The organism is Luteolibacter algae, from assembly GCF_042683045.1.
In the GTDB taxonomy this organism is placed as follows: domain Bacteria; phylum Verrucomicrobiota; class Verrucomicrobiia; order Verrucomicrobiales; family Akkermansiaceae; genus Luteolibacter; species Luteolibacter algae.
On record NZ_JBHUIT010000005.1, the window covers coordinates 1 to 57,545 of the forward strand.

General features: G+C 52.2%; 53 protein-coding genes (1 of these 53 running past the window's edge). 21 read left to right on the forward strand and 32 right to left on the reverse strand.

Translation table 11 applies throughout. The annotated features are described in order from the left end of the window. The first annotated feature begins 293 nt into the window (after positions 1-293). Both lipA and ACFSSA_RS06005 read left to right on the forward strand, forming a co-directional pair. On the forward strand, positions 294-1,295 hold the full coding sequence (gene lipA, locus ACFSSA_RS06000; RefSeq protein WP_386819269.1) for a lipoyl synthase: 1,002 nt from the start codon (positions 294-296) through the stop codon (positions 1,293-1,295). A gap of 17 nt (positions 1,296-1,312) precedes the next feature. After that, the gene (locus ACFSSA_RS06005) at positions 1,313-1,777 is read left to right on the forward strand and encodes an EVE domain-containing protein (protein WP_386819429.1); all 465 of its coding nucleotides are present in this window, start codon (positions 1,313-1,315) and stop codon (positions 1,775-1,777) included. Between the two features lie 20 nt (positions 1,778-1,797). Here ACFSSA_RS06005 and ACFSSA_RS06010 read toward each other — a convergent pair whose 3' ends face one another. From ACFSSA_RS06010 to ACFSSA_RS06030, 5 genes are all read right to left on the reverse strand, one after another. After that, positions 1,798-2,571: a PDZ domain-containing protein gene (locus tag ACFSSA_RS06010; protein WP_386819271.1), complete on the reverse strand. Its 774-nt coding sequence runs from the start codon at positions 2,569-2,571 to the stop codon at positions 1,798-1,800. A 2-nt stretch (positions 2,572-2,573) separates the two neighbouring features. After that, the gene (locus ACFSSA_RS06015) at positions 2,574-3,059 is read right to left on the reverse strand and encodes a hypothetical protein (protein WP_386819273.1); all 486 of its coding nucleotides are present in this window, start codon (positions 3,057-3,059) and stop codon (positions 2,574-2,576) included. Then, positions 3,052-3,579: an RNA polymerase sigma factor gene (locus ACFSSA_RS06020; protein ID WP_386819275.1), complete on the reverse strand. Its 528-nt coding sequence runs from the start codon at positions 3,577-3,579 to the stop codon at positions 3,052-3,054. The genes ACFSSA_RS06015 and ACFSSA_RS06020 overlap by 8 nt, the downstream gene beginning before the upstream one ends. Positions 3,580-3,737: 158 nt before the next feature. After that, positions 3,738-4,109, reverse strand: a complete 372-nt coding sequence (locus ACFSSA_RS06025) for a glutaredoxin family protein (protein ID WP_386819277.1) — start codon at positions 4,107-4,109, stop codon at positions 3,738-3,740. Positions 4,110-4,153: 44 nt separating this feature from the next. Continuing rightward, the gene (locus tag ACFSSA_RS06030; protein WP_386819279.1) at positions 4,154-4,882 is read right to left on the reverse strand and encodes a CorA family divalent cation transporter; all 729 of its coding nucleotides are present in this window, start codon (positions 4,880-4,882) and stop codon (positions 4,154-4,156) included. 103 nt (positions 4,883-4,985) lie between these two features. Between ACFSSA_RS06030 and ACFSSA_RS06035 the strand changes: the two genes are divergently transcribed. Further along, entirely contained in the window at positions 4,986-5,594 is a 609-nt protein-coding gene (locus tag ACFSSA_RS06035; RefSeq protein ID WP_386819281.1) for a L,D-transpeptidase family protein, read from the forward strand. A 56-nt stretch (positions 5,595-5,650) separates the two neighbouring features. On the opposite strand, the gene cutA is transcribed toward ACFSSA_RS06035, so the two are convergent. The 8 genes from cutA to ACFSSA_RS06075 all read right to left on the reverse strand — a co-directional run bounded on the left by cutA (position 5,651) and on the right by ACFSSA_RS06075 (position 14,001). Beyond that, on the reverse strand, positions 5,651-6,022 hold the full coding sequence (gene cutA / locus ACFSSA_RS06040; protein ID WP_386819282.1) for a divalent-cation tolerance protein CutA: 372 nt from the start codon (positions 6,020-6,022) through the stop codon (positions 5,651-5,653). Between the two features lie 15 nt (positions 6,023-6,037). After that, a complete protein-coding gene (locus ACFSSA_RS06045; RefSeq protein ID WP_386819283.1) occupies positions 6,038-7,120 on the reverse strand; it encodes a Gfo/Idh/MocA family protein in 1,083 nt (360 codons plus the stop codon). A gap of 21 nt (positions 7,121-7,141) precedes the next feature. Continuing rightward, on the reverse strand, positions 7,142-8,185 hold the full coding sequence (locus ACFSSA_RS06050; RefSeq protein ID WP_386819284.1) for a sugar phosphate isomerase/epimerase family protein: 1,044 nt from the start codon (positions 8,183-8,185) through the stop codon (positions 7,142-7,144). A 96-nt stretch (positions 8,186-8,281) separates the two neighbouring features. After that, positions 8,282-9,121 carry an aminotransferase class IV gene (locus ACFSSA_RS06055; protein ID WP_386819286.1) on the reverse strand — a complete coding sequence of 280 codons (840 nt, stop codon included), beginning with the start codon at positions 9,119-9,121 and terminating at the stop codon, positions 8,282-8,284. 315 nt (positions 9,122-9,436) lie between these two features. Further along, positions 9,437-10,438 carry a beta-ketoacyl-ACP synthase III gene (locus tag ACFSSA_RS06060; protein ID WP_386819288.1) on the reverse strand — a complete coding sequence of 334 codons (1,002 nt, stop codon included), beginning with the start codon at positions 10,436-10,438 and terminating at the stop codon, positions 9,437-9,439. Between the two features lie 146 nt (positions 10,439-10,584). Continuing rightward, positions 10,585-11,649: an alpha-L-glutamate ligase-like protein gene (locus ACFSSA_RS06065; protein ID WP_386819290.1), complete on the reverse strand. Its 1,065-nt coding sequence runs from the start codon at positions 11,647-11,649 to the stop codon at positions 10,585-10,587. Positions 11,650-11,653: 4 nt separating this feature from the next. Further along, complete coding sequence (locus ACFSSA_RS06070) at positions 11,654-13,180, reverse strand: UUP1 family membrane protein (RefSeq protein WP_386819291.1); 1,527 nt, start codon at positions 13,178-13,180, stop codon at positions 11,654-11,656. Positions 13,181-13,203: 23 nt separating this feature from the next. After that, complete coding sequence (locus ACFSSA_RS06075; protein ID WP_386819293.1) at positions 13,204-14,001, reverse strand: ATP-dependent zinc protease family protein; 798 nt, start codon at positions 13,999-14,001, stop codon at positions 13,204-13,206. 84 nt (positions 14,002-14,085) lie between these two features. Between ACFSSA_RS06075 and ACFSSA_RS06080 the strand changes: the two genes are divergently transcribed. Both ACFSSA_RS06080 and ACFSSA_RS06085 read left to right on the forward strand, forming a co-directional pair. Continuing rightward, positions 14,086-15,132 (forward strand): agmatine deiminase family protein, encoded by a 1,047-nt coding sequence (locus tag ACFSSA_RS06080; RefSeq protein WP_386819295.1) that lies wholly within the window; start codon positions 14,086-14,088, stop codon positions 15,130-15,132. Positions 15,133-15,147: 15 nt separating this feature from the next. After that, a complete protein-coding gene (locus ACFSSA_RS06085; RefSeq protein ID WP_386819297.1) occupies positions 15,148-15,819 on the forward strand; it encodes a YoaK family protein in 672 nt (223 codons plus the stop codon). Between the two features lies 1 nt (position 15,820). On the opposite strand, the gene ACFSSA_RS06090 is transcribed toward ACFSSA_RS06085, so the two are convergent. Beyond that, on the reverse strand, positions 15,821-18,007 hold the full coding sequence (locus ACFSSA_RS06090) for an excinuclease ABC subunit UvrB (protein ID WP_386819299.1): 2,187 nt from the start codon (positions 18,005-18,007) through the stop codon (positions 15,821-15,823). A 159-nt stretch (positions 18,008-18,166) separates the two neighbouring features. Here ACFSSA_RS06090 and ACFSSA_RS06095 point away from each other — a divergent pair, with 159 nt between their 5' ends. From ACFSSA_RS06095 to ACFSSA_RS06105, 3 genes are all read left to right on the forward strand, one after another. Continuing rightward, positions 18,167-18,961: a hypothetical protein gene (locus tag ACFSSA_RS06095; protein WP_386819301.1), complete on the forward strand. Its 795-nt coding sequence runs from the start codon at positions 18,167-18,169 to the stop codon at positions 18,959-18,961. Positions 18,962-19,051: 90 nt separating this feature from the next. Then, positions 19,052-19,954 (forward strand): DUF2167 domain-containing protein, encoded by a 903-nt coding sequence (locus ACFSSA_RS06100; RefSeq protein WP_386819303.1) that lies wholly within the window; start codon positions 19,052-19,054, stop codon positions 19,952-19,954. A gap of 11 nt (positions 19,955-19,965) precedes the next feature. Next, positions 19,966-21,048, forward strand: a complete 1,083-nt coding sequence (locus ACFSSA_RS06105; protein WP_386819306.1) for a hypothetical protein — start codon at positions 19,966-19,968, stop codon at positions 21,046-21,048. A gap of 2 nt (positions 21,049-21,050) precedes the next feature. Here ACFSSA_RS06105 and ACFSSA_RS06110 read toward each other — a convergent pair whose 3' ends face one another. Both ACFSSA_RS06110 and ACFSSA_RS06115 read right to left on the reverse strand, forming a co-directional pair. Beyond that, positions 21,051-22,550 carry a DUF7133 domain-containing protein gene (locus ACFSSA_RS06110; RefSeq protein ID WP_386819308.1) on the reverse strand — a complete coding sequence of 500 codons (1,500 nt, stop codon included), beginning with the start codon at positions 22,548-22,550 and terminating at the stop codon, positions 21,051-21,053. Further along, a complete protein-coding gene (locus ACFSSA_RS06115; RefSeq protein ID WP_386819310.1) occupies positions 22,547-23,440 on the reverse strand; it encodes a hypothetical protein in 894 nt (297 codons plus the stop codon). Before ACFSSA_RS06115 ends, ACFSSA_RS06110 begins: the two co-directional genes overlap by 4 nt. Positions 23,441-23,575: 135 nt before the next feature. On the opposite strand from ACFSSA_RS06115, the gene ACFSSA_RS06120 reads away from it, so the two are divergent. After that, complete coding sequence (locus ACFSSA_RS06120) at positions 23,576-24,442, forward strand: hypothetical protein (protein ID WP_386819311.1); 867 nt, start codon at positions 23,576-23,578, stop codon at positions 24,440-24,442. Here the strand turns inward: ACFSSA_RS06120 and ACFSSA_RS06125 are convergent. The 5 genes from ACFSSA_RS06125 to ACFSSA_RS06145 all read right to left on the reverse strand — a co-directional run bounded on the left by ACFSSA_RS06125 (position 24,439) and on the right by ACFSSA_RS06145 (position 27,977). Then, complete coding sequence (locus ACFSSA_RS06125; RefSeq protein ID WP_386819313.1) at positions 24,439-25,839, reverse strand: hypothetical protein; 1,401 nt, start codon at positions 25,837-25,839, stop codon at positions 24,439-24,441. The genes ACFSSA_RS06120 and ACFSSA_RS06125 overlap by 4 nt on opposite strands. Before the next feature lie 82 nt (positions 25,840-25,921). Then, on the reverse strand, positions 25,922-26,707 hold the full coding sequence (gene folE2, locus ACFSSA_RS06130; protein ID WP_386819314.1) for a GTP cyclohydrolase FolE2: 786 nt from the start codon (positions 26,705-26,707) through the stop codon (positions 25,922-25,924). Between the two features lie 99 nt (positions 26,708-26,806). Beyond that, positions 26,807-27,049: a 30S ribosomal protein S18 gene (rpsR, locus tag ACFSSA_RS06135; protein ID WP_386819316.1), complete on the reverse strand. Its 243-nt coding sequence runs from the start codon at positions 27,047-27,049 to the stop codon at positions 26,807-26,809. Positions 27,050-27,054: 5 nt separating this feature from the next. Further along, positions 27,055-27,228, reverse strand: a complete 174-nt coding sequence (rpmG, locus tag ACFSSA_RS06140; RefSeq protein ID WP_200350839.1) for a 50S ribosomal protein L33 — start codon at positions 27,226-27,228, stop codon at positions 27,055-27,057. 29 nt (positions 27,229-27,257) lie between these two features. Then, positions 27,258-27,977 (reverse strand): TraR/DksA family transcriptional regulator, encoded by a 720-nt coding sequence (locus ACFSSA_RS06145; protein ID WP_386819318.1) that lies wholly within the window; start codon positions 27,975-27,977, stop codon positions 27,258-27,260. A 201-nt stretch (positions 27,978-28,178) separates the two neighbouring features. On the opposite strand from ACFSSA_RS06145, the gene scpB reads away from it, so the two are divergent. The 4 genes from scpB (at position 28,179) to ACFSSA_RS06165 (ending at position 32,541) form a co-directional block, all read left to right on the forward strand. Next, positions 28,179-28,904 carry an SMC-Scp complex subunit ScpB gene (scpB, locus tag ACFSSA_RS06150; RefSeq protein WP_386819320.1) on the forward strand — a complete coding sequence of 242 codons (726 nt, stop codon included), beginning with the start codon at positions 28,179-28,181 and terminating at the stop codon, positions 28,902-28,904. Then, on the forward strand, positions 28,901-29,971 hold the full coding sequence (pheA, locus tag ACFSSA_RS06155) for a prephenate dehydratase (protein WP_386819322.1): 1,071 nt from the start codon (positions 28,901-28,903) through the stop codon (positions 29,969-29,971). Before scpB ends, pheA begins: the two co-directional genes overlap by 4 nt. 65 nt (positions 29,972-30,036) lie before the next feature. Further along, entirely contained in the window at positions 30,037-32,235 is a 2,199-nt protein-coding gene (locus ACFSSA_RS06160; RefSeq protein ID WP_386819324.1) for a c-type cytochrome domain-containing protein, read from the forward strand. A gap of 57 nt (positions 32,236-32,292) precedes the next feature. Then, positions 32,293-32,541 (forward strand): hypothetical protein, encoded by a 249-nt coding sequence (locus tag ACFSSA_RS06165; protein WP_386819326.1) that lies wholly within the window; start codon positions 32,293-32,295, stop codon positions 32,539-32,541. 7 nt (positions 32,542-32,548) lie between these two features. Here ACFSSA_RS06165 and ACFSSA_RS06170 read toward each other — a convergent pair whose 3' ends face one another. After that, positions 32,549-34,393, reverse strand: coding sequence for an SLC13 family permease (locus ACFSSA_RS06170; RefSeq protein WP_386819328.1), 1,845 nt, complete (start codon positions 34,391-34,393; stop codon positions 32,549-32,551). A gap of 342 nt (positions 34,394-34,735) precedes the next feature. On the opposite strand from ACFSSA_RS06170, the gene ACFSSA_RS06175 reads away from it, so the two are divergent. Both ACFSSA_RS06175 and ACFSSA_RS06180 read left to right on the forward strand, forming a co-directional pair. Then, positions 34,736-34,891 (forward strand): hypothetical protein, encoded by a 156-nt coding sequence (locus ACFSSA_RS06175; RefSeq protein ID WP_386819330.1) that lies wholly within the window; start codon positions 34,736-34,738, stop codon positions 34,889-34,891. 175 nt (positions 34,892-35,066) lie between these two features. Then, positions 35,067-36,668, forward strand: a complete 1,602-nt coding sequence (locus ACFSSA_RS06180; RefSeq protein ID WP_386819332.1) for a SpoIIE family protein phosphatase — start codon at positions 35,067-35,069, stop codon at positions 36,666-36,668. 75 nt (positions 36,669-36,743) lie between these two features. Here the strand turns inward: ACFSSA_RS06180 and ACFSSA_RS06185 are convergent, their stop codons facing one another. The 5 genes from ACFSSA_RS06185 to ACFSSA_RS06205 all read right to left on the reverse strand — a co-directional run bounded on the left by ACFSSA_RS06185 (position 36,744) and on the right by ACFSSA_RS06205 (position 43,738). Next, complete coding sequence (locus ACFSSA_RS06185) at positions 36,744-38,297, reverse strand: hypothetical protein (RefSeq protein ID WP_386819334.1); 1,554 nt, start codon at positions 38,295-38,297, stop codon at positions 36,744-36,746. Positions 38,298-38,320: 23 nt separating this feature from the next. Further along, positions 38,321-40,786, reverse strand: a complete 2,466-nt coding sequence (locus ACFSSA_RS06190; RefSeq protein WP_386819336.1) for an Amuc_1098 family type IV pilus outer membrane protein — start codon at positions 40,784-40,786, stop codon at positions 38,321-38,323. Between the two features lie 277 nt (positions 40,787-41,063). Then, on the reverse strand, positions 41,064-41,969 hold the full coding sequence (locus tag ACFSSA_RS06195) for a bifunctional riboflavin kinase/FAD synthetase (protein WP_386819338.1): 906 nt from the start codon (positions 41,967-41,969) through the stop codon (positions 41,064-41,066). Between the two features lie 12 nt (positions 41,970-41,981). Continuing rightward, complete coding sequence (gene truB / locus ACFSSA_RS06200) at positions 41,982-42,716, reverse strand: tRNA pseudouridine(55) synthase TruB (RefSeq protein ID WP_386819339.1); 735 nt, start codon at positions 42,714-42,716, stop codon at positions 41,982-41,984. Positions 42,717-42,733: 17 nt separating this feature from the next. Next, on the reverse strand, positions 42,734-43,738 hold the full coding sequence (locus tag ACFSSA_RS06205) for a DHH family phosphoesterase (RefSeq protein ID WP_386819341.1): 1,005 nt from the start codon (positions 43,736-43,738) through the stop codon (positions 42,734-42,736). Positions 43,739-43,982: 244 nt separating this feature from the next. Here ACFSSA_RS06205 and ACFSSA_RS06210 point away from each other — a divergent pair, with 244 nt between their 5' ends. Further along, complete coding sequence (locus ACFSSA_RS06210; protein WP_386819343.1) at positions 43,983-45,446, forward strand: PLP-dependent transferase; 1,464 nt, start codon at positions 43,983-43,985, stop codon at positions 45,444-45,446. Positions 45,447-45,526: 80 nt separating this feature from the next. Here ACFSSA_RS06210 and ACFSSA_RS06215 read toward each other — a convergent pair whose 3' ends face one another. Together ACFSSA_RS06215 and ACFSSA_RS06220 are read right to left on the reverse strand one after the other, a co-directional pair. Next, positions 45,527-45,973: a PEP-CTERM sorting domain-containing protein gene (locus ACFSSA_RS06215; RefSeq protein WP_386819345.1), complete on the reverse strand. Its 447-nt coding sequence runs from the start codon at positions 45,971-45,973 to the stop codon at positions 45,527-45,529. After that, on the reverse strand, positions 45,925-46,269 hold the full coding sequence (locus ACFSSA_RS06220; RefSeq protein WP_386819346.1) for a hypothetical protein: 345 nt from the start codon (positions 46,267-46,269) through the stop codon (positions 45,925-45,927). The genes ACFSSA_RS06215 and ACFSSA_RS06220 overlap by 49 nt, the downstream gene beginning before the upstream one ends. A gap of 208 nt (positions 46,270-46,477) precedes the next feature. On the opposite strand from ACFSSA_RS06220, the gene ACFSSA_RS06225 reads away from it, so the two are divergent. Continuing rightward, the gene (locus tag ACFSSA_RS06225) at positions 46,478-48,835 is read left to right on the forward strand and encodes a substrate-binding domain-containing protein (RefSeq protein WP_386819348.1); all 2,358 of its coding nucleotides are present in this window, start codon (positions 46,478-46,480) and stop codon (positions 48,833-48,835) included. Positions 48,836-48,955: 120 nt separating this feature from the next. On the opposite strand, the gene ACFSSA_RS06230 is transcribed toward ACFSSA_RS06225, so the two are convergent. Beyond that, positions 48,956-50,554 (reverse strand): alpha-L-fucosidase, encoded by a 1,599-nt coding sequence (locus tag ACFSSA_RS06230; protein ID WP_386819350.1) that lies wholly within the window; start codon positions 50,552-50,554, stop codon positions 48,956-48,958. Between the two features lie 31 nt (positions 50,555-50,585). Continuing rightward, positions 50,586-52,097, reverse strand: a complete 1,512-nt coding sequence (locus ACFSSA_RS06235; RefSeq protein ID WP_386819352.1) for an MFS transporter — start codon at positions 52,095-52,097, stop codon at positions 50,586-50,588. Between the two features lie 179 nt (positions 52,098-52,276). On the opposite strand from ACFSSA_RS06235, the gene ACFSSA_RS06240 reads away from it, so the two are divergent. Together ACFSSA_RS06240 and ACFSSA_RS06245 are read left to right on the forward strand one after the other, a co-directional pair. After that, complete coding sequence (locus tag ACFSSA_RS06240) at positions 52,277-52,804, forward strand: sigma-70 family RNA polymerase sigma factor (RefSeq protein WP_386819354.1); 528 nt, start codon at positions 52,277-52,279, stop codon at positions 52,802-52,804. After that, the gene (locus ACFSSA_RS06245) at positions 52,801-54,402 is read left to right on the forward strand and encodes a hypothetical protein (protein ID WP_386819356.1); all 1,602 of its coding nucleotides are present in this window, start codon (positions 52,801-52,803) and stop codon (positions 54,400-54,402) included. The genes ACFSSA_RS06240 and ACFSSA_RS06245 overlap by 4 nt, the downstream gene beginning before the upstream one ends. Before the next feature lie 89 nt (positions 54,403-54,491). Here ACFSSA_RS06245 and ACFSSA_RS06250 read toward each other — a convergent pair whose 3' ends face one another. Further along, positions 54,492-55,250 carry a prepilin-type N-terminal cleavage/methylation domain-containing protein gene (locus ACFSSA_RS06250; RefSeq protein ID WP_386819358.1) on the reverse strand — a complete coding sequence of 253 codons (759 nt, stop codon included), beginning with the start codon at positions 55,248-55,250 and terminating at the stop codon, positions 54,492-54,494. Between the two features lie 186 nt (positions 55,251-55,436). Here ACFSSA_RS06250 and ACFSSA_RS06255 point away from each other — a divergent pair, with 186 nt between their 5' ends. Together ACFSSA_RS06255 and ACFSSA_RS06260 are read left to right on the forward strand one after the other, a co-directional pair. Next, on the forward strand, positions 55,437-56,972 hold the full coding sequence (locus tag ACFSSA_RS06255) for a sulfatase family protein (RefSeq protein ID WP_386819360.1): 1,536 nt from the start codon (positions 55,437-55,439) through the stop codon (positions 56,970-56,972). Between the two features lie 306 nt (positions 56,973-57,278). Continuing rightward, positions 57,279-57,545 carry the beginning of an MGH1-like glycoside hydrolase domain-containing protein gene (locus tag ACFSSA_RS06260; RefSeq protein WP_386819362.1) on the forward strand. Its footprint extends 2,424 nt past the window's final position, so the window shows 267 of its 2,691 coding nt (coding positions 1-267); it begins with the start codon at positions 57,279-57,281; the stop codon falls past the right edge of the window.

The following is a 57,545-nucleotide window of genomic DNA, read 5'->3' on the forward strand; positions in this document are numbered from 1 at the left end:
GTTTCAGTGGTTTTACCACAAGAACTCTAAAAAGGAGCTGTCCGATTTTCTGGGGTCAGGCCAACTAGTTCTTATACTACCCTTGATTCGGAAAGCTTATGACAGCTTTCAATCGGCAAAAATTCTGCACGATAACGAAACGCGGTAAGCCCCGATGATTCCGAAGGCAAAGTGCCCGGAAAATTGTCACCCCAGTGGCCGATTGTCGTTCCAGAGAGAGGGAATTCACGGCCTAATTGGGAGGAAATGAGCATCTTCCTTGATGTTTGGTCGTTAAAAATTAGAGTTCCGGCATGTCAGCCTGCGGCCCGAAAATGAAAATGGATCCCACCCTCCACAGAGAGCAAAAGCCCTCTTGGATCAAGGTCCGTCTCCCGAACAATCCTGCCTTTTGGTCCACAAAGTCGCTCATTACCGACCTAAAGCTGGTCACCGTTTGTGAAGAGGCTCAATGCCCGAATCGTTGGGAGTGCTGGGGGCAAGGCACTGCGACATTTATGATCGCGGGAGACAAATGCACACGGGCATGCGGCTTCTGTGCGGTAAAAACTGCTAAGCCGGACGCGCTGGAATCCGACGAACCGGCCCGGATTGCTGAAGCAACAAGCCGCATGAATCTCAAACACATCGTAATTACCGCCGTAGCGCGTGATGATCTTAAGGACGGTGGTGCCGAGCATTTCCGGGAAACCATTACCGCTGTCCGCCAAGTCAATCCTGGCATCATCATCGAGGTGCTCGTGCCGGATTTCAACGATCGAGATTGGGCACTCCAGCTCGTGATGGATGCACGTCCACACATTTTCAACCATAACCTGGAAACGGTGGAGCGGCTTACCCCGCTTGTCCGCTCCCGGGCGAAATACCAGCGTTCCTTGACAGTTCTAAAAAAGGCAAAGGAGATGGTGGATGGTCATGTCGCCACGAAATCGGGGATGATGCTTGGCCTTGGTGAACGCAGAGAGGAAATCCTTACCGCAATGGATGATCTGCTAGCTCACGATGTAACAGTTCTCACACTCGGCCAATACCTCCGCCCCACTCCGAAGCATCTTCCCGTCGTGGAATATATCCACCCGGATCAATTCGAGGAATATAAACAGATCGCATTGGAGAAAGGTTTCCGCCACGTCGCTTCCGGGCCGTTGGTTCGCTCTTCCTACCATGCGGCAGATTTCCGTCCCGAGCTGGACGTATTGCAATCCATCGAAAGCGATCTCCGTGCCAGCTCCGGTCTGGAGCTTGGTCCAGAGCATTTGGCTCTTCCGGAAATCAAGCCGAGTCTACTCTCCTGAACCAGCTTTCCCTCTGAATTTTGAATTGGCTGATCAAATCCGAACCCGATGTTTTCTCCATCCGGGACCTGGAAAAGGTCGAGCAGGAGCCTTGGTCCGGAGTGCGCAATTATCAGGCGAGAAACTTCATGTGGCGTGACATGAAAGTGGGCGAGCTAGCCCTCTTCTACCATTCAAATGCCAACCCTCCGGGAATAGCAGGCGTGGCAAGAGTCGCATCAGCAGCCTATCCTGATCCCACCCAGTTCGAAAAAAACGGAGAATATTATGATCCGAAGGCGACGGAGGAAAAACCACGCTGGTATCTGGTAGATTTTGAGCATGTGGCTACCTTCGATGAGCTGCTGCCTCTCACTGTAATGAAAGCGGATGACGTGCTTTCGGAGATGCTGGTATGCCAAAAAGGCACCCGGCTATCGATCACCCCCGTGGAGGACAAGCATTTTAACCACGTTCTCGACCTCGCAGGCGTGACAATTTGAGTTGAAGCAGTCCTTCTCCTTCATTGTTCCGGCATCGGGGGCGGAACAATTCTTGGTCTGGGATGTCTCATGGGTGCAACGCTTGGGTCCAGCGCATGGTCCAATCCCCGTCTGAGTGCGCAAATCTGACGGCGCCATGAATGTGGAACGTCGGAATACTCCGCCCAACCGCGGATTACTCCCTCGTAGATAATTTTGCCGTCGGGCGAGACAATTTTCACCGCATCGCCAGACTCCACCCGATACACTTCCGCCGTGCCATTCTCGTTGGTGTAGCTGGCTTTCTTTTGCTCCAAATTAACAATCCTTACCGCGCCATCCCGGCCCCGCATGACTGAATCATTGAGCACGCGGCGAATTACCTCATCGGTGTCCGCCTTACCCTCTCCCAGAGTCAGTTTCAAATCCAAAGACTTCCCTTCACGGAACACAGAAATCGTCACCACATCCTCCGGTTTCGACAAACGCAGAAGAGTCGCCAATTGACCCTCATTGACGAGCATTTGCTCGTTCATCTTCCAGAGCAAATCCATCTTCTTCACACCGGCTTTTTGTGCGGGGCCGTCCTTATCCAGATCGGTCACAATAAAGCCGATTCCCGGAGGTAACGCCGGCAGCTGGGTGGCGGTGGTGTCATCCGGCTTCGCCACGGAAAGTCCCAGCCATGGCATCGGCGGTTTTTCACTCCGCTCCTCCACCCCTGAAGTAAGATCCTTCGGCCCTTCCGGTTCCCGCGCATGGCAGAGACTGCCTGCCACGAGAACAAGAGCCGCGAAATGGATGGAAGCATGCATTTTCAAAATGTGCTTACCGGCACGAGATACATTTCTTCACGCGGTTCAGTCAGTTGAACAATGATACCCGTCTCCTCATCACGGACTTTACTTTCCTCGACCACCCGAACGCGAACTTTGTGAACCGCGGAACCGCTGTCATCGACAATCAGACCATCGTCACTGAAATTTTCCACACGATCCGACTCGGTAAGAAAACTTACCAGGGGGCCGATGTTCTCTGACGAGAGAGCATCCCCGACCGTTGCTCGCTCAAGCTGGCGACTTTGACTTAGGAAAAATGTGAGTAGAAACGCCACCAAGGCTGCAATTCCCGCAGGGACCATCCATGCGCTCAGAGCTCTTTTTCGCGGGATAGGAACAAGGATATCGCTGCCGAGTTGATCCAACATCTCTTCGGTCTCGGAGGAAATGCTTTCACTCAGGGCAACCGGCATCAGATTCCGCAATGCTTTTTCGATTTCAGTCGGTGTGTATGTTTTATCCAAAACGAACCTCCTTCACTTTTTGCATACTCTGGGATAATTGCTCCAAGGCGTAACGATACCTTGAGGCAGCAGTGTTGGGCGAAATGCCAAGGGCTTCCGAAATCTGGGCAAAGGTGAGTCCGCCCCAGGTTTTCATGACGACAACTTCACGCAGCTTATCGCTTAAATTTTGGACAGCCTCCCGCATCAACACTGCCTCCTCATCTTCTTCCAATACGGGATCAAGCCATACGTCCTCGAAATCATTGAGAAAAACGATGGATTCTTCCCGCTTTCTCCGCCGCGATTCCGTGCGATGCAGCATGAGACCGGCAAAACGGATCGTCGAAAACATGAGAGGCAGATCCGGAGGACCTCCGCCACGGTTTTCAGCTTGCTGATAATGCCACATCTTCAGGACAGCTTCCTGCACCAAGTCTTCCGCATCTTCGCGGGTTTTCCCCCAGCTACGGGCAAAAAGGAGCAATCGCGAGCCATTTTCCGCAAGCCATTGCTTCCAAATTTTTGATAAGCTCTGCATTATTCAAAAAGAGAATGCCTCAGAGCGCGGCACTTGTCTCTGCTCTCTGAAAATTTTTGTTTCATCCAATGAAGCCAATCTGCTGTCCCCTGCCATTATTGCCGGCAAGGAGGGAAAGCGACTTTTTCCATCACTCTCCCAAATTGACTTCTTCGTCCTTAATCGAGGAAACGAATTTTACCGGGAACAGGAAGTTTTCCGGCCGCCATGGCAGCGTGTTGTTCATCGGTGCAGGCGGAATCAATCGGCGCATCTGGCTGAATTTCATTCTCTGAGACGATCCCATTCTCAAGCATCCATTTTTCCACTTCCTCACCGCTCACATCGGCGAGCATCTGTCCGTTGATTTCCACACACGGCGAAAGTGGCTGGCCACTGCGTTGCTCCATTTCCCATCGAAACGCAGGATTCTTGATGATGTCTTTTTCCTCATACGGAAGCTCGTATTTCCGCATGATCGCGCGGACTCCTTCACTCCATCCGCAAAATGTCTTCAAATAGGCGGTAATCTTCGGCTGTGCGTCACTCATGATGAATGGAATGATAATGGGGTGCGACGGGTTTGCAACCCGGATCACTTATTGCCCTTGGAAACATATCGGAGAAGCAAACCGCCGACAATCAATCCGCCGAAGAAAATCCACCAAAACTTATCCTGAACAAATTCCGGCAAATCCACATTCATGCCAAAAAGGCCGCCGAGGGCTACCAAAGGGAGGAAAAAACCGGTGACCAGATTCAATTTAAAGAGAATATTTCCAAGCCTTTCGGAAGATTTTGTATGGGCTTCCGCTGCTTCCGCCTGCCAAAACATCAATGTCTCTCTGGCATCGGACTGGAGTAATTCCGCAGCGCGTTCCAGTTCTCTGGCTCTGTCTCTACTTGCCCGAACTTCCTTGTCATCCGGCTCCTGTGCCAAAGCTTGCTCCAGCGCTTGGACAATATTCCGCGTGCTTCTTGCAAGCGGCCCTGCATGACGCAGAATTTCAAACACCTGTTCGGTAGATTCCGTTACTTCCAGAATCTCCTCATTGGCATCAATTGCCTTCGCATATCTTTCCAATAGCAAGCATAGCTCATCAAGCCCCGGACCTCCCGGCTGGAGCCAACGACCATCTCCCCTACGCCAGAAAAAAATCGCTTCCCGCTCCGGCACGCCGGCCTTTGGAACCTCATGCAGAATCAATAAAAGCTCGTCATGTCCGACGACACAGCGCTGGTGCCCGGGACGGCCGCTGAGTTGCTCCCGTAGCTCGGCTTCGATCTCGTAATGATCCGGCAGTTTGACTTTCTCGTTCAACATTTCTGAATTTTTTAGAGAATAAAAATCCATTCCGCAACTCTCTCCAACCTACACTCTTCAATCTTGATTCTTTCGGGAATCCCACTAAATATCCCTCACGTTTATGAAATATCTACTCACCTTGAGCAGTTGCGCACTGCTGGTCTCATGTTTTAACAGCAGCCCTCCGGGCTCGGACTACCTTGCGGGGATCGGTGGACCGATTCACCAACAGGCTTCCGGGGGACCGCATCATCCTGCCCCGGCGATCCCGGATGATGTTTCCTATTGGGATGGAGATGGCGTGCAAGGTTCTCCATTGATCAGAATCAACCGCCGCGAACAGAAGGCATACTTTTACAAGGGTGGAACGCTTGTCGGAGTTTCAAAAATCTCTTCCGGCAAAGAAGATACCGGCACACCAGCTGGCACTTACAAAATCACGGAAAAAGACGAAGATCATAAATCATCCGCCTACGGTGTGATCAAAGACAAAGCCACCGGTCAAATGATCAATGACAATGCCGACAACCGCATCGACAAGGTCAAACCAGGACAGGTTTTCTATAACGCGCCGATGCCCAATTTCATGCGTTTCAATGGAGGGATCGGCATGCACACCGGCTATCTTCCGGGTTATGCCGCCTCCCACGGTTGCGTCCGTATGCCTCATCACATGTCCACGAAATTTTTCCAGAATGTGCAGATCGGCACTCCGGTGATTGTCGAGTAGACTCTGTCTGGCCTCCTCTGCCGGGGGTGAGGTGCGCCCACTCCCGGCAGCATATCTCAGGTGCAGCTATTACGCACCCATTGAGCGTAACGAGCTTCGATATCCGCAGCAGATATGCCCACAATTTCCGGAACATCATAGGGATGGAGTGAAATCATGGTCTTCTCAAAATCCGGAAATTTTTCCGATAGAATCTTGAAGATGACCAAAACCTCGGCCTCAGATTGCAGCTCCCCTTTCCAGCTGTAGATGGATTCGATAGACGGAACGATATTCGCGCATGCAGCGAGCTTCCTGGAAACTATTTCGCGGCTGATCTTCCGGGCTCGTTCCAGATCGGGAAAGGTGCAGAGGACGATTGTGATAGAACATGAAACAGGCGAGCAGGAAGAATCCCGCCCGCCTGCTGTAATGGAATCATTAGTCATGATCCGCATAGCGTATCACACTGCCACCGGCTTACCAGTCGCAGCGGATTCGTATAGAGCGTCGATGATCAACATCAGCTTGTGCGCCTGATCAGGAGTATTCAGTGGCTCGGCAGTGCCATTGATGGTGTGGATGAAATTCGCAGCGGAATGGATCCGCCCCATATCTTCACAGGCTTCCGTGGTGATCGTGCGATCCACACTATTGCCGTTTTCCTGAACATACAGCTCGCAAGTATCGATCGCCGTCTCATCCAGGCCGTCACGTCCGAAGAGACGCTCCACCTTGCCGCCGGCTTTGGTTCCCTGGAAAACCACGGAAACCTCTTCGCGTTTTACCATTTCCGCCCATGAAACCTGCAGACTCAGCACTTGTCCGCTCTTGAATGTGACGAACCCGTGCGCAGCGCACTCCACATCTGTGGTGCCACCTTCACGGTCCGGAATTCCCCAGGGTCCCTTGAAGCCGGGATCGGTGATGTGGTCATCAAAAGTATTGGCCAACACATATGCAGGCTCCGGATAACCCATGAGGTAGAGCGAGAGATCAATCATATGTAGAAGATCGATCGTAGCGCCACCACCGGACATCGCCTTGGTGGTAAACCAGCCTCCAAAGCCTGGAATACCTGTTCGTCGGATCCATTTTGCTTGTGCGGAATTGATCCGGCCGACTGTGCCATCATCCACATAAGCTTTCATCGCCTGGGACTCCGGCCGGGCACGATTGTTGAAATTGAACATCAGCTTTTTGCCTGTCTCCTCCGCCAATTTCACCATTTCCTCGACTTCCGCAGCGCTCAGGCCTGGTGGCTTTTCACAGAAAACATGTTTACCAGCTTTCAAGCATTGAAGGGCGAGCGGGGCGTGAAATTTGTTCGGCACGATGATACTCACCGCATCCAGCTCAGGTGCTTCTGCCAGCATTTTTTCGACGGAGTCGAAAGTTTTGGCGATTCCCCATTCAGCGGCGGCCTTGTCTGCGGCACCCGGAGCGGGATCCGCCACAGCCACGATTTCAGCTCCCGCAGCACGAAAGCCTTCGGCATGGTATTTCACCATCCAGCCTGCTCCTATAACTCCTACTTTAATAGACATATTGTGTTACCGAAGAGGTGGTTATTGATTTGATTTATCAAAAGCCGCATCGAAGGCGACGTTGGAGCCCGGGAAATCTACATTTCTAACAAAGGCTGCTGCTTCAGTCGCGCCATGAACCCGATCCATTCGGATATCTTCCCATTCCACGGAAAGAGGTCCGGAATACTTGAGATCGTTCAATGCCACGATGATATCCTCAAATTCGATGTCGCCGTGTCCCAGCGAGCGGAAATCCCAGAAGCGGCGGGGATCACCGAAGTCCGTGCTACCACCGAAGACGCCTACAGAGCCATCTCCATGTCCCCACCAAGCATCCTTCATATGGACGTGATAAATGCGAGAACCCAGATCACGGATAAATTTTACATAATCCACTCCCTGGTAGCCCAAGTGTGATGGATCATAGTTGAAACCGAATCTTTTGTGATGGTTTACCGCCTTGAGTGCGCGCTGGGCGGTAGCGATATCAAAGGCAATTTCCGTAGGATGGACTTCCAATGCAAAATTCACATCCACCTTGTCATAAGCATCAAGAATAGGAGTGAAGCGTTTGGCAAAGTCTTCGAAACCTTTCTCGTAATAAGCCTGATTTGTCGGAGGAAAGGCATATAGAGCATGCCAGGTGGAAGAGCCTGTGAAGCCATTTACCACCGCAGGAAAATCTTCCGAGCCATCCCCTTTGGGTTTTGCATCCAGGAATTTCCGGCACGCTTGGCCTGTAGCAATCATTTGCTGGGCAGCACGTTGACGAACACCTTCCGGATCCCCGTCACCCCATACTTCCGGAGTAAGCATCGCTTTGTGGCGATCGTCGATATTGTCGCAAACCGCCTGACCCACGAGGTGATTGGAGATCGCAAAGCAAGTCAAACCATGCTCGGCAAGTAGTTCCCATTTCTCCTTCACGTAGGTATCACTCGATAATGCCTTATCGACGTCGAAGTGATCTCCCCAGCAGGCAAGTTCCAGGCCATCATAGCCCATTTCCGCAGCCAATGGTGCGAGTTTCTCAATAGGCATATCGGCCCACTGGCCGGTGAAAAGTGTAACAGGTCGTGACATAATATTTTTCTTATGGGTTAGATTAACGCGGGCATGTTGCCCAAAGCTTTCATTGGGAGGAAAGTAAAAATCGGAAAAAGCGCGGATACCGGAGGATCACGGGTTTGCAGAGAACATTTGCTCACACCACATTGTCCGAATGACATCGAAAAGCGGGTGAATTTCGTAGCTCTTCGATTGAAAGGACGAGACCCAGACAGGACCTTTTATCGAGGAAGTTAGGAAGATTCCTTCCGCTTTATCCACATCGGATCGGCTTAGTGGTTTTTCCCGGCATTTGATATGATGCGCGGCGGCAAGTGAGATAATCAGCTGCCTGGTGATCCCTGCAAGGCATCCGCTATCGAGTCCCGGGGTAAAGAGCACCCCACCGCGAATCAGAAATACATTCGCCATCGCCGCCTCGCAGAGTTCGTTGGAGGTATTATAAAAAAGCAATTCATCGAACCCCTCACGCCGCGCTAGATCCAAGGCCATAACATGTTCCGCGTAATTCCCCACCTTCAGCCCGCGCAGCACGCTTTGGGTATCTTTTTTCCAAGGGGCTGCCGTCATTTTCACCGGAGCATTTGGCTCAGTGACAGAGGCCGCCGTCATCCACGCCCAGGCATCCCCACTATCCGTCCGGTTCAATGGACCCCGGCCCATACTGATCGTCAGGCGGATTCTTGCCAACCCTTGCTCCAGAGCATTCTTCTTCAACAAAGCCATTATCACGGAGTGCAAACCCGTATCCGAGAGCTCTACACTGGTGACACCTAATCGTTCGAGCCCTAGGCGGAGACGTTGCAAATGCTCTTTCAATAGGCATGGCACTCCGTTTACGGCGAGAATGGTCTCAAACAGGCTCAGACCGTGACAAAGTCCACGATCCTGCGGAGATATCCGAAAATCTCTTTCTCCGATAAAGCTTCCATCGCACCAGACTATTCCCATATCGTCATTAGATAATTTGAAATCAACTTATCAAGAGCTGAGAATTCAAAGTCATCGTTATACGTGAGCCAGGTCACCAGAACTTACTGGAAAGGAAAACTTTCTCCTAAAAACTCCCACCTCAATAAACAGAACCACAGGAAGTAAAAAGGAAGCGGCCCGACCGATTATCCCCGGGAAAAACCCAAAAACCCAAAGGGATGTTCAGTCGGGCCGCCTTGTCTTGCGACGGGGAGAAAGAACCACATCGCCGCTTCCGGGTCAAGCCAATTTCATCAAAAAAATGAAAAAAGATTTTTTAGAAGTGTATCCGGTCTACCAGCGAATCGCTGCAGCTGCCCAAGTGAGTCCTGCACCGAAGACCACCAGCACGATATTTTCCCCGCGTTTAAAGGCTCCGGAGCGATTGGCTTCATCCAGAGCGATTGCCACCGCTGCGGCCGACGTGTTTCCGTATTTATCTAGATTTACGAAGACCTTTTCATTAGGAACTGTTAAACGATCTGCAATTGCATCGATAATCCGGAGATTTGCCTGATGGGGGATGACGCAGGCAATGTCTTCCGCTTGAAGATCAGCACGCTTGATCACCGTTTCAGCAGCCTCCTTCATCCGGTTTACCGCGTGTTTGAAAACTTCCTTGCCCTGCATCGAGAGTGCCGCGAGATGCTCGCCGGCATTTGATTCATTGATCGGACATGCAGAGCCACCACCCGGGATGTTCAGAATGTGTGTTAGATTACCATCGGTTCCCATTTCTGTGGCAAGGATCGCGCCCTCTCCTTCCTTCGATCGGCGCAAGACAGCGGCGCCCGCACCATCCCCGAAGAGAACACATGTCGTTCTATCTTCCCAGTTCACGAAAGCAGAAAGCTTTTCAGCGCCGATGATCAATGCATTCTCAAAAGCTCCGTCCGCAATCATCCGCTTGCAAAGCTTCATTGCGTAAAGGAAGCCGGAGCAGGCAGCCGATATATCGAACGCTACCGCCTTCTTTGCCCCGATCTGCTGCTGCACGTAGCATGCAGTCGCAGGGGTAAGAGTGTCCGGAGTAATTGTGGCGACGATGATCAGCTGGACTTCCGCGGCATCAAGTCCCGCTTGTTCCAGGGCCTTCCGGGCAGCTTCGCTGGCCATGTGAGAGGTGTTCTCACCTTCGGCCGCAATCCGTCGCTCCCGAATACCCGTGCGGCTGAAAATCCATTCGTCGCTGGTATCGACCCGTTGGGCCAGATCTTCGTTGGTTAAAACTGTCTTAGGAACATAGCTTCCCGTTCCTGCAATACATACCTGATAATTCGTAGCCGACCCACTCATGTGGCGAAAGGTTTAGATTGTTAGCCAATCCAAACAAGCGCGAATTTCCTCCTACCGCATCTATGCTGCAAGCACATGAACCGCCATGTGGGAAAAATTCCGCTGCCCCCCGCAAAACCAATGATATCAAGCAAAGCTCTCCGCAATCATCCTTCACCTCTTGGTGCAGGCAGCTTGGCGCGGAAATGCTTTTTGGAATAGGCAATTTTTGCCGCCCGATCCGCTCCCGGATTGCGTTTGTGCTCGATGACAATTGGCTCGAGACGTTTCAACAGGCCGATCCCATTTGCCATCTGAATGGCTAGACCCGGACGCGCATTCACCTCAATCATGAGCGGCCCCTTGTTCTCATCAATCATGATATCCACACCCAAGTAGCCCAGACCTGTCATTTCCTGGCAGGTGACCGCCATTTCCAAAATTGTCTCCCAATCAGGCATCTGCACTCCGATGAGGCTGATTCCCAGATCAGGATGATATGTAATAGGCTTCCCATGGTGGATCGCGCGCACCGACATCCCTGTGGCAATATCGATTCCCACTCCCACAGCGCCCTGGTGAAGATTTGAGCGTCCGTCTGATTCTTTGGTGGATGCCCGGAGCATCGCCATCACCGGATAGCCGTGGAGCATGACCACCCGGATATCCGGCGCTCCTTGAAAGCTCATATCCGTCAACAAGGTTGCCGGCTGCACGCGGTATTCGATCAGCGCGTAATCCCGCTTTCCGCCGAGGCTGAAAAGGCCTGCCAAAATATTGGAAACGTGATTCTTCAAGTCACCTGGAGTGACTTCGGTGCCGCTTGGCTTGATGTAGTTTTTCCCTACTTTCTTATCGATCACCATGATCCCCTTCCCACCGGATCCGCGCGTAGGCTTGATGACGAAAGCTTCTTTGCCTTTGAGAATCTTCTCCACGATATTTGCATCGTGTGGAGTTCTCAGCACCCCGTAGGTCTCTGCCACGGTCATTCCTTCCGCTTCTGCCAGTGCTTTGGTCCGGAGCTTGTTATCGACCAGATCATACAGCCTACGCGGATTGTTCGGCAGAAGGAAACGGGCATTGCGCATATTGATGCCAACCACCCCGAGTTCCCTCAGTTCCTTTGGAGTGCGAAACCAGCGATGATACCATTTCGGGACATCCTGGAATACCGGCTTGCCAGCGTCTGGCTTTTCAGAGAGTGGCTCAATGACTTCGGACTCCCCCATAAGATCAGGCGTTGGAAAAGGTTTTGAAGCGGATCAGCTCAGACAAGCGGTAGCCGGTATAGCGACCGATCAACAAAATCCCTGCCAGTAGGATGAGCAGAAGTTCGGGGAAATAGGACGCCCAATATTGGAGCTGGGATACCTTCATGAACCGGTAGGCGCAGACAGCCACGAAAACAGAGCCGGCAACCTGGGTAATCGCGCTCCGTTTCCCCTCTTCTTCCCAGATCAACGACATGCGCTCCAATGTCCAGGCGATGATGATCATCGGGAAAAGTGTGATTTTGATGCCGACGCTCATCCCCAGCTGGTAGCTGAAAACCCCCATCAGCATCATCAGCAATGTGACTATCACCACACATGCGGCGACCCGGGGCACGACGAGCAAGTTCATTCGAGAGAGGAGGAATCTGAACCACAAGCCCGCACCAACGAGTAGAGTGAACATCACCAATCCCTGCAATAGCGGTAACTCCAGCAAAGCCAATGCCAGAAGCACCGGCATGAATGTGCCTAACGTCGGTATACCGATGATATTTCGCATCAGCACCACCACAAACGCGCCCAAGGGAATGAGCACGATGTAACGGAAGACAGCCCTCTCGGAGGCAGGAAGTGCCAGAATCGTGGAGACCAGGAGTGTCGAATCCCGAAGATCCGTCAATGTTTCGAGAGGGATGTGATCCTTTACGACGGTAAACCCGACCTGGGAATTTTCGCCGCCTGTTAAGTCAAGAAGCGGCCCACCACCACGATGCCATACAAAAACGTGACGGCCGTCGGGCACGGTGGATGGCTGCATAGGGTCACGCACTTTCCAGAAAGCTCCGTCGAAATACTCGATCATTGGCAAAGGCGGTTGCCCGCCGTTCTGGTCATCCAGATTCACCCCGTAGGCCAGCCGCGCAGGAATGCCCGCCATTCCGAGAAGATCGATGCCCATCGAAAGATTGGGATTCGGCAATCCCAGTTTTTCGTAATGACGCCTGACAAGAGCATATTCCTGCGATGCCGAAGGATCGTTGATGCGGGTGAAAAGAGATACGAAAAGAGAGTCCGCATCACGGGAGGCCGCCTTGTTCAGAATGTTCTTCGCTGCCACATCCAGAGCGCCGGGCAGGTTCGGCACTTCCGGCGCTTTCGGAACTTCGATCGCCGGCTTCGGCTCACCACCACTGGCCAGACGCTCTTTGAAACGCACCCGATAGTAAAGTCCCTGTGCGTCTTCGCGGTTCTTCGAGGACCACACGGCCGTATATTCGCCATGTTCGTTTTCCTCGTTGTAATCATAGTCCAGCGAGCCCGATTCCTGGCCCGCATTCATTTTCACCTCATCCGATGGCAGAGAGAGCCGCACCTTGACATCCCGGCCTGTCGCCAAAAACGAAACCTTGGCTTCCACCAACCATTCGCTGACTTTTTTACCTTCCCAGAAGGGAACACCCAGATTGCGTGTTTTGTAAGCGGCAAGGCCACCTCCGAGCACGATCAATGCGGCCACCGCTGCTAATAATTTCGCTTGGGCACTCATGTTGGTTCTTTCAGAAACGATGCTCAGCGCATGATCTTGTCGTCCGCAAGATAAACGCGTGATGGATCAATCCATCCGAGTTCCTTGATGGTCGTGCGTCCGATGAGCACGGCAGAGAGCATATTTGCCCGATTGTTCAGAGTGAAATCACCGCGCAGTTTCCGCCCGCCGATCTTGAAAGCCAGGCGCACCACCTCACGAGTTTCAGATTCACCACCCGGCTCTTTGATTCTGGCGATTCGAACTAGCGGAGCTTCCATGCGAACCCGCGGGGAGCCTTTTTTGCGTGGCTCTGTCACAATAAAGCGCACCCACTTTTTGCCATCACGCTCGAATAGCTCGGTTTCCTCCGCATGGATGGAACTGGTATACGCGCCCGTATCGAGCTTCGCGGTCATGTCCGATTCGAGACCGTCGATGAGAATTTTTTCCTTCCAGCCGTAGACTTGGATGGGGTCTGGAGAAACCGGCCGGGCCACAGCGGCGACCGCAGTTTCAGCCTCCTCCACAGCGGCCTCATCGTCTGGATCGATCTCCGCCTTATCGGAGTCTTTGTCCGATTCTGCCTTATCCGCGGCGTTTTCTTCCGCAGGGGTGCCGGACTCGACATCCTTGTCTTCCTTACTTGCTGGCTCCGACTTTTCCCCGGCGGCAGTCTCTTCAGCCGCAGGGGGCTGATCTTTACCTGCTTCAGCTTTTTTGGCCGTTTCTGCAGCGCTCACGAGAGAACATGTCAGTAGCATGAGAAGCAGTGACAACTGGAACCGGAGGTTGGAAAAGGTTTTAAAATGCATGATGCGGCGGCGACTATCACCTGCCATATCACAAAATAGCAATGGAATTATTAGCTCATAACCTAGCTTCTGCTTGATGTTTGCAATGCGAGGAAAGAGATTCCCCGCATCATGACTCCAGCCAAATCAGGTTTTTCCATGCCAGCCGAATGGACCCCCCAAGTCGCCACATGGCTCTCCTGGCCTGTCGATGATCCGAGGCATTGGGGCGGTGCGAAGCAGGACATCATCTGGAAGAAATTCGCAGAGATCGCGGCAGCCATTTCTCGTTACCAGATCGTGCGGATCAATGCCCCGGGCTCCGCACATCAGGCGATTGGCGAGGCTTGCAATCGAGCCAAGGCAAACCCCGCCAATGTTCAGCTTTTCGACCATCCGAATAATGATGTCTGGTGTAGGGATCACGGCCCGATATTTGTCAAAAACCAAACATCCGGTGAAATCGCGATCACCGATTGGGAGTTCAATGCCTGGGGAGGAAAATTCGCTCCCTGGGATCTCGATAATGCCATTCCCCGGAAGATCGCTGAATCTCTGGGTCTTAGAGTATTCCCCGGTGGCATGATCCTTGAAGGAGGCGCTATCGAGATCAATGGAGAAGGCCAGCTTCTTACCACGGAAGCCGTATTGCTCAATAAAAACCGCAACGCCAGTCTTTCAAAGGCGGAGACCGAACAAAGACTCAAAGATACGCTCGGCGTTACCGAAATTCTCTGGCTGAAATCCGGGATCGAGGGTGACGATACAGACGGCCATATTGATGACCTTGCTCGATTTGTGGAATCATCAACGATCCTTGCCTGCGAGGAACCAGATCGCAGCTCCCCGAATTATTCCCCGCTGGCGGATAACATGTCGCGATTGAAAAATTTCCTCAATCCCAGCGGAAAACCTTATGAAATCGTGCCGATTCATCTTCCACAAGCCTGTGAAATTCCCGGCTGGAGATTGCCGGTTCTCCCCGCATCCTACGTGAATTTCCTGATCCTCAACCATGCCGTGCTGGTTCCTGTATTCCGACAGCGGAAAAACGACGATCATGCGTTGGGATTGATCCGTGAGCTTTTCCCCCAACGGGAAGTCATTGCGATCGATTGTCTGGATCTGGTCCAGGAAGGAGGCACGCTTCATTGTATCTCCCAGCAGCAACCCGCCTAGCGGTAACGCAGCCCTATGAAACAACTCACACCGCGGCAAATCATCTTCGGCGGTTGTATGCTGGCTTTCGGGGCAGCGTTTTTGAACACAGGCTTCATTATCACGGCCGGCACTTCGGTAAGTCATCTTACCGGAGACCTTTCGCGGATTGCTTCCGGTCTCGCCTCTTTCAGCGAAACCAATGTCACCAGCTTATTGAGGGTTCTGATGGCGACCCTGGGCTTTATCGCCGGGGCAACAGCATCCGGCTTTTTCCTGCACCATCCCACCCTTCATGTCAGGATGCCCTATGGTAGGATGCTGTCATTGATCGGTCTCATATTATTCGGCGCGGATGCTTTGATGAGTCATCACTTGATCAGCGCAATCTGTGTCAGTGGCTTCGCCTGCGGGATGCAAAATGCTCTTGCAAGCCGCTATCGGGGATCGGTTCTGAGGACGACCCATGTCACCGGCCTATTCACCGATCTTGGGATTCATTTGGGAATGAAGCTACGTGGACATAGCATTGAGGGATGGAAAATCACTATTCCCATTTATATCTCAGTCTCATTTTTCGCCGGGGCAGCGGTCAGCAGCTTTCTGGTGTTCCGCTATCAGGCAGACTGGATTCTCTACACGGCAGCCAGCTACCTGTCCGCCGGATTGATTTGGAGCTTTTACAAACGCTTCTTCAGACAAGCTTGACTCAATCGGTTTTTTTCCGCTTCGACCGTTTTTTCGCATAGCTCACTTTTTTTTGCGGTGGCATGACCGGAGTGTCGTTTTTCAAAGTGGCAATCTGATCACGAAGGTGCGCTGCCCGCTCGAATTCCAGTTTCGAAGACGCATCCCGCATCTCCTGTTCCAGCTCTGCAATCACACGGAGTTTGTCATAGCTTTCCTCATTTTCCGCGACCAGGGACGCATTGAGTTTTTCCGCATGCTGCCTGCCTTTCTCGTGGGTATGCAGACTTTGCTGAACAGCCCGCACCACTGATTGCGGAGTGATTCCATGCTCTTCGTTGTGCGCGATCTGGCGGGCGCGGCGATATTCCGTGACGTTGATCAACGTTTGGATGGAATCCGTGACCACATCGGCGAAAAGCACGCATTCGCCGTTTACGTGGCGGGCAGCCCGCCCTGCGGTCTGAATCAGGGAGGTTTCATTTCTCAGGAAACCTTCTTTGTCCGCATCCAGAATACAGACCAGAGAAACTTCAGGTAGATCCAGCCCCTCCCGCAGCAAATTGATCCCGATGAGGATATCAAAATTCGCCGCCCGGAGCTGGCGCAGGATTTCCACCCGCTCAATCGCATCGATATCCGAATGAAGATACCGGCACTTGAGCCCTGTGGATCCCAGATACTCGGCCAAATCCTCGGCGGTTTTTTTGGTGAGTGTCGTCACCAGGACCCTCTGGTTTTTTTCCACCCTCTGGCGGCAGAGTTCTATCGTTTCGTCAATCTGGCCTTTTAGCGGGCGCAATGTGAGAATCGGATCGAGCAAGCCCGTAGGGCGGATGATTTGCTCTACAATCAGTGGAGTCCCCCGTTTTGACGGATCGAAATCAGCGATCGGTTCCTCATTCCCGGATGCCTTGACCCGCATCTTCTTGAGATCAAAATTCGTAAAACCTTCATCACCGGGCCGACCTTTCACTGCAATGAATTTCTTATTTTCCGGCCGGGAATTCGCGACTTCGAACGGGCCGGGAGTGGCCGTCACATAGACTCGCTGATCTGTCATCTGCATAAATTCGTCAAACCGCAGCGGCCTGTTATCCATCGCGGAAGGCAGGCGGAAGCCGTGCTCCACGAGAGTCGTCTTACGGCTCTTGTCACCTTCAAACATTCCACCGATCTGAGGGATAGAGGCATGGGATTCATCGATCATCAGAAGAAAATCCCGCGGGAAGAAGTCCAGCAGGGTATGCGGTCGGGAACCCGGGGCCCTTCCCGTCAGGTGCCGGGAGTAGTTCTCGATTCCCTGGCAGAATCCCATCTCGCTCATCATTTCCAAGTCGTATTCCGTGCGCATCCGCAGCCGCTGCGCCTCGATCAGCTTGCCCTCCTTTTCCAGCTCGGGAATCCGCTGATCCAGCTCTTCACGGATCTTTTTTATCGCCACTTTCATTTTATCCCCGGCAGTGACGAACTGCTTGGCCGGATAGAGCGTATGGGCCTCGAGGACTTCGATGATTTTCCCGCTGACCGTGTGGATCGAAGAAATTCTCTCCACCTCGTCGCCGAAGAACTCGATACGGATTGCCGTTTCATCAAGATATGCCGGATGGACCTCCACCACATCTCCACGCACCCGGTATTTTCCCCGGCCAAAAGCGATATCGTTTCTTTCGAAAAGCAAGCTGACGAGAGCATTGAGCAGATCCTCGCGGGAAATCCTCTGCCCGGTCCACACAGGGAACATCATATCCTTATAGTCCTCCGGTGATCCCAAACCGTAAATACACGAGACCGAGGCGATGACAATGGTATCACGACGCGTCAACAGCGATCCCATAGTGGAGAGCCGGAGTCGCTCGATTTCCTCGTTCACCGAGGAATCTTTCTCAATATAGGTATCGGAGCGCGGGATATACGCCTCCGGCTGATAGTAATCGAAGTAAGATACGAAATACTCGACCGCATTATGCGGGAAGAAGTTTTTGAATTCCGAGTAAAGCTGAGCCGCCAACGTCTTGTTATGACTCATGATCAGGGTTGGCCTGCCTTGGCGGGCGATCAGATTTGCCATCGTAAAGGTTTTCCCTGAACCGGTGACTCCCAGAAGGGTCTGATGCTTATTGCCCGCATCAAGGGATTTTACCAATTTTTCGATCGCTTGGTGTTGATCGCCCTGGGGTGAATAATCGCTGGAAAGACGGAATGGCATGCCGCCGTCAAGATGGAGCAGGATCAGAAAACATCCAGCCGAGATTCCCCCCCGCAAAAAAACAGCCCGGAAACTCTCCGACAATTCGCCTCGCAATGCGTCCTTGAACCTGAATGGCCCCATGCGACTCTCAACCGGCAAGACCGCCAAAGGTGACCCATGATACATTCAGCCAGAAAATTGCTCCTATTCCCTAGCCTATGTGCATTCTTCTGCGCTTGCGCACCCACCTCCCCTTTCCGCGAGGCCGAGAATCTAGATGCGAAACCTTTCAATCAACTGGTCCTCGCAGGGAATGCCTGCGGGCCCGCCGCTCTTCTTAACTCTTACCGCTTCGGAAAGCCTGCCTGGAGAAAACTCTCCGAAGATCCGGCCGGATTAAGCGATCGCGAACGTATCCGGGCAATCACCCGCGGGCCGGCCATGCGTGAGTCATCCTCTTTGCCCGGTCGGGCCAGGTGGTCCAGAAATGGTGTGAATCTCCCGGACTTGTGCGATATCGCAAACGAGATCGGCAGGCCCCATCTCTTGCCGCAACTGTCCAATGAAACACTTTTTCTGAAATCCGGAGAAAGCCAGCGATCGTTCCTAAAGAGAGTTCACTCAAGGTTTGCAACTTCGCTGAAAGAAGGCTTCCCGCCGATTCTCAGCATCCGTCGATTGGTGAAGAGAAACGGCGAGTGGCACGCTATCCAAGGGCACTTTGTCACGATCACCTCGGTGCCTAGCAGTTTGGGCTCCGGAGTGAACAGCTTTGCGGTAAGATACGTCGATCCTTGGGGAGGTAGCTTCAACGAAGGGGAGATCAGGATTTCCGCACGAGCGTTTCTCGGGAGCGATCCGATGAAGAATCCCAACCTTGAGGCCATTTTCCCGCAACCTGAGATCGGGCACCGCTTTGTAAAGAGCCACGAAGAGACATATATGGCCGTATCCGCATTTCTCGGAAGATAAGGCACGCCGATTATCACATCATGTTTCTTGCATAACAGTTTTCCAATCTCTACCAACTTCCGTGCCCATCTGAATGGCGGGCTGTTTATTATGAAAATCACATCCCGCATTCTATCACGGTCTTTAGGTTTATTGCTAGCTCTCACACCTCTAGCAAACGCACAGAACGATGACCAATCCGCTCTCCCGGAAGCGGAAATGACTGCAGAGGATGCGGCAGCGATGAAGGCCCACTATGACTTCATCGACAGCCTTTCGTGGGTCCGATCCGGCACGGCGCAAATCGGTGACCGGGCAACTATTGTCATTCCCGAAGGCTATCGTTTCACCGGCGCTGAAGGCAGCACGAAGCTAATGGATTACTACGGCAACCTTACCAATGGATCAGAACTCGGCTACATTTCGCCGGAGAATATGGATTGGTTTGCCGTATTCGAGTTTGATGATGTCGGCTATGTCAAAGAGGACGAGAAGGATAAGCTTGATGCCGATGAAATTCTAAATCAATTGCAGGAAGGGCAGAAAGTGGCCAATGAGCAGCTTCGCGAGATGGGTAGACCCACACTAAATGTTCTCGGCTGGCACACCCCGCCGTTTTATAACAACGATACCAAGAATCTTGAGTGGGCCATCCGTCTTTCCTCCGAGGATGGCAGTGAGATTATCAACTATAAAACCAAGCTTCTCGGCCGCCGGGGCGTAATGGACGTGGTGCTGGTATGTGATGAAGAACAACTGGGATCCGTCGTTCCGGAATACCAGAATCTACTCGAGGGATTCAGCTACAATCAGGAAGAATCCTACGCCGCTTATACCGAAGGTGACAAAGTCGCGGAATACGGACTCATCGGTCTGATCGCAGGTGGCGGCCTGCTGGTTGCAGCGAAATCCGGCCTCCTCGCAAAACTGTGGAAGCCCATCGCCATCGGCGCCATTGCGGTTGGCAGCTTTCTCAAGCGCATCCTGAAGGGAAAAAACCACGACGCCATTTAATCGTCCCCCGCATGCCAGCCTTTTTCGAGTTTCTGCTAGTCGCTCTGGCTCTGTACATTTGGGAATCGACACTTTGGCTGCCCAAACAGGGTGTGGCTTTGAGGCGCAGCTGGCTTGGGAAAAAATGGCGCGTCATCCAGGCATCCGCTCTTCTTTCGATGCGGGATCTGGGACTTGTCCCCATGTCGCCGGTTCCTCCGGATATCGGGCTGGCGCCGTGTGCCTCATTTCCTCTCGCAGTTGCTGAGAATGGAGAAATCCATGTCTCATCTTCAGACGGTATTTTCACCCATTCCACGGCAAGAGCCTGGGAGGACATCCGATTCTCGAAACCATATCTCCATGTTGGCCAACACAGAATCAGATGCCAGTCACCTGCGGTAGCACAGCTGTTGCGCGATGGAAAATTGCAAGGCCTGACTCCTGCAGAAGCCATCCGACGGGCATGGAAGCTCACCCTCTCGCCTTCCCGGGCCAAGTGGGAATTGCGGAAATGGTCACTCGTAAGCTCCTCGCTGCGGCTTTACCCGCCGGCGCTCACATTCGGTTTTTTCCTGGCTTTGCCCTTTGTGTATTTCACCTTCGGATCCGTTGCGACCTTCTGGTTCAGCATCTGGTTGTGGTGTCTGATGCTCGGTTGCGCTGGAAACCTGTTCTGGCTCGCGAAACGTGCTTATCCGGGCGCACGCGGCGAACTGAGGCAAGACGCACTGCTGTCGCTGCTCATTCCTTTTCACGCAATGCGGTCTCTTGAGCTGGCATCGGTTCATGCCTTTGGCACGACTCACCCGACTGCTGTTCTGATCCAGGCGAATCAGGCAAACCATCCCTGGCTAGCCCGGTTTTATCGGGAGAAAATTTTCCCGCGTCCCACTCATCCGGGGGATGCAGTCATCGCCAGAAACATTCTACCGTTGTTGGAAAATCATCTTAGCAAATACGGGTTCGAGTCATCTTCGTTTCTTTCCGCTCCTGATCGTTCCGAGGATCGGGAAGCCTCGGCCTGGTGCCCGCGCTGCCACGGAATGTTTCTCCAAGGAAAAAAGACCTGCGTGGATTGTGGCAATCTCCGGCTGAATCCATTCGACAAGTGAATTTACTTCGGCGCCTTTATGACATTATACCAGACTTTATGCCCCTGTATCTCGCCTCCGGATTTTGAGCGTAGGGAAGTCATATCCACGAGGTGAAGATACTTCTCTTTCAATCCACCGATATCCAGGTGGAGCGTGCGCCCGTCCCTGGAAAGGTTTGCTGCTTTCACTGCAACCTTCTGTTCATCAATTTTAGCGGAACCGTAGTTCGCATGATACTTGTAGGTGTGCCTTTTGACGGAAAGCCCTGCCAGCGAGGCCGGATCAATCGCTTCACTGAAGGTCATATCAAAGCCGCTTCTTGTCGCTTTCATCGCATCCAGCGCCAGAAAAGGTTTCCCATTCCATTTGATCCGGAGAAGCCCTTTGCTGCCAGCCCAGGACAATGCGGTTTTCCCCACGTAGAGTGCACCATCGTTGCCGAAGAGCAGACGATTATTCCCGATTCCGAGATCAGGCCCATCAAACATCGGCACCAATCCTGTCTGAAAAACCCCATCTACCTCATCGTCAAGAACGCGCACCAACGTCGGCTGATTCATTTCGCCGATCAAGGTCTGCCTGGCCATTCCCCCGGGGAAAGCCCCTTCCGGAATTACGACAGGCCAGGTCGGAGAGTTGGCCAATTCGCCTTGCGGAAAATAACCTGCGGCAGGCTCCTGCATCGCGTCGAACTCGCTTGCATCGATATCCAGCGGATTGCGGCCATTCCAATCCTTTTTCCACACCAAGGAGGCCGGGTGCCCGTAGAACCCACCTTCTTTGATATGGTAGAGCGGACTTGTCGGCCGCCAATCGCCCTGATTGTCGGCGATCAGCAAGCGCCCTTTTGCATCAAAGCCAATTCCATTTGGAGAACGGAAACCGCTCGCATAAGGCTGGACAGAGCCGTCCGGCGTTATTTTCAGAACCCACCCCCGCCATTTCACCCGGGAATACATCCGGCCGGCTTTATCCTTATTTTTCTTCCAATCCGCGGCGTTCATCATCTGCTCCCGGCCGAGCTCTCCGATCTCTGAAAATTCCCCGCGGATTTCCTCTCGCATGGACGCTCCGTTCGATGCCACACCGAGAACGATAAACAAATTCCCCTCTTTGTCCTTTGCGGGACCATAGGCAAACTCGTGATAATTGCCGCTCATCCCAAAGTCGTCGCAGACCGTCTCATAGCTATCGGCCTCGCCATCCCCATCGTTGTCCTTGAGGCGGGTAAGCTCGGAGCGCTGCATCACGAGCATGCTGTCTTTGCTTTCCGCCAGAAGTCCCAAAGGCTCCTGAAGACCTCCCGCAAACTGCACCCATGAGCCTGTGGACGGATCGTAGATCATCACTTCGCCTCTGTGGAAAGCAATCGCTATACGGCCGTCGGGAAGAGCGGACATGCCCCCCACCTGGGGATCGATTCCCTCGGGCGGGGCGATATATGTGTAGTCGAAATTTTCTGTCCACGCTGCGGCGGAGAGGCTCAGGCAGATGCCGAAAAGAGAGATAAGGGATTTCATTTGAACGAAAAAGTAAGGGTGAATTCAGCTGCCTCAGTAGCGGTCAGGGTAAGATTCGAGCCATCCCAGCTCCCCTTGTTACTGCTGTAACTGGTTTTGGCTGTCTCCGGAAAGTGAAGAGTCACGGGCTTTGCCGGAGCCGGGTGAATCGTGAAGCTACGCTGGAATCCTTCACCCTCACTGACGGGCGAAAAGCTTTCCGTGATTTCAGTGGTGCCTATCGAATACCGAAAGACCGGCAGTCCATCCTTGACCTGATAACCTGAGAATTTCACTTCCCCCTCCAGCGGGAGCGGAGATTCGTTCTCCGTATATCGGATATCGCCATTGATACGCGTCATCCCGCTTCCGTTACCACTCCAGTATGGGAAACCATTGATAAAACCTCCACTCCAAGCATAGCGAAGGCGGCATGTTCCCGCATCCCAGCAGAGAGAATTCTTCTCATCCAGTGCGACTGCGATCGCCGCCGGACCAGCGTCGGGCATGAACAGGCGTTGCACCATCGGCCGCTTGGCCTGGGTCGGCGAGGCTGCGTAGGGGTCGCCTTTAAATTGTTTCTTACGCCGCACGCCCTTGGAGACGTTCATCACGTGCTCATAAATCTTATGTAAGTTCGCTTCTCCCAGATGGACCATGGAGGGCATTTCTATTCCGTTGGGGCGTTTCTGATACGGAGCCACAGCCCATTTCACAAACTCATCCGCCCGCCCCGCATACAATGTCCTGATCTCCACAAGGGAAGGACCTACCAAAGTCTCATCCAGCAAGTGACACGCGGAACAATTCAGCGTAAACAATTCCTCGCCCGTGGGTTCCGCAGCGGACAAAACTCCTTGGAAAATCCACGGCAAAGCACCCAAGGCTAGAAAATATCGTATAGGTTTCATAAAAAATCTGCAGCTCGTTCCGGGAAACGATAAAAGGCGGGCCCGCATGAGAGCGATTCCATCGCACCCGTGAATGCCGTTGAATAGCAATAACGGAGCTTACCTGCAAATTCTTACACCGCTTTCCAACCGCTCATGACACGCGCTCCCCATCCCCGTCATTCTCTTATTCCCCTGTGGTTGTGGCCGAATTTACTCGGGCTGGATTCCCCGCTTGTCGCCGTCGCATGGCAGTGGTTGTTTGCCAAAAGCTTTGGAATTACTCTTCCCGATGTTTTCCATCTGATACTGGGATTGAGCGCTTGGTGTATTTATCTGGCCGATCGCTTGTACGACTCTTGGCGCACCCACGATGTGTCACACGCCACCGATCGGCTTCGTTTTACCAAGCAATTCTTCATTCCGCTAACCGCCGTCATGATCATCGCGGGTTGTATCAATGCATGGTTGATCCTTGTATATGTGCCTCGGGATTTCATTTTGACCGGTCTCACCACGGCCTTTTTGGTGGGGGTCTATTATACGATCCGTTTGGGAAGAAATCTGGGTTTTGCCTCGATTGTGCCCCGTGAAATCATCTGCGGTATGCTCTTTGCACTGGGCTGTGTAATCGCACCTTTTTATTTTGCGACCTCAACGATGAACGATCTCCCCCACTTCGACTTGGCTGCGGTATTCTTCGGTGTTCTTTGTTCGATGAGCTGCATCCTCATCTCACTCTGGGAGCGGGACGCCGATATTGCTACCAACGATCGTTCGATCGCTACTTCTGCTTCCCGGATCGTGCCGCACATCGCGGCATCAATCACTTTTCTCAGCGCTGCGTGCGCGGTTCTAGCTATATTCACCTCGTGGGAAATATTTCTCAGCCTTGCTCTAAGCGCGTTTGCACTTCGGATGCTGCTACACATGGAAAAACAGCTGTCACTGGTTAGCCTCAGAGTGCTGGCAGATGGCGTGTTGCTTACGCCGGCTCTATTTCTGCATCACTTCGGGTTTTAGATTCCCAGCACCCTCCCGATTGCTCCAAAAATGCCTTCCCATAGCCGCGCCACCGGATTCTTCTTTCCCCCTGTCACTTGCTGCTGGATCACCAGACCGGAGCCTTGGAAAAAATCGTCAAACAACGCGTTTTTACTTCTTAGGTAGGCAACAAATGTTTCCGCCCTTTTGGGTGAGAAATTCAGATGCGGGCTAAATGCCACGGTGAGTTTGCTATTCACCCGCCGTCCCGGATGAATCGGTAACACACTCTCCACCTGGATTCCTCTCTGGGCGGAAAAAACCAATTTCACGGGTCCTTCGATCGTCATGTAACGAAATTGCAAATTCACCCATGCGTGAAGTTTCCGGAATATCCATTTCGAGCGAATTCGAGGCGCTTGCCCGATGGGATGAGCCACCGCTACGAGAAAATGCGGGCGAAACACCAGGGATCTGCCGGCAGGAATTTCCACCACCGAGAGTTCCTCCGTCGCATCTACCTGGGTCGATAGCGTGATCATCCCGGGCGCTTCCGCGACGTTTTTGATTCGGGTGAGAATATAGAGGCCCGCAGCCATGCTGGAGAATGGATATTTCCAATCCATGATCCATTTGGTGCCCTTTTCGAAAGTGCCCATGGAGCCCTGTAAATAGTCCACCTTTGTTAGCATCACTTCATCCGTTCCCAGTTCGATGCGCTGGGCAGGATGGCTTTCCGTGGTGATAATCGCGTCCGCCGCCGGATGATCCACTCCCAGTAAAATGGGTTTCGAGGTCTGTGCAATCGGTGCTATCACATAGTATGCCGCTAGCTTCCAGAGAAATGGAATCACGATGATCGCCGCCAAAATCATTAGCGCATTTACCGCCATTACCCGTAGCTGATTGCGCATCAAGTCATCGAAGGTTTCCCGCATTTCCTGTATTTCACGGAGCTGCCTTTCCTTTTCATCCCGCAGCACTTCCCGCTGCTTCAGCTCCTCTTCACTCTCTCCACCTTCGATCTGAAGTTGCTGCTTCTCCTTGGAAAAACTCCTGATCTCCGCTCGCAATTCACGCTCTTGCTTCTCAAGCTTTGCTTTTTCGGCAGCAACCTCCTTTTTGCGGAAGAGGTTCATGATTCTTTCCATGATTTCCTCCATTCCACGGCGCTTCTGCTCCAGCTCCTTCAGCTCACTCATCCGCTGCTGAATATCGGTGTCGAGAATTTTGACACGTTCCGCGAGCTCACCCACCAATGCCCGGCTCTCGCTGAGCCCCGTGATCGCCTTCTCCAGCTCCTTTTCGTGATATTTCACAACCATCGGAGGCACCACTTTGACGACAAAAACCGCCAATAACAGGCCCAGGATAACCGCATAAATGACCAGCTTTCCAGCCAGCCATGAGATCAATCTTGCGAGAATTCCTGTCATTACTACTTCAAGTTACACAAAAAACGGCTGCCCGTTACGGACAACCGTTTGGTGATTCAAGGTCGACCCCTTGAGTGATATTTCAAGACTCAATCATCGCATAAGCGTTGTGATTGTGGATCGATTCAAAATTTTCGGCTTCCACCCGATACCAGCTAATCAGGTCATGTTTACGAAGGCCGGCTGCGACATTCCGCGCCAGGTCCTCGACAAAAACCGGTTGATCGTAGGCCCGCTCCGTCACAGCCTTTTCATCGGTGCGCTTCAAGCCAGCATACAGCTCACAGCTTGCCGAGCTTTCGGCCAGATCAATCAGCTCTTCAAAAGTTAGTTTCTGATCTGCAGCCACGGAAATGGTAACCACTCCACGTTGGTTGTGCGCTCCGCGCTCACTGATTGCTTTTGAACAAGGGCAAAGCGTGGCGACCGGAATCTGTGCGCTGAGGAAAAGCTCGCTCCCACCTTCCGCACAATACCGGTATTCCATCCCCAACTCATAGTCCAAAAGACTCTTCATCTTTGAAACCGGAGCTTCCTTCTCCCGGAAAATGGAGAATTCACAGCCAATGTAAGCTCGCTGCGCCTGAAGACGTCCTGCCAAAGCCTCGGTAAGCTTTGCCAGACTCTCCCCGCATAGCGGTTCCGGGAAAGCATGTAGAGCTTCTACAAAGCGACTCATGTGGGTCCCTTTCAGATGCGCGGGTAGCTCCACAGTCATTTCGTATTTTGCAATCGTCGGTTGCTCGGTGCCATTCGCTCCGAGATACCGTGCTGGGTAGCGGAGCTCTTTGACTCCTACCCGATCAATCATGATTTCACGATGATCCTGTTCGTTTTGCGTATCGGGCAAAACCTGCATCTTGTCCATATTTCCTCTATGAATGAAGGCGAAAAAGCCCGCCCAATTGATCGGGCGGGCTCGAAATTTAAATTTCCATGCTTGATCGCACTTTTACCCGGTTGCCAATTATGGCATCAGGTTGATCGCGCGGGACTGCTTGATCGCGTTGTTGATTTTGCGATGCAGTTTTGCGGATACGCCGGTGACACGACGTGGCAGGATTTTACCAGTTTCTGAGCAAAATTTGCCGAGAACTTCTGGGTTTGTAGGAATCAATTGCTCCACAGGGATGTCCTGCCTGCGGCGGGTCATCTGGCGGTTCGCCTTGCGGAAATTAATGCGGCGTTGGATAGTCTTAGGCTCGGACATGATAATTAGCGGAGTTCGCGGTGAAGAGTTCTACGCTTAAGGAAGTGATTGAACTTCACTTTTTCCAGACGACCTGGAGTGCGTAAGCTTTTTTTGTTACGTGTAGTTACGTAACGTGATGTTGGTTTGCCCTCAGCTTTTGCTTCGGTGCATTCAAGAATAATGATCTCGCGTGGCATGGTTCAGTTAGTGGGGGGCGGATATTGGTTTAATCGTCGTCTCCGTCAAGCGAAACCGTAACAGAATCTTCATCTTCTTGTGGTTTTCCTCCGCTGAAGCCTACTTCGTCGGAAGGTCTGAACCTTCTGGCACCGTATTCTTTCTCCCATTGCGCCTGACATTCTACTGTCAAGCGGGCAAAAGGTATAGCTTCCAGACGGGCTGTCGGGATTTTCTTTTGGGAAATTTCGCACACACCGTATGTTCCGCCCTTGATACGTTGCAGTGCTTGCTCGATTTCATAGAGAGCATCCTGCTCCTTTGCAAGGACGGAGAGAGCGAAATCCCTGTCATAGGCATCGCTACCGGCATCGCCCTGATGTTGGCCGCTACCGGAGGCCTCGCTGCCTTCCGGAGCATTGCGGATGGTATCGCGCGACATTCCGGATACAGAATCCACGAGAGAGTCCCGCAAATCGAGTAGACGCTGACGCTGTTTCTCCACGAAGGAAGCACTGTGGGTGCCGCTTCCGCCGGAGACAGGCTTTACCGGCTCCGCCTTGGGCGGGACAAAAGGAGGCTTCACGGGAGCTGGCGGAGGAGTATCCACCAGCGAAGATTTTCTTGGAGCAACTTTCTTCGAAGAAGCTTTTTTCGTCACCTTCGGCACTTCATCGCCTTCAGTGGCTTTACCCGTTTTTTTTGCAGGAGTTTCTTTTTTTACCGTCTCGCTGGAAGCGGACTTCTTCGTGATCTTTTTTGCAGCCATTATGTTAGGATTACGTGGAAATCTAAGTTTTGGGAAAATTTGCTTTAGTCTGCAATATATTCACAGATAGGGCGCGGTGGATTAGCCCTTGTAACACGTCACTTCAAGGGGAAATTTCATATTTCCTAAAATATCTTTCGAAACTCAGCCCACCCCCGTGCTTGAAATGCTCGGAAGCTTCACTAATCTGCCGACCCCGTCATGCAACTCAGCGCCATTCTGGAATCACTTCTCATCGCCTCGCAAGACGCCCTTCCCTCTGCGGAAATGGCGCGTCTGGTCCGTGCGCGTGTTGCGGAAGCCGAAGATGTCCATGCCCGCGAGTGCGAGGAAGGAGGCAAGCCGGAACCGCTTCCCGAGTGGCTCATCGCGCTCTCAAAAACGGCTCCCGAAACGGTGGATACGGCAGTGGCGGCGCTAAACCGGCACTATCTGGAAACCGGCAGAGCCTTCACCATCCTGGAGCGTCCAAAAGGCTGGAAAATCTATACCCGCAATGAATACGGGGATTTTGTCCGTCACCTTTTCCCTGGCCGAAAGCCAGAGAGGCTCAGCGGGCCCGCAATGGAAACACTGGCGATCATTGCCTATCGCCAGCCAATTACCAAAGCAGCCATAGAGGCAGTCCGCGGTGTCTCCTGTGATGGAATGATCCAGAAGCTTCTCGATCGGGATCTGATCCGTATCGGGGGGCGGGCAGAGCTTCCGGGCCGTCCTCTGCTCTACCTGACCACTGATCTTTTCTTCGAGCACTTCGGGATTAATTCCATTGATGACCTGCCCAATGCTTCAGAGCTACGCCGGGTAAAACTTCCCGATGCAGCCGAACAAAATCCCGAGCAATCCACTGCGGAAAAACAATTACCACTCTCCCCTACACCCTCGCCCGACGGGCAGGTAAAATCCCCTTCAACTGAAAATTTATGAACCTGGACGACATTCGCAAACAAATCGATCTGATTGATCAAGACCTACTCAATCTCCTCTCGCAACGTGCGGACCTGGTTCACGAGGTAGGAGTGGTAAAAAAACGCGACAACCTTCAGATTTATGCTCCGGAACGGGAGCAGGCATTGCTGGATCGCCTGGTAGCAATGAATCAGGGCCGCCTTCCCGAAAAATCAATCAAAGCGATCTATCGCGAAATTATGTCTGCCGCCCTGGCGTTGGAAGATGACCTGAAGATCGCCTATCTGGGACCGGAAGGCACTTGGACTCATCAAGCAGCCATCAAAAAATTCGGGCATTCGGTCGGCTATTCACCCCAGCCAAACTTCTCCGATGTATTTGATCAGGTTGCGCGCCGCCAAGCGGATTACGGCGTGGTTCCAATCGAAAATTCCACCGAAGGGGCCGTCTCCCACACACTCGATTTGTTCGTGGATTCCACCCTGCATATCTGTGCGCAGATTTTACTCCGTATTGAGAACTGCCTGATGGCTTCCATCGCGCGGGAAGACATTAAAACCTTGTATTCTCATCCGCAGGTTTTCGGCCAGTGCAGGAACTGGATTCTAAAAAACTTTCCATCCGCGGATCTGGTAGAAGTATCCTCCACTACCAAGGCGGCTCAACTGGCCAAGGAGAAAGCCCACGAAGGGGCGGCAGCCTTGGGCGGCTCATTGGCGGCTGAAATCCATGGCCTCACACTGCTGGAAAGCGCTATCCAGGATCGCGCCACCAATACCACCCGCTTCCTCGTTATCGGAGAAAAAACCTGTCCGCCGACGGGCAAGGACCGCACTTCCATCTTGTTTGCGATCAACGACCGTCCGGGCTCCCTGGTGAATGCCCTGCAAGCTTTCGAGCACCTGCATATCAATCTCTCGAAGATCGAATCCCGGCCCTCGAAACGGAAGGACTGGGAGTATATCTTCCATGTGGATCTATCGGGCCACTGCGAGGACGAGAACGTTTCGAAGGCTCTAGCGGAATTGGCAAATCATTGCTCGATGGTGAAAGTCCTCGGGTCCTACCCGGATGTGAGCGAATAAAGGACGCTTTCGTCCAAGCATTTTGCTGAAAAGCGGAGACCACCCAGTCCGTATCTAAACGTTTGATGCGGCTCGCTATTCTATCATTGGCCCTGACCAAGCTTCTTCCGGCTGCGGAAATGGTTTCCTACGAGGATCATGTCCTCCCGGTTTTTGAACAAGCCTGCTTGAATTGCCATAATCCGGACAAAACGAAAGGAGGCTTGGACCTTTCCAACTACGCGGGAGTGATGAAAGGAGGATCCTCGGGAAAGATCGTCGAGCCCGGCGATACATCCTCCACACTGGTCAATCTCGTAAAGCATACCGCAGAGCCGGTAATGCCGCCCGAGGGCGAAAAACTTTCCGCCACGCAAATTACACTTATCGAAAAATGGATCGAGGGAGGCCTACTCGAAACAAAATCTTCAACGGCCAAAAAACCATCCAAGCCGAAGTTTGAGATCGCGCTTCGTTCAGATCCGGCGAAGGCCCCCGATGGCCCTCCGCCCATGCCGGAACATCTTCTGCTCGAGCCGCCCGTTGTCACCCGAAACGCTGCTGCGGTGCGAGCCCTGGCGGCTTCGCCCTGGGCACCACTCATCGCTATCACCGGCCAGCAGCAGATCCTTCTCCATGACACGGAAAGCTTGGAACTGGTAGGTATCCTGCCGTTTCCCGAAGGAGAGCCTATCTCGTTGGGCTTTACTCCAGATGGCCGTTACCTCATTGCCGGAGGCGGCATTCCCGGTAAGAACGGTCTAACCGTCACCTTCGATGTGACAAGCGGAGCGCGAGTCCTGACGGCAGGCAAGGAGTTCGATTCCATTCTCGCTTCCGACATCCGGCCGGCCTTCGATATCATTGCCACCGGCGGCCCATCAAAGCTTCTCAAGCTCTGGGACACTCAAAGCGGCGAGCAGATCCAATCAATCAAGAAGCACACCGACTGGATTACCGCTCTCGATATCTCGCCGGATGGCATTCTACTGGCATCCGGCGGACGCGATGGCGGCCTGCATGTCTGGGAAGCGGAATCCGCAAATGAATTTCACACTTTGCGTGCTCACCAAGCAGGTATATCAGCCCTGGCTTTCCGGTCGGACTCCAATCTCCTGGCCTCAGCATCTGAAGATGGTACTCTAAGGTTTTGGGAAATGAATCATGGGACAGAGGTGAAGAAACTTGATGCCCATCCCGGTGGTGTCACCACTTTCGCCTTCGCAAAGGATGGATCATTTGTTTCCGCAGGTCGCGACCACAAGGCAAAAATCTGGACGGCCGACTTCAAACCGCTGCGCGAAATCAAACTCCCCGCCCTTCCAAGCGCGGCGGCGATTGATTGGAAAGGCCAGAGAGCCTTTGTGGCCGATGCGAGGGGTGCCGTGCACGTTTTTCCGTTAAAACAGGACACAGAAACGGCTTTGAGGTCTTTCGCCAGCAATCCGCCTTCGATCAAAACCCGCCTTTCTACTATCTCCAAGCAGATCTCTAAAACGCGGGACAAGATCCGTTCATTGACGGAATCTACAAAAATACACGATCGATCAATCCAAGAGGAGCAGATCAAACTCGCAGCTGCAGAGAAAGCTCTCAGCCAAGCAAATCAGATACTTCAAGCTTCTCAAAAAGGCGCCGAGGAAGCTCGCAAATATTTAGAGTCTCTCGTGAAAGAGCCTTCAACAAAACCGGAAGAAATCGAAAAGGCAAGAACTGCGCATCGTGCTGCGATGCAGACGAAGGACTTAGCCCAAGCGAGAATCCGTCCGGCGGAAGCAGAGGTGGAAGCCGCCCGGAAGGCTCTGGCGGGGCTCCAAAAACCAGTGGAAACCACTAAATCCATGGCGGAAGCCAAACAAGAGTTACGGAAACTAGAACTTGCCGAAAAAAAATGGACCGCAGCTTCCATCAATACGCGCCTGATCGAGAGCCGCGAAGCATGTAGGGAGTTGACCCATCAGCATTCCGTGCGGATTGATGAGTTCCAAAAGGCGCTCACGGAGCTTTCAGTTCCTGCATCCGCACTTAATGAAAAACGGGCCGAGCGCACGGAATTCGCAAGCTCTTTGATCAGATCCAACCTTGTCGGCAGTCAACTCGAAGAGGCAGAGGCCACCTTGCGCGCCATCGAAGCAACTATCGAAAATCTCCGGGATGAGCTTTTCGAGCAAGAGAACCAGCTGACGGAAATCCGCCACACGGCCGATTTGGTGGCAACAAGTTTGGCCACCTCAAAGGCCACGAATACCAAACTGCAAAAGGCGTATCAAAGCGCTCTCCGATGAAATCCCCGATCTTACAGCTCACTTGACGATTCCACTCTCATTCGAAACGATCCATCCATGAAATTCGTCCATCTGAGTATCGTATTTCCCGCTGTTGGGCTTTTTTCGTCCTGTAGTCCGTTGAATGGAGCGGATCCACTTGATGGCAGCGATCTTGCTGCGGCGGTTTCAAGAAACGTTCCAAACACCCCGGAATATCGGGATGAAATGAAACATCAGAACGAGAGAATCGAAAGACTTAGCAATGACACTGATGTCAGTTCCTCCCGGAAAATCATCGGACTCGATCAGCGGGCAGAGTTTTAAAAACGGTCTAGGCTGGATTGAACGGCCAGATGATCGGCACGATGGTGCAGGTGATCACCCAGGCGAGGAGATTCAGTGGAATTCCGGTCCGTATATAGTCCGAGAATTTGTAGCCACCCGGCCCGTAGACCATCATGTGGGTCTGGTAACCCATCGGCAATGTAAACGCGCATGATGCCGCCACGGTCACAGCCATGATAAACGGCCGTGGCTCCACGCCGATCTCGCTTGCAAGCTTCACCACAATAGGCACCAACATTACCGCCGTGGCATTATTGGAAAGTACTTCCGTGAGCATGGAAGTGAACAGAAATACCAACCACAGAATCACAAATGGCAATAAATTCGGGGCGACAAAACTCCGTGTGATTTCCACCAGATGCTTCGCCAACCACTCGGCCGTGCCGGTGCTCTGCATTGCCATACCTAGGCCGAGCAATCCGTAAAGCATCAACAAGACCTGCCAATCAATGCTCGCGTAGGCTTCACGTGGCGTCAGGATCCCGCCCCATAACAAAACCAATGCTCCGACCATGGCAGCATAGTGGATCGGTATCGACGGAACAGAGGGATTTATCCGGCTGAAAATATCCGTCAGCGAAACGATCAGCACTACCGCTCCCAGGATGGACCACGAGAAGATAATAGGCCATTTTCTGACAGGAGCCGCTGGTTTGCTGTCTTGCTTCTCTTCCGGCGCGTCCGTCAGCACGAAGTCGCGTGTTAGCTTGAGTGACGAGAGGTTATTGACTGCAGTGATCACCAGTAGCGTATCACCCCGCTCCAGCGAAAGCTCAGCCATCCGGCTGGTGATATTGACACCATTTCTATGAACCGCCAGAACCACACAGTTATATCTCTGCCGGAAATCCGATGCGGCCAGGGTGCGCCCTGCAAGTGAGGACTCCGCCGGGATGACAAGTTCCGAAACGATTCCATCGATCGAAGAGAGCTCCTCAGCCCCTATTTTTGCAAAAAGCTCCTCTGCTCTGGCCGCACCACCTCTTCTGCGATGAAGAGCCACCAGGAACCGATCGTTCTTTTCCACGATCACCTCACTGAGAGGAACCATGAGCCGAGCCCCACGACGACGGATCTCCAGCACATGGATTCCCGCTTCCCGACTTCCCAATGGCGTATCGAAAAGCTTCTCGCCAATAATCGAAGCTCCATCTCCAATCAAAAGGTGATGCAGCGGAACCGCCCGGAAATCAATTTCCAAGCTCCCGGTAATAGACGACCGGGAGGGTAACAGCTTCGGCCCGAAAATCGTAAGGTAGCCGATACCAGCGATTGCCAATGGAACACCTATTGGAGCAAGCGTGAACATGGACATCGGCTCCAATCCCAGATCCTTGAGGCTGCCGTTTACCAAAAGATTGGTCGATGTGCCGATCAGAGTGCAACACCCCCCTAGGATCGATGAATAGGAAAGCGGAATCAGTAACTTCGAAGCGGGTATGTCTTTCGAACGAGCAAATCCCAGAACCACCGGCATCAGAATCGCTACGATCGCAGTGTTGTTCATCCATGCGCTAAAAAACGAGGCGACTATGGTGAATGCCAAAATCGATGATCGCACGCCACCTGTAACCCTGCGTTGCAGTAACCGTCCGATCTGATCCACTGCTCCGGATTTTTCAAGGGCTCCACCTATAATAAACAGCGATGCAATTGTCAGCGGGGCTTCATTTCTAAAAACGAGCGGCATATCCGCCATATCTATGAGACCCAGCGCGACGAGCAGACAAAGAATCGAAAGCGCCAATACATCGGGAGATGACCACTCGCGGACAAATGCCACCAGGGTGAGGATCACCACCAACAACGTTAATACAATTTCCTGACTCATTTTTGCGCCGAACGGCGGAGACTCCTTGGACTTCTCCCGTGAATTTTGCAAGAGTATTGCCCAATTGGGATCGGCTCGGAAAAATTGTAGTTTTAGCCCGGCGCACCCAGTGGTCCTGAATCCAGGGGCGATCGTATTTCTCAACACTGCAAAGCCATGCACGAGGGCCATGACGCTAGGTCTCTCCGAGTGGGACCCGCCTAGAACCTTACGACGCTAACGCAAAATTCCCACAAGGTGATGCCTTGCAGGAGTTTTCAGTCAAAAAACAATGCCGGGACCGCGGCAGTTAATCCGGTTTCCGTTTCTTTCCGGGGAAAATCAATTTCCTCCAGCCACTTAGTGGCTTTCCTTTTCCTCGCCATGCGCATGTTCTGCATGTCCGGCGTCTGCATGATCGTCATGGGCACCATGGTGCTCGTGGAGCTGTCGGGTGCCATTGGGACCATCGAATTCGTGTCTCTCACACGCACCAAGACCAAAACCAATAAGAACTGAAAGAAGAGCGAAGCGTTTCATCACCGCCTCTCATAAACACTCCGTTGCGAAAGGCAACCCAAGATCAACGGAACCATTCGGTTTCATTTTTCCCTGCCTTCGATCTTGCTTGATGCAAGCGCTCAAAAAGCTCTTCATGGTTTGCAAATCCGTCAAATACGACAATCCTATATTTATGTCAGACCCATCCACCAAGGCATGTAACGAGAACGATCGTCTGGAGCTAGCCCTCAGAGCATCCAACGAAGGAATCTGGGACTGGATGACAAATGAAAAGGAAATCTATTATTCGCGCCGTATCCTGGAATTTCTAGAATGCACAGCCTCAGGCGCACCGAATCTTTTTTTAGCACCATTTCTTCCGGTTCATCATTTGAACCGAGCCGAATTCGCAGGCGCCGTAGCCCAGGCATTGGAGCAAAATGGTCCTGAGACCCTGGCGGTGGACGCGCGTGTCCAGACTGGTGGAAACGAATGGCGGTGGTTGAGAATACGGGGAACTGTCGTACGGGACCGAAAAGGGCACGCAGTCAGAATCGCCGGATCAATGATTGATATCAGTATGCGGAAAGCAGCTGAAGCACAGATCGAGGAAGAACGTCACCTACTGCGCAACCTCATCGATCATGTCCCGCTGCAAATTTACTTCAAAGACCTGAGCTCCCGGCTGGTGATGATCAACCGTGGTATGGCCGAGTGGCATGGCGTGAGCTCCGGAGATCAGCTGATAGGAAAGCATGACAGCGATCTTTTTTCCAATGAGCACTGGGAGAAGGCTGCTGCGGATGAAAAGCGGATTATCGACACAGGTATCCCGATGACAGGCCAGCTCGAATGTGAAACATGGCGTGAAGGCAATGAGACCTTTGTCGTGACATCAAAATTTCCCTGGCGGGATAAAAGCGGTAATATCAAGGGGACCTTCGGCGTGTCCAGCGATGTCACTTCTCTGGTGCTGGCCCAGCGGCAGGCAACCGAGCTGGCGAACGAACTTCAGCACAAAAACGCATCCTATGAGGAGGAACTCAAGCTCGCCCATGAGATCCAGCAAGCGCTCTCCACCAGCAGCTATCCTCCCGCGGTTTCCGAAAATGGAAATCGAATCGAGTTCGCCTCACGCTATCTCCCTATTTCTGGATTGGCGGGAGATTTTTTCGAAATCATTCCACTCAAGAATAATCGATTTGGAATTTTTATTTGTGATGTGATGGGCCATGGCATTCGCGCTGCCTTGGTAGTTTCCATGCTTCGTGGGCTGCTTGTGACCCAGAACGAGCACAGCAATGATTCCTCTCAATTTTTGAATAAACTTAACCTGGGACTGACCTCAATTCTGAAACGTGCAAATGTGACCATGTTTGCCACCGCCTTCTACGGGATTATCGATCTGGAAGAGAGAACCATGAATTATTCCTGCGCCGGCCATCCCGGCCCGGTGATTTCCGGTAATAATTGCAGCAAACAGCTATGCACGGAGCGCAGTCAGAAAGGGCCGGCTCTTGGCATACTAAAGACCGCATCCTACTCGGAGCACCATCAGGATTTGAAGCGGGTGGATAGATTGCTCTTGTTTACCGATGGTGTTCTGGAAGCAGAAAACAATGATGGAGAACAGTTTATGGAAAAACGACTTCTCCAGATTGCGGGAGAAAAACTCCATGACACCACCGATCAGTGGCTCGATGACATTATTGAGACGGTTCTGAATTTTTCAGGAGATCACCATTTCGATGACGATGTCTGTCTGCTTGGTGTGGAGATCAAATCTCCGGCCTAAGAAATTTTCGAGCCTGCGGAATTCGGGCATCGCTATAGCCTCTTATACGTTCAGGCTCGGAGCATCTTGGTTATCTCACTGATCAATCAGACTTTCGAATGAATCGGGAGCAGCAGGGTCCGAGATAGCCGGTTTATCGCTTGCACGTTTGTTCTCGGCAGACTCGTAAAGCTCTCTGAAGTTATCAGCCGGAACGGCGCTGGTCCCGCTGATATCCAAAGATACCCATCGGTAACCCTCCCGGACTTCACCAAAGAGCTGGTCCAGCCGCTTGTTGGACGCCGCTCCTATCGTTGTCTCAGGAATACCGATATCCAGCTGTCCCTCGATTCCGCCACCGGTTTTATTCTTGATGGAACCCCGAAGAGCCATCCGGCCGCGTTGCTCGAATCTGATATCACTCATCATGAGTGAATTTCCTTCCCGGCGGATCATCGCCGTAGCCTCCGATTCGAAACCTGGAAGCTCATACCAGCGATCCTCTAGAGCGAGAGCAAGATACGAGAGAAACTTGAATTGGCTGATATCTATTCGTGAGTCCACCGAATTACTGATATTCAGCTCGAGAAGCATTGTGTCCGGTGAATTGGGATCGAATGTCAAAAAGTTTGAATCCGGAGAATCGTTTGTCACCACATCTCCCATGAAGAAGCGTCCCAAATCTCCACCCAGTATATAAGCTAGACTGAAGTCCTCCACACTTGCGGACAAGGTGTGTTTTGCTCCCGCATCCAGGGGTTTTACTCCCCCGGAAAAATCGATATGACCTCTTCCGCCGCGACGATTGTTGCCTTGCTGCGGTTTCATGAGCCGTAAACTCTGAAAATCGAGCTGCCCGGCTCTGATTTTGATATATGAGCGGTCCAGTGCGAGTTCCGGCCATCCCTTTAATTTCAACATGCCACCACTGAGGCGCACCTCGGCTCTGCCAGGATGAGTCCCCGGATACAAGGATGCCTCGGTAGCCTCCAACATGCTGTCGGGTAATTTGGCCTTCCCGAAGAAGACATTGAGCAGAGGAATCGAATACCGGGAAAAATCGACCGAACGGATTCCCTCTGCCGATACTGAAATAGCCGTAGGTTCTTCAGCTGACGGTGCCTGCAAGATCAACTCGCCATTAGCAGCGACAATTTCTTCTCCTTTGAAGACTTTCCCCAGGAAGCTCGCAGGAGCAATCTTGGCGACCACTCCTCTAACATCCAGTGTTGAGAGAGCATTGCCAGCAGGCCAATCCAGCATCACCTGATTGGAATTTGCAGTGGCGGGGTTCATCCGGAATTGGTTGAACGAGACCTTCGCTCCGCTGTTCGCTTCCGCTTTGGATAACAAACCATCCCGGTATGCAGAGCTATTTGCATAAAGGATCGCGATGCCAGCCAGGAGTCCCGCCAATACCAGCAAAACGACAAACCCGGAAATCTGAATCAGCTGGAGCCTCTGATTCCGCTTGGACTCTTTGCTATCGCCCTGCTTGGTCCGCCGTTTACGTTTTTTGACACGCATGGCCTGGCTGCCATCGGCGCGAGTGACAAGCTCACCTTTCCCTTCCGAGGGATCGCGCGGCTTTAGCCGCTCCATCATCTCATCAATGGAATATTTCTCCGGCTCAGTCGTAGAGTCTGACATAAAAGTGAATAGGAGGTTCTTGCTTAGCGATCGCTATAGCGACGGCCTGTTGGATCAAGCAGCTCCACATTCACGAGGAACAGAATCGCAGTGGAAGTATGACGCTTGGCATCGGATTGGAATAATCTGCCGACGACAGGAATATCCCCCAGCACAGGCGTTTTATCATTCACTGTGCTGATTTCGTCTTTCATCAAACCACCGATGACGATCGTCGCTCCGTCCGCTACTACCAGATTTGAATTGGTTTTCCGGACGCTGAAGACAGGCATCAGTATCGCATTTTCTGTGAGCACGCGCTGCTCCGGCCCGAGGAGACCGTTTCTCGTGGTTGTGATGGGACTTCCATAGTTTACGAAGCCATCGAAGTCCGTGATGGAAGGGTTCAATGTCACGTCGACAAATTGCCGGTTTGCATCCGCCACAGGTAGCACCTCCAGCGTAACACCCACGTCCCTTGTTTCAAATGCTGTTGGAGTGGCAGGTGTGACCGGAGATTGCGGGGTAGACGAGCTGATATCGGTAACCTCACCGTCCTCAATCCTAATCGTAGTAGTCCCACTAATCGTATTGGGCAATTCAGGCGGTTCGTATTCGGTGGGATAAATAAATTCCCGGATTACCTTTATGGATGCAGCCTGGCCACTTCGGGTCGTCACTGAAGGCTGGGCCATCAAGTCCACGCCCTTTTTCTGATCCAGCCCCCTCATGAGCATTTGGACGGTTGCGTTACTGATGGTGCCATTCACACCGAGAACTCCCGGTGCGCGGTTGTTTGTCTGGGTTCCGCGGCTGCTGCCGGCTGCGATGATAGAATCGATCGAGCTACTGGAGAAGGCTCCATCCCCACTGCGGTTTCCGGCGGTGATCGGGTTGCCCGGCAAAAATGTTCCCGGTGCTTGGGCAATATCTGTAATCGGACTACCGCTTCCAACGGTTCCGCCACTCAAGTTCAGTTGGCTCGCCCCGGGGATCCAGCTATCCCCCCCGAATTCGAAAGTATCAAGCATCCAATCGAAGCTTAATTCTTCCAGAATATTTCTCTCCACCTTGATCATGGTGACCCGCACCGCTACTGATACAGGCTCCGTCTGGGAAATCGTCTCTACGATCTGCTGAATGATATCCTGATTGTCGGGCGTGTTGACCACCCGCAGAGTATTCGTTGCTCCATTGAAAGATGCGAGGGCGCCATCGGGAAACGAAACCCCTTGCTGGCTGAGTGCTTCCTGGGGGCTCACTCGTTTCGGTAGCAGCCCGCCTTTTCCTATCTCCGTGTTAAAAATATCTCCGGTATCGGATTCATTGGAGCTACCTGAAGCCAGATTGCTCATGAAGTCCGGAGAAACCCGATAGGTTCGTGTGATCAGCTCGTCAGATCCACTACCTGCGGGACTGATAATCACTGCAAAATCATCCGTTTTGAACGTCGTTCCGGTGATATCGGCGATATAGTTCAAGATCTTCTCGACCGGAACATTGCTGACCTGTAGATCGAAAGTTTTCGCCAAAATCTCTTTTGCCGGCGAGCTTGCCGGATCACCTAGATTTATCGTGATATTGATACCTTTATTGGATGAATCAGTCGCAAACTGGTCATTTTCTGCAATGCGCAAACGAAGCAGATCAATCGCCTCCATCAATGTCGATTCCTCAACACGGAATTCCGGGATTACAATACGGCTGAGTTTATTTTCCAGCGGGATAAGATCTCCGGAGGCATCTCTTACATCGCTATCAACCAGATCTGGAATGACGAGCTCTGGCTCAAGAGGCAACTCCCAGGCGCTGCCGACTTGGGCGAGAGCTTCGGCACGGGTATGATCCTTTGCCGTATTGAGATAATTTGCCTTCTGGGAGGAAATCCGCTCCATCCCCCTGCGAGCCGCCTTATTGTATGGATCTATTCTTAAAACATCTTTGTAGATCTCATTGGCCTGATCATATTTGCCCAAATCATAGGCCCCTTGTGCCGTGTAGATCAGGCGGCGCACTTCATCGACATCTGCCCCGTGTTCCTTGGTCAGCGCCGGATTCGTGCGGATCGGATCCTGAAGATCTGCAAGCATTCCTTTTGCCTCAATATTGTCCGGCGCGACGTCATCCAGCAGCACCTTGTCCATTGCCGCTTTCGCCCCCTCCACATCCCCTTTGCGAGAAAGCATTTTCGAAAGCTCCACGGATGCCTGGGCATAGCGCTGAGTCGCGGCAGCTCTCAATTCCGCAGTCGCGGGGGCATCGGGAAATGCTTGCCGTGCGCCGGCATATGCAGCGGAGGCAGCTTCGTAATCTCCTTCCGTATAAGCTTTGTCGCCTTTTTCCAAAAGCATCTGGCCCTCTTGCACGGCCATCTGTCTGCGCTGTAACTCTTGATTTACAAGAGCCGAGCTTGATTGCGAATTTTGGGCGATGGAAGCGCCCATCAGGATTAGCGGCAACGTATAGACGAAGCAGCGACACGAAAGTTCATTGCGGATTAAGAATGCCATGCGGAGGTTTTGAAAACGTATAGTCCTTAGAAACCGAAAGAGTAAGCGTAAAATCAGCAAAATTTCATCTTTCTAAGTCGTCGTCAGCGGCGAAAACGCTCGATATCCATACAAAGTTCGAGCTGCTCCTCCCGCCCCGCCACAGGGCTCCGGTGGGAGGGTCGTATTTTAGCTTTAAGCGAGTGTTGCAACTGAATCCTCGCAAGCTTGATGCGGAAACGAATGTATTCTGGCCACCTCATGCGAGGCACTGTTCATAAGAACTCCATCTTTTCAATCAAATTTCACGCGCCTTGCTAACATCTTCCTCGATTTGACCGCGCAATGCGTCAACGGTCGGGAACTTCCTTTCCTCACGAAGAAAGCGGAGAAACCTTACGCTCAATTTCTTTCCATAAAGATTTTCCGAAAAATCAAAAATGTGAACTTCCAGCAGGCATTTTCCACCATCCACGGTCGGTCTTGTTCCCAGATTTGCCACACCTTTGAATTTCCCGTTGATCTCTACCGCCCATACCCCGTGCTTTGGGATTTGCAAATCCCCCAGATCCAGATTTGCAGTGGGAAACCCGAGCTGCCTGGCTAGTTTTCGCCCTTCGATCACGATGCCGGATACCTCGTAAGGTCGGCCGAGCATTTTCTCCACCGCATCGAAATTTCCGTCCCGGATTGCCTGACGGATGCGAGTGCTGCTGATTCTCTCTCCGTCCCACATCACCGGTGCCACTGCCTCAAGAGCAAAACCGAACTTTGCTCCCATTTCCCTAAGCATCTCCGTATCTCCGCCGCGTTTATTCCCAAAACGCCAGTCCTCTCCGACGGAAATGGACTTCACATTGCCGGTGGCGATTTTTGCGACAAAATCTGCCGCCTCCATTCTTGCGAACTCCTCGTTGAAATGAATTACCAAAAGCCCGTCACATCCCAATGAGCGGACTACCGCCGCCTTCTCTTCCAACGTCGCCAACAAGGATGAGGGAGCCTTGGCCGGCGCCATAACCGTGATGGGATGCGGCGAAAAAGTTACGACAAATGCTTTCCCGCCCTGCACGCGGGCAGCTTCCACCGCCCGCGAAATAACCGCCTGATGCCCTACGTGGACTCCATCGAAAACCCCCAGCGCCAAGTGCAATGGCCCATTCTGAGCTGCTAAGTCCTCTACTTTGTCCAGTCGTATGGGCATCGTTTTCAATAGTTACGCACCACGCATTAGCGAGATTTCCGCTAGAGAGATAAGCGCCGGAAGGAGCACCTCCGGATTGGCGTCTTTCAGCTGATCCACCGTTACCGCCCGCTCCAGATTGAACTTCCCGGAATTTGAGCGCCGCAATGCGCTGAGATGAGCACCACAACCAAGCTTCTCCCCAATATCGTTCGCATAGGTGCGGACGTAAAAACCCTTTGAGCAGAATACCTTGAAGGTAATTTCGGGCAGATCGATTTTATCGATCTCGTAGCGGGTCACGCACACGGGACGCATTTTCCGCTCAACTTCCTGCCCCTTCCTTGCAAGTTTATAAAGTGGCACGCCACCCTGCTTGATCGCAGAAACCATTGGCGGAAGCTGCTCGAACTCTCCTGTGAAGCTTTCGAATGCAGCAGCGATCTCAGCCTCGGAATAATCACCAACTTCACGTGTTTCCACCACCTCTCCCTCCCTATCTTGGGTGCTGGTCCGGGTGCCAAGAGTCATTGTTCCTTCGTAAACCTTGTCTTCACTCATCAGAAGATCCTGAATTTTTGTCGCTTTCCCGATCACCAGCATGAGCAAGCCGGTGGCCATCGGATCCAATGTCCCACAGTGCCCGATTTTCTTCGTATTCAGAGCTCTGCGCGCAATTGCCACAACATCGTGTGAGGTCATGTCCGGAGCCTTGTCCACCAGTAGCACACCACTTGGCCCGGTATATTCTTCTTGTTTCTTTCTCATCGTGTTTTGAAATTCTTTTAATGGACCGGGCTTTCCAGTGCGGTCTCCAGGGCAGCAAGGACTTTGGCTTTAGCATCTTCGAGCGGCCCTGCCATGCGGATACCTGCGGCAAGGGAGTGCCCTCCTCCGCCGAATTGGGAGGCAACTTCACAGACATTCACGCCTTTGTTCTTCGATCTCATTGAGACGCGGATCTTTCCATCCTGCAGTTCCTCGAAAAATGCCGCAACGAGCACGCCTTTTACACCCCGGATCAAATCGATCAGTCCTTCACTATCATCCGGCTGGAGGACAAGTTTCTTTCTCGTTTCCTCCCGCAGCTCCCAGTGTGCCAGCTTTCCATTCTCAGAGATTGCCAGCGTATTCAGGAGGGCCCGCATCAGCTCCAGACGGCGATATGGGTGATTATCATAGGTTTCCGCATTGATCATCCCGACATCCAGCCCCCGGCGGATCAGATCGGCTCCCATTTCATAGGTTTCCGCAGTGGTCGATCCATATTGGAAGGAGCCGGTATCGGTGGAAACCGCCACATAAATCGCATCCCTCGTCTCCTCCGGCAACGGATAGCCGAGCTGCTGGATCAGCTCATAGATGATTTGTCCAGTGGCCGGCTTGCCCGCATCGATCACATTCAGATCCCCATAGGCTGGATTTGAAATATGGTGGTCAATATTGATCCAAAATTTCGCCCTACCTGCCGCGTGGAGGGAGCGTTCGCCCAGACGGGGCTTGGTAGCAGTGTCCAGAGCAATAGCAACATCCACGTCCACTGGCTCTCCGGGAGTCGTGATTGATTGCGAACCCCGCAAAAACATCAGGCTCTCCGGAACCCCATCCTCATTGACCAGATAAACCGTCTTTCCCATCGCCATGAGAGAAAAGCCCAATGCTATCTGAGAGCCGATCGCATCCCCATCCGGACGGACGTGGCTCATGATGATGAAGCTCTCGTTTTTTGCGATCACTTCCCCCAGTTCTGCAAACTGGTCTTTCAGTATTTTTTCTTCGGACTTTTTCATGATCAGCATCCCGGCTACGGGGCGCGGATTCTCCCCAGCTACCTCTGCGAAGCAAGGACAAAGCAGCAGCGGGGAAACATCCTTCAATCCCTCCGAAATTCAGGATATTCCTGTCATTCGCCTTCAAGGATCGACTCCGCCAGCATTCGGCATGAGCACAATTAATCCCCGAAAGCGCATAATTTCAGGGAAAATCGATATAAACAGACTTGCCCAAAAGAGCTTCCCAAGTCATCTAGCCCGTGTGCGCGACCTCACAGCAAATCCTGCTTGGCAAGAGGAAGATCTCGGCGTCCCCTTGCCGGATTCTTCACACGCCTGCTCAGTCTGCCTCCCGACATGGGATGCAGTCATCGGCTATGAGGAAAACCGGGAAAAGATCATCCGCCGTTTACGAACCGGTTATCCGCGGTTCTTTACTCACCCGACTGTCGAGCGTCTCTTTGAGAACGCCCGGGCGGAAATCGCAGCCGAAGGAGAAGATGTGCTTCTATTGCCTACAAAAGCTTCCGTTCAACGCGCACATCGTTGGCTGGAACGGCAGGCGGAAACAGCCATTCGTATAACATCCTACAACGGTTTCCAGGCCCTTGTTTTCCCTGAAAAAGTCAAAGCTCTGGCAAAATCATACTGGCGTTTCACCGGGGAGGGTATTTCATCCCGGGAAGCACAAGATTACCTGGACGGAAACCTTCGTGAAGGACGCAAGTCCCATCTTCTTTCCCGCGCAATCGCGAAGCTAAACGGCGGAGAACCCGAAAACACGTTTATCTTCGCCAGTGGAATATCCGCTGGACTGGCAGCACTGCGGGCTCTCCCGGGATTGCGCGAGGGGAAGAAAACACTCCAGATCGAGTTTCCTTATGTCGATTCACTGAAGATCCAGGAACGCTTCGGCAATGGCGTTGTCTATCTGAACGAAGCCTCCGGCGAATCCTTTGACGAAGCTCTGCAGCGGATCCGGGCAGGCGAGTTCGCAGGTGTCTTTACCGAGATTCCATCCAACCCTTTGCTCCGAACGATCAATTTAAAACGCGTCTCGGAGGCTTGCCAGTTTTCAAGAACCCCTTTGATCCTGGATGATTCCGCAAGCGGTCCATTGAATGTCGATATCCTCGGCTATGCGGATGTCCTTACTTCCTCGCTTACCAAATGGGTGTCCGGAGCCGGAGATGTTCTCGCCGGCTCCGCCACGCTGCGGGCCGACTCTCCCCTCGCCGATGAATTACGGGAATCCATCGCCGCGGACGCTGAGGAATGTGCGCCACTATACATTGCAGATGCCGAGGTTCTCCTCTCCAACATCAAAGGCTACGCGAAACGCAATACGATCATCAACGAGAATGCGATGGCACTCGTGGAGTTTCTTTCCAATCATCCATCGGTAGCACAAGTCTGGCACCCATCGACTACCCACACGGAAAACTACGATGCCGTGAAAAGAAAAAACGGCGGCTACGGGGGCTTGCTTTCCATCACTCTTGCCAATCCCAAAAAAGCGCCAAAGTTTTACGATTCGCTGCGTTTGTCGAAGGGTCCTTCCTTCGGAACCGCATTCACCCTCGTCTGTCCATACACATTGCTGGCTCACTATGATGAACTACAATGGACCGAGGATTGTGGCGTCCCTTCAAACCTGATCCGGATCTCCGTAGGCATGGAGCCGGTAGAGACCATCATCCAAGCTTTTGGAGACGCCTTGGCATAGTAGGGCTGCATAAAAAACGGGCTCTGCCATAAAGCGGAACCCGATCTTTTGAAACTGTTCCCGAGTGGGAAAGCTCCGCCTTAGCGACGGCGGCGAATCATGCCGAATCCGATAGCTCCGAGAGCGGCAAGCAGTGCCGCGGAAGGCTCTGGCACAGTATCGACGGAAAAAACAAAGTTATCGAAGTAGACCACGTTGTCAGTCGGCGTTCCATTTTGGAAATTGATATTGAACAGCAGTTTGTTCGCGGTAGGAGTCGCCGGACGGTTTGGATCCAATCCTGTTGGAATATTTCCAGTATAAGAATTGGAATAAACGCCAGCCAATCTTACCTGCTGACTACCGCCCAAGAAATCCGTGGTGAAATTGTTTCGTCCCCCGGGACCGAATTCAGTGGTATCGGTCGCGCCATTGTTGGCGATGTTATTGTTATTGGGATCAGCGTTCCAACGGTTTGTGATCCCGCCTACGGCATTTCCTACTGCAAGATCGCCGCAGGAATATACATGTCGAAGGTAACCGACCAAGTGCCGTTAGGATCGAGATTGTCCGGAAGATTGAAGTTGGAATCGGAAAGAATCTCCAGCCCCATATACTGGTTATTGGTAGTGGCCTCAAAACGGAGAACGTTTCCACTCGCACTCGTGAAGCCAGCTGATGCAGCCACGATCGTGCCACGGGAAACACCAGTGTCGTTTCCTGGATTGATATCGTTCACCGGGTCGAAATTACTGGTGAAAATCACCGTATTCGCAGCAGATGAAAAGCTTACGGCACCGCCGAAGAGAACGGCGGTAAGAAGTGTTGCGGATTTCTTTTTCATATTTTTTAGATGGGAGTTTTTCCAAAGAACAACCAGCCTTTCGATTCATGACGAGGCTTCGGGAAGGTGTTCATTCAGACAATATCTCAAGATCACATAAAGATGCACTTTTGTTTGGTTTTTCGTGATTTGAACGTATCTACTAATCATTTCTGGCAAAAATGATCTGCGCTTCATAGAAACTACGGATAATTCTGGTCACAACCCCATGTCCGCACAGAGTGAATCAAACTTGTTCCGCATCGCAATTTTAGCGGATCCCACTCAGGCATACGGCAGGAACATGATGCGCGGAGCAACCCGCTACCTTTGGGAAAACGATATCTCTGTCCACGTCGATATTTTGGAGCGAGACTGGCCTTTCTCGCAAAAACAACTCAACACCTATGATGGCTTTATTGAGACTTTGAACACGGATTGGCTCAGTAACCTCCCCCCCTCCAAGCCTATAATCTCCGTCGATTTCACCAGTAGGAACCGGCATTCAATTTTCGTTCAATTGGATAATTTCGGGATTGGTGAAACTGCTGCGAACGCGCTTTACGAGCAAGGATCCGTAAGCTTCGCGTTCTATGATGGCGTGAGGACGGAAAATCCGGCCTCGCGGGCCAGAAGAGATGCCCGTCTGAAGGGGTTCCGCGCAAGATTGATCGAGCTGGGAATCAAAAACATTGCGAAAAACCTGAAAGTTTACTCTTCCTGTCATGCAGACCAACTTGAGGATTGGATTGCCAGCTTGCGGAAGCCAACCGGGATTTTCACCTTCAACGATCTGGGAGCGCTTGAGATAAGCTATGCTTGCGAGGCACTGGGTCTGCTCGTGCCTGAAGAAGTTTCGATTGTCGGCGTGGATAATGATAGATTGCTCGGTCCACTCAGCGCTCCTCCCCTGTCTAGCATAGACCCGAGAATCGATGAAATAGCTTTCAACGCCATGCGGCTTCTCATCGATATGCTCGGCAAGAAGACAAGTGCTGCATTGCCGGTTCCAAAGCCCCGTCTCATTGCCCGTGAATCGACAGGAGATACCTCAGTCGCGGATGAAAGCGTCCGCAAGGCGATAAAAATCATCCAGAGCTCAATCAAAAACGAGCATCTTTCCACCCGGGAGTTGGCTAAACGCACCGGTCACAGCCTGAGAAAACTTGAGATTCTTTTCAAAGAACATCTTGGAAAAACCATCCGCGATGAAATTCTGGACCGTCAGCTCAGCCAGTTCAGATTTTTACTACGAACCACGGACCTTCCCATAGAACAGATTTGTTTCCGCCTTTCCCAGGAGCCCTCCAACTTTCGCAAAAGCTTCCAGCGCATCGAAGGCATTTCACCCGGAAAATATCGCTTGTTCCATCAGGAAAAGTTCTCATCAGGCACCCCGGCAGTACTCAGGCTCCGCCCAAATCGGTTGAGGCTGTGCTTTTTCAATAAACTCCAGGGTAAATCCGCGTTTGACTATATACGCGGGGTTCAGGACTACATTCGTGAATTTCCCGAAGTCCAGGTAAAGCTGTTTCCCCAGGATCCACCCCAGAACATCGAAGATTCCACATTTGTCGGTTCATTGGCCCGTTTTGATGGATTTATCTCCCCTCCCCACGCTCTTCTTTCCAAGTCGATTCTGGGAAAACGACCGGTTCTGTATCTTGATCACCAGCGACATTATCCAATGTCATCTTCTGTTTGTGTGGACAGCCGGGAATGCGGAAAAATGGCAGCTGAGCACTTTATTACAAAAGGTCATAGGTCCTTTGTTTACTGCGATTACCTGGGAATGGAACCGATTGCGACCGAGTGGGTTACCGACCAGCGAAACTGGAACCGGTATTCCGCATTCCATGAAACCATCCGTAGCCATGGTTTCTCCGAAGGAGCGATAAAACATAGCATCCCCAAAGACTTAACCACCCCGCCTCAGTGGCTGGAAAATTTACCCACACCAACAGCGATTTTTGCCTTCAACGATCTGATCGCAAGGCATCTGGTTGAACTTTGCAGAAGAGCCGACCTAAAGATTCCACAGGACATCGCCATCCTGGGAATCGACAACGATGAACTAACCTGTGAGCTAAACAATCCACCCCTTAGCAGCATCGATATGGGTTTCCGCCGGGCTGGATATCAGGCCGTCAGACTACTCTGCGATATGATTCGCGATCCCTCTCCAGAGAGAGTCATGGCCATCTCCGTTCCGCCCTATCAGGTTATCGAACGGGAAAGCACCGCCGGTATTGCCGGAGGAGATCCTGTCATCTCCGCTGCAGTTGAATTTATAACGGAAAATTATTCGCGGAAAATAGGCGTTAGCGATATCGCGGAAAATTGCGGAACCAGCCGGCGCAGTCTGGAGCAAAAATGTCTCAAGCATTTGCGAAAAACAGTCGCTGCCGTAATTCTGGAAACCCGCTTGAGCGCTGCAAAATCGCTGCTAGCGAAAAGCCCACTGCGTATCTCCGAAATTTCGGAACAATGCGGCTTCCGCCACTTTCGATATTTCTGCGAAGTGTTCAAACGGCAAACGGGAATGACGCCTCGTAGCTATCGTCTCCAGTTTACGAAGAATCAATAAGCAGCGAAGTTCCCACGGACGGCAAAGCTCTGCGGTAAAACGAAAAAAGGCCACCTTTCCCAGCGAAAGGTGGCCTTTATGAATTTTACCGGATCAACAGCGGATGACCCGGAGTTTGAATTATTTAGCGAAGCTCACTTTGAGGCAGCTTGCAAAATCTGTGGGAGCTTCCGCCGGAAGTGCGACCACAAGCCCTTTGTCGGTTTGCTCAAAGGTGACCTTACCACCGCCAAGGAGCTCTACGGAATCGACCTTGCGGCCTTCGTTTTCATTTCCCACAGCGAGGGATTTGATCGTCACGGTTTCGCCCTTAGGCCATTCCATCAGAAATGTATAGAGAGTGCCATCCTGCTGGGTGAAGCGGATATCTTCTTCTGTATAACCTTTCTGTTTATGCTCTTGGTGGGCACCTTCCGCATTGCCGGTAGGACCTTCGCCAAAGATTTTCCAAGGACGTGTCGAGTAGATGCCTTCACCATTGGTCTCAAGCCATTTGCCGATCTCGCGCAACATCGCCTGCTCTTCGTCCGGGATTGTGCCATCGGACTTCGGACCAATGTTCAGAAGCATCACACCGTTTTTCGAAACGATGTCGATGAGATCATCCACCATAACGTTCACAGGCTTATATTCATGGTTGGTCACATAGCCCCAGCTTGTGTAGCTGACGGAGGTATCCGTCTGCCAGAGCTCCGGACGAATTCCATTGAGCTTGCCCCGCTCGATATCGAGCATGGCTTCGCCATCCTTGAAAGCATCCCATTTGTAGTTGAGAGCGACCTCCTGGCCATTTTCCGCAGCCTTGTTGTAGTAATAGGCTGCAAATTTCTTGTTCAGTTCATAGTGATCGTTTGTTTCCGGTGTGCCGTTTTTATTGCGACCGATTCCGAAATCGAACCAGATGATATCCGGCTTGTAGCGATCGACCAGATCCGCGGTGCGGGCAAGCCAGTCCTTACGGAATTCCTCACTGGAAACCCACGCATGTCTGTGGTCCTTTCTGAAGACGTCCGCGCCTTTCCCCGGGTAAAGATATGGCTGATCAGGGCTGTAGAGATCGAAGAACTCCGGATTGGTATTATCCGCACCTTCCACACGGAAGAAGTAGGCCCAGTTGAAAGCCCGGTGGCTGGATACCGCGAATTTGAGATCCTCTGCGTGAACCGCATCCGAAAGCTCTTTGATGATGTCGCGCTTCGGCCCCATGTTCACGGAGTTCCACCGGGTGAACGGGTTGTCATACATGGAAAACCCGTCATGGTGTTCGGCAACTGGCATGACATATTTCGCACCGGATTCCTTGAAGAGCTTTGCCCATGCCTTCGCATCGAAATTCTCCGCTTTGAACATTGGGACAAAATCCTTGTAACCGAATTTTGAAACTGGCCCGAAGGTCTCCTCGTGATGCTTGAACTCCGGGGTGCTCGGATCATACATCTTACGGGGATACCACTCGCTGCCGAATGCGGGCACCGAGTAAACGCCCCAGTGGATGAAGATGCCAAATTTCGCATCCTTATACCATTCCGGGATACCAATCTTCCGAAGTGACTCGGTCTCGGGTTTGAATGGGCCGGCGGCATTGGTTTTTTCAACTTCTTCAAGCTTCGCAGCAACGAGCGAGTCGTGCTTTTCCGCCGGCACGGCAGGAGGAAAAACATTTTCCGCATGAAGGACCGCAGGGGCAGCCAATAGCAGTAGTGGGAGTGTGTATTTCATTCGATAAGTTCTATAGTTAGGGAAAATGGTATTAAACGTAGTCCGGGTGCGGACGCTCCGTGAGCTTCCGATCACGCAGCATGGAGCGGAAGCCGAAGAGCGCGATCACGACAAAACATGCCGCAGGCAACCAGAAAGAAGCTCTCACTCCAAAGTCGGTGATGAATCCACCCTGCAGCTTGGTCAGCACGGCTCCGCCTACGATAGACATGATAAGGAAAGCCGAGCCGAGTTTTGCTTCCTCGATTTTCATGCCTTTCAGGGCGATGCCATAGATCGTAGGGAACATCAGCGACATGGCGGCGGAAATCATAACCAGAGAGTAGAGCCCAAGTTTTCCCTCAAGGTAAATGGCTCCCACTGTAAATACGAAACCGGCCACCGCGAAGATGAGCAGCATTTTCCCTGCCCCGATAAACTTCATCAGATAAGTGCAAATGAAGCGTGAGGAGAGGAAGATGATCATCGCTACAATATTGTAGTTCTGGGCTTCACCGAGGCTCAGGCCCACCTGTTCCATCCCGTAATGGATGATGAAGGTCCAGCACATGATTTGCGCACCAACGTAGAAAAGCTGCGCGATAACCCCTTCGCGGAAATGCGGGATTTTTACCAAACGCCCGACGATCTCCATGAAGGGAGCTTCCGTTCCACCTTCTTCTTTGAAGTTCGGCATCTTGCTGAAGGTAAAGATCAGGAAGAAGACGAATACGATGATGGCGATGGTCACGTATGGAGTGCGGACATTTCCGAGATCGGTCTGTTGCAGCTCGTTGAATATCTCGGGATCGTTCGCACGTTGTGCCTTGAGAGCATTGGGCACCGCTTGGTCCAATGCGCCCGAGACCGTTCTGAAGTCGGGAATGCCATCCTTGTAGAGGGAGACTTCCGCTCCATCCTTGAGGATGACCGTCTCACCGTCCTGGCCGAGTTTTGCTCCTTCCGGAAGAGCGTTCGCATCGGTAATGAGATATTGGATCGCAGCCGGGCTCTGCTCTTTCATTTCATCGCGGAACTTGGTGACAGCGAGGTTCGGAGCGAGCAACTGGGAGGCGACGGCCATTCCGATCAGCGAGCCGATCGGGTTGAACGACTGGGCCAGATTGAGACGTTGCGTCGAGGTCTCCGCCGGGCCCATTGCCAGAATATAGGGATTACAAGCGGTTTCGAGGAACGCCAGGCCATAGGTGATGATGTAGGATGTGAGAGCAAATAGGGCGAAGTTTGCCATCAAGCTCGCAGGCACAGCGATCAACGCGCCCAGCGCATAAAGGAGCAGACCGAGCATGATCGCCGCCTTGTAGGAGAATTTCCGGATGAAGAATACCGCAGGAATCGCCATACAGAAGTAACCGGTATAGAAAGCGAATTGCAGCCATGAGGCTTGCGAGGTGGTAATGATGAAAACCTGCTCAAAGACCTTTACCAGCGGATTGGTGAAATCATTCGCAAATCCCCACAGTGAAAAACAGCAGGTAGTTAGAATAAACGGCAGGAGAAATTCTTTTGGAATGGTGCTTATTGAGGCGTTATTTTTGCTCACGTTCTTTACAGTTGGATTTAATTGTGGAAAGAGGTGGGATGTCCGTAAAGACACCCCGGACTTTGGATATGTTTCACGACAGGGACGATGTGCAGAAGAAAAAACTTATTTTGAAATAAGATTTTCCATCTTCCAAGCTCGCGACCAAGCCGATAATAAACTGACCACCTAATTGCATTTTGAGTAACCCAGACCAAGGAGAACAGTTTTCGAGCCTATTGATGGCCAACAGACATCGGATTTACGGATTTTTGTATTCATTGGTCCATCAACACCAGGCAGCGGAAGATCTGATGCAGGAGGTCTCGATGATTTTATGGAGAAAATTCGATCAGTTTGAAATCGGAACCGATTTCGCCGTCTGGGCGATGAGCGTCGGGCGCTTCTGCGTTTTGAATTGGCGGAGAAAACAGGCACGGCTACCGCTCTCACTGGATGATGATGATCTCATCCGTCTGGCGGACGAGGCGGTCTCCGTTGCCTGCGAGGATGATATGCGCGGTAGCCTGAAGGAATGTATGCGCTTGCTTCCCGAAAAGCTGAAAAAGGTTCTCCGGGCAAGATATCATCGTGATCTGGATGTGAAGGAAATCGCAAAACGAAACCAACAGAGCGTGCGGGCGGTCTATCTGCTTTTGGAGAAGTCCCACGGACTCCTGCTGGATTGCGTTTCGCAAAAACTTGGAAAACCCCCTCAGCAACCATGAAGGATTCTTATTCGGACAAAGAGATCGATCGGCTGGCGGAGCGTCTCCGGCAGAATGATCTTTCCTCCACGGAAGCGGATGCGTTGCGGGATGCCATCCGCAATCATCCCCGGGCACGGCGCCGGTTGGCCAGCAATCTTTATCTCTCCGCGGAGTTTCACAGCGATTCCCTCACACACGAGTTACTGGGAAATGATAGCGACCGTAAAACATTTCCGTTCCGCCCCTGGCACGGAATCGTTGCTGCCGCAGTCCTCGCCTCGGGAATCGGCTACACGGTATATCAGTTTTCCAACCACAATAATAATGACCAGGCTCTCGCTGCCCACCAAAAGGGAGTCGCCGTGCTGAGCCGTCAACTGGATGTCTCCTGGGTGGGAGAGCCTCCACCGAAAAATGGGGATACCGGAGATCGCATGCTTTTGGAGCCGGGATTTTTGGAAATAAGCAAAGGCACGCTTCAGATTGATTTCTATAGTGGCGCCAGCGTGTTGATCGAGGCTCCGGCTCGCTTTGAGATTATTGATGCGAGCTGTGGCAGACTTTCCTATGGAAAAATCAGTGTCGATATCCCCTCGGTGGCCGTGGGGTTCAAGCTCATCGCTCCCGATCTTGAGTTGGTGGACCAGGCTACCGAATTCGGCATCAATGCCGGGAAGGACGGTTCCTGTGAAATCCATGTTTTCAGCGGCAATCTAAATGTCTCCATCGCAGCCATGGAGCCTAAATTTATCAGAAGCGGAAACGGCATATCCATCAAACAGGGAAAAATCACAGATTTCCCCGCACAGCCTGGAGAATTTGTCCGCTCCACATCGCTGGATGCGGAATTGCGCTCCAAACAAACACTTTGGAACGATTGGAAGCGCGATATCCTCTCGGATCCGGATGTTCTTCTTTATTACTCCTTTTCCGATATCCCGAAATGGGGTCGCACGATTGCCAACGAAGCCATGGGAGCCACAGCGGACACGGCCGGCGCGATCGTTGGCTGCCAACCGGTTCCCGGCCGCTGGCCAGGTTCCCAGGCAATGGGTTTCAGTTCTTCTTCCGATCGAGTCCGCTTGAATTTGCCGGGGCAATACGATTCCCTGACCTTGGCCACATGGGTGAAACTGGACAAACGGAGCTCAAAACACATTTCCCTCCTGAGCTGTGATCAAGAGGCCAATCAGAAATTCCTCATCGACTGGAGCCTTATCACGACGGAGAAGAACGTCTCTTATGTCACTCATTTCACCGAAACCAACCGTAAATTCGGCGCGATGGAAGACAGAAGCCATCACCACTCGCCCACGAATCTTGCAAAATATTTCAAAGTCGGTCAGTGGGTTCTATTGGGCCTCGTCTATGACGCTGGGAAAAAAGAGGTCAGGCACTATGCCAATGGGGATCTCGTTTATACAAATCCCGCAAAGGCCGATCATCAGCTGATCATCGGGATCGCCGATTTGGGCAACTGGCCATACAAGGAATGGGCCAAGGGCACGGAATTTGAGGTGCGAAACCTCAGTGGCGCCATGGCGGACTTCCTGATTGCGAAACGTCCATTTGAGACCCGCGATTTTCAAAGGATGTACGAAATGGGTAAACCTTGAGGGCTCCAACAAAAAAGAAGGGAGGTCATACCGACCTACCTTCTTTTATTCGAGAATAGAGTCTCTCCGGAACCGGAGGGAAATCCCGCTTATCTCCAGGTAAGCTGCATATGCTTCCGCAAACCTTCCGCGCTTTTTATGTAATCGTTATCAATGCGTTCGACATGGTTGTCCACGAAAACACAATGCGCGCCATTTTTGTAGTTCCCTTGCGGAGCATTATTCGCCCACCCAGTGAAAACTCCGTTCGAGCCATCGTCATCGGACTCCCCCATCAAAATGGTGAGCGCCGGGTTGACAATTTCACGGCTCTTGGCATTTGTCCCGTCGATTCGGGTCAAATTCGGGTTAGGTGTTGTTGAAGAAATCCAGCCCTCAATCCAGGCATTGTAGCAGTAACTTCCGAACGTTTGATCGGCACTCGAGGCTAGATCCACATCCGCAAGCTCCCGTGCATCTCCACCGAGAGTTCTTTCAGAAAGCGGGTTTTGCAAAATGGTATCGGACGGCATCACTTTCCAAACATATTTCGGTGCCTCAAGCACACAATAGCCTTGAACTTCTCCGATGAGTTCATGGATCACAAATTTTCTCCATGGATTCAGAAGCTGTCCGGCGTATCCAGGGAACGTGCCGGGATTTGTGAGATTATTGGACAAACCCTCCTCACGGATAACATGCACCGCTGTGCCCACCTGTTTGAGATTGCTAATACAGGTCGCGGCTTTGGATGCCTGTAGAGCCCTACTGGCTCCCATGAAGCCCAGCGAAGCCAGAACGGCAACAATGACGATTACGACAAGTAGCTCCACGAGAGTGAAGCCTTTGGATTTTTTTGAGTTTTTCATAACGGTATTCAACTAGGGTAAATGTTCTTATCATCGGCGTTTGTGAAAAAAAATTGCACGGCAGGCCGTATTTGGCGATTATCTACAATACACCGTAAACACGCCAACCGCATCCCGGTTTCGGAAAAAACTCCTTTTCCCGTAAATAAGTTTCCGTTCAGCGCTCTCAATTAGAAATATCCAATAATGAAGTTATTAACCACCCTAGCAGCCCTGCTCACGGCTCTACCGGCGTTTGCCGAGAAGCAGCCCAATATTCTCTATATCATGTCGGATGACCATGCAGCCCATGCAATCGGCGCGTATGGCGGACGACTCTCCAAGCTCAACCCGACCCCATCGATTGATCGCTTGGCCAAAGAAGGTGCGCTGATGGAAAACACGTTTTGCACGAATTCGATTTGTTCTCCGAGTCGCGCGACAGTGATCACCGGACAATATTCCCATACAAACGGCGTCCGCATCCTGGGCGAGCCCGTGCTGCCGGAAAACCAGACACTCCCGCTGGAAATGAAAAAGGCCGGTTATGTCACCGGAATGATCGGGAAATGGCACCTGGAGGTAGAGCCAGCCTCCTTTGACTACTACTCCGTTCTCAATGGCCAGGGGAATTACTTCAATCCTGTCATGAATGACAAAAAGGCGGGCAAATGGCCGGACAACATCGTCCATTATCCTACCGGAAAAGGTTCATACGACTCACTCCATACGGATGATGTCATCACCGATCTCTCGATCGACTGGATGAAACAACAGCTAAAATCCGGCAAACCCTTCTTTCTCATGCATCATTTCAAAGGACCGCATGACAACTTTGAGAACGCCGAGCGTTACGATTTTCTCTATGATGATATCGAGATCCCTGAACCTTCAGATCTCTATGAGCGCAGCAAGAACGGCCCTCTCGACCATGAGCCCTATGGCACATCCGTCTCCGGCCGGAATAGCCGTCGGAACATGGGTCATCACATGTTTGTCGATCCCAATTTGGAACCGCGCGAATACACCCACGTATCCTATCAGCGCTATTTGAAAAAATACCTACGCACCATCCGCGGAGTGGATGACAATATCGGCCGCGTTCTGGACTTTTTGGAAAAAGAGGGCGAACTGGACAACACGCTTATTATCTACACCTCCGATCAAGGTTTCATGACCGGAGAACACGATATGATCGACAAACGCTGGATGTATGAGGAATCACTGCGCATGCCATTCGTAGCACGCTATCCTGCCGCGATCAAGGGCGGCACAAAGGTGGACCAGCTCGCCAACAATGTCGATTTCGCACCTACTCTTCTGGATTTCGCCGGAGTGAAGGAAATGCCGGAAAGCTTTGAAGGACGTAGCTTCCTGCCGCTTCTGGAAGGTAAGACCATCAGCGATTGGCCGGAAGCAACCTACTACCGCTACTGGATGCACATGGCTCACCATGACAACCCGGCTCACTACGGCATTCGCACGAAGAAATACAAATTGATCTATTTCTACGGACTTCAGCTGGACACGAAAGGCGAAAAAAAGGCGCCAACTCCCGCCTACTGGGAATTTTATGATCTCAGCAAAGATCCCCAGGAGCTCAACAACGCATATGCGGATCCGGAATATGCGGAAACCATCAAAAAGCTCAAAAGTGATCTTCTGGATTTGAAAGAGGAGATCGGCGATACCGATGAAAAATATCCGGAGCTGATGAAAGTCCGCGAAGAAACCTGGGAATAATTTTCTGCGGACAAAAGGTTGCAGCAGAAGGTTCCGGTTCCGAATTCCTTACCTTTCGAAGCGAAGCAACTGCCCCGCTAAACCATGATGCATTGCGAAAGCTCCTGACGAAAGGGCCAGCTTTCGAATAAAGCCAAAGACGCCGGATTTATTTCCGGCGTCTTTTTTGTTTTCATTCCGATCAGTGTGGTTTTCCCACAAAAGGCGATGGAGGATTTCGCAAAATTTGCATGCACGATGCTTCCGGAAATCGAGTTCCATGTTCGCTTTTCGTGGAAACCGTGCTAGAAACCTCCCCAAGCCTCCATGACTGAAGAAAACATTAGACTTTCACAGGAAGAAAACCGCGCAAAAAACTGGAAACGCTGGGGTCCCTACCTCTCCGAGCGCCAGTGGGGAACTGTCCGCGAAGACTACTCCGACCATGGTAACTCGTGGGCCGCTTTCCCCCATGATCAGGCCCGCCGGAGAGCTTATCGCTGGGGTGAGGATGGACTCCAGGGCTGGTGCGACCGGGGCTGCCGCTTATGCTTCGCACCCGCATTGTGGAACGGCAAGGATTCGATCCTTAAA

Excerpts from the sequence above, each read along its gene's own strand:
- ACFSSA_RS06220 (WP_386819346.1), bottom strand. The coding sequence starts at position 46,269 with ATGAAAAAGAAATCCGCAACACTTCTTACCGCCGTTCTCTTCGGCGGT.
- ACFSSA_RS06255 (WP_386819360.1), top strand. The coding sequence starts at position 55,437 with ATGAAGTTATTAACCACCCTAGCAGCCCTGCTCACGGCTCTACCGGCG.
- ACFSSA_RS06145 (WP_386819318.1), bottom strand. The coding sequence starts at position 27,977 with ATGGCTGCAAAAAAGATCACGAAGAAGTCCGCTTCCAGCGAGACGGTA.
- ACFSSA_RS06035 (WP_386819281.1), top strand. The coding sequence starts at position 4,986 with ATGAAATATCTACTCACCTTGAGCAGTTGCGCACTGCTGGTCTCATGT.
- ACFSSA_RS06170 (WP_386819328.1), bottom strand. The coding sequence starts at position 34,393 with ATGAGTCAGGAAATTGTATTAACGTTGTTGGTGGTGATCCTCACCCTG.
- ACFSSA_RS06115 (WP_386819310.1), bottom strand. The coding sequence starts at position 23,440 with ATGAAACCTATACGATATTTTCTAGCCTTGGGTGCTTTGCCGTGGATT.
- ACFSSA_RS06245 (WP_386819356.1), top strand. The coding sequence starts at position 52,801 with ATGAAGGATTCTTATTCGGACAAAGAGATCGATCGGCTGGCGGAGCGT.
- ACFSSA_RS06250 (WP_386819358.1), bottom strand. The coding sequence starts at position 55,250 with ATGAAAAACTCAAAAAAATCCAAAGGCTTCACTCTCGTGGAGCTACTT.
- truB (WP_386819339.1), bottom strand. The coding sequence starts at position 42,716 with ATGAGAAAGAAACAAGAAGAATATACCGGGCCAAGTGGTGTGCTACTG.
- ACFSSA_RS06080 (WP_386819295.1), top strand. The coding sequence starts at position 14,086 with ATGACTCCAGCCAAATCAGGTTTTTCCATGCCAGCCGAATGGACCCCC.
- ACFSSA_RS06020 (WP_386819275.1), bottom strand. The coding sequence starts at position 3,579 with ATGCAGAGCTTATCAAAAATTTGGAAGCAATGGCTTGCGGAAAATGGC.
- ACFSSA_RS06050 (WP_386819284.1), bottom strand. The coding sequence starts at position 8,185 with ATGTCACGACCTGTTACACTTTTCACCGGCCAGTGGGCCGATATGCCT.
- ACFSSA_RS06045 (WP_386819283.1), bottom strand. The coding sequence starts at position 7,120 with ATGTCTATTAAAGTAGGAGTTATAGGAGCAGGCTGGATGGTGAAATAC.
- ACFSSA_RS06230 (WP_386819350.1), bottom strand. The coding sequence starts at position 50,554 with ATGAAATACACACTCCCACTACTGCTATTGGCTGCCCCTGCGGTCCTT.
- ACFSSA_RS06010 (WP_386819271.1), bottom strand. The coding sequence starts at position 2,571 with ATGCATGCTTCCATCCATTTCGCGGCTCTTGTTCTCGTGGCAGGCAGT.
- ACFSSA_RS06185 (WP_386819334.1), bottom strand. The coding sequence starts at position 38,297 with ATGTCAGACTCTACGACTGAGCCGGAGAAATATTCCATTGATGAGATG.
- lipA (WP_386819269.1), top strand. The coding sequence starts at position 294 with ATGTCAGCCTGCGGCCCGAAAATGAAAATGGATCCCACCCTCCACAGA.
- ACFSSA_RS06225 (WP_386819348.1), top strand. The coding sequence starts at position 46,478 with ATGTCCGCACAGAGTGAATCAAACTTGTTCCGCATCGCAATTTTAGCG.
- ACFSSA_RS06105 (WP_386819306.1), top strand. The coding sequence starts at position 19,966 with ATGCCAGCCTTTTTCGAGTTTCTGCTAGTCGCTCTGGCTCTGTACATT.
- ACFSSA_RS06065 (WP_386819290.1), bottom strand. The coding sequence starts at position 11,649 with ATGGGGGAGTCCGAAGTCATTGAGCCACTCTCTGAAAAGCCAGACGCT.
- ACFSSA_RS06090 (WP_386819299.1), bottom strand. The coding sequence starts at position 18,007 with ATGCCATTCCGTCTTTCCAGCGATTATTCACCCCAGGGCGATCAACAC.
- ACFSSA_RS06095 (WP_386819301.1), top strand. The coding sequence starts at position 18,167 with ATGATACATTCAGCCAGAAAATTGCTCCTATTCCCTAGCCTATGTGCA.
- folE2 (WP_386819314.1), bottom strand. The coding sequence starts at position 26,707 with ATGGACAAGATGCAGGTTTTGCCCGATACGCAAAACGAACAGGATCAT.
- ACFSSA_RS06030 (WP_386819279.1), bottom strand. The coding sequence starts at position 4,882 with ATGTTGAACGAGAAAGTCAAACTGCCGGATCATTACGAGATCGAAGCC.
- ACFSSA_RS06125 (WP_386819313.1), bottom strand. The coding sequence starts at position 25,839 with ATGACAGGAATTCTCGCAAGATTGATCTCATGGCTGGCTGGAAAGCTG.
- ACFSSA_RS06205 (WP_386819341.1), bottom strand. The coding sequence starts at position 43,738 with ATGAAAAAGTCCGAAGAAAAAATACTGAAAGACCAGTTTGCAGAACTG.
- rpmG (WP_200350839.1), bottom strand. The coding sequence starts at position 27,228 with ATGCCACGCGAGATCATTATTCTTGAATGCACCGAAGCAAAAGCTGAG.
- cutA (WP_386819282.1), bottom strand. The coding sequence starts at position 6,022 with ATGACTAATGATTCCATTACAGCAGGCGGGCGGGATTCTTCCTGCTCG.
- ACFSSA_RS06190 (WP_386819336.1), bottom strand. The coding sequence starts at position 40,786 with ATGGCATTCTTAATCCGCAATGAACTTTCGTGTCGCTGCTTCGTCTAT.
- rpsR (WP_386819316.1), bottom strand. The coding sequence starts at position 27,049 with ATGTCCGAGCCTAAGACTATCCAACGCCGCATTAATTTCCGCAAGGCG.
- ACFSSA_RS06160 (WP_386819324.1), top strand. The coding sequence starts at position 30,037 with ATGCGGCTCGCTATTCTATCATTGGCCCTGACCAAGCTTCTTCCGGCT.
- ACFSSA_RS06120 (WP_386819311.1), top strand. The coding sequence starts at position 23,576 with ATGACACGCGCTCCCCATCCCCGTCATTCTCTTATTCCCCTGTGGTTG.
- ACFSSA_RS06085 (WP_386819297.1), top strand. The coding sequence starts at position 15,148 with ATGAAACAACTCACACCGCGGCAAATCATCTTCGGCGGTTGTATGCTG.
- ACFSSA_RS06165 (WP_386819326.1), top strand. The coding sequence starts at position 32,293 with ATGAAATTCGTCCATCTGAGTATCGTATTTCCCGCTGTTGGGCTTTTT.
- ACFSSA_RS06100 (WP_386819303.1), top strand. The coding sequence starts at position 19,052 with ATGAAAATCACATCCCGCATTCTATCACGGTCTTTAGGTTTATTGCTA.
- ACFSSA_RS06075 (WP_386819293.1), bottom strand. The coding sequence starts at position 14,001 with ATGGCAGGTGATAGTCGCCGCCGCATCATGCATTTTAAAACCTTTTCC.
- ACFSSA_RS06070 (WP_386819291.1), bottom strand. The coding sequence starts at position 13,180 with ATGAGTGCCCAAGCGAAATTATTAGCAGCGGTGGCCGCATTGATCGTG.
- scpB (WP_386819320.1), top strand. The coding sequence starts at position 28,179 with ATGCAACTCAGCGCCATTCTGGAATCACTTCTCATCGCCTCGCAAGAC.
- ACFSSA_RS06110 (WP_386819308.1), bottom strand. The coding sequence starts at position 22,550 with ATGAAATCCCTTATCTCTCTTTTCGGCATCTGCCTGAGCCTCTCCGCC.
- pheA (WP_386819322.1), top strand. The coding sequence starts at position 28,901 with ATGAACCTGGACGACATTCGCAAACAAATCGATCTGATTGATCAAGAC.
- ACFSSA_RS06055 (WP_386819286.1), bottom strand. The coding sequence starts at position 9,121 with ATGGGAATAGTCTGGTGCGATGGAAGCTTTATCGGAGAAAGAGATTTT.
- ACFSSA_RS06060 (WP_386819288.1), bottom strand. The coding sequence starts at position 10,438 with ATGAGTGGGTCGGCTACGAATTATCAGGTATGTATTGCAGGAACGGGA.
- ACFSSA_RS06025 (WP_386819277.1), bottom strand. The coding sequence starts at position 4,109 with ATGAGTGACGCACAGCCGAAGATTACCGCCTATTTGAAGACATTTTGC.
- ACFSSA_RS06195 (WP_386819338.1), bottom strand. The coding sequence starts at position 41,969 with ATGCCCATACGACTGGACAAAGTAGAGGACTTAGCAGCTCAGAATGGG.
- ACFSSA_RS06180 (WP_386819332.1), top strand. The coding sequence starts at position 35,067 with ATGTCAGACCCATCCACCAAGGCATGTAACGAGAACGATCGTCTGGAG.